General features: G+C 42.9%; 41 protein-coding genes and 2 pseudogenes (1 of these 43 running past the window's edge). 34 read left to right on the top strand and 9 right to left on the bottom strand.

Translation table 11 applies throughout. The features are described 5' to 3' along the window. The 11 genes and pseudogenes from RMZ42_RS06165 to RMZ42_RS06120 form a co-directional block, all read left to right on the top strand. A protein-coding gene (locus RMZ42_RS06165; RefSeq protein WP_322670574.1) for a non-ribosomal peptide synthetase crosses the window boundary here: on the top strand, positions 1 to 3,267 show its final stretch. It extends 4,350 nt beyond the left edge of the window; 3,267 of the gene's 7,617 nt are visible here — the last part of the coding sequence; its start codon lies beyond the left edge, outside the window; the stop codon is at positions 3,265 to 3,267. Between the two features lie 30 nt (positions 3,268 to 3,297). Continuing rightward, positions 3,298 to 3,384, top strand: a pseudogene (locus RMZ42_RS34655) (IS630 family transposase); the annotation flags it as partial. A 634-nt stretch (positions 3,385 to 4,018) separates the two neighbouring features. Continuing rightward, a complete protein-coding gene (locus tag RMZ42_RS06160; RefSeq protein WP_322670573.1) occupies positions 4,019 to 5,251 on the top strand; it encodes an MFS transporter in 1,233 nt (410 codons plus the stop codon). A gap of 75 nt (positions 5,252 to 5,326) precedes the next feature. Continuing rightward, positions 5,327 to 8,611 carry an amino acid adenylation domain-containing protein gene (locus RMZ42_RS06155; RefSeq protein ID WP_322670677.1) on the top strand — a complete coding sequence of 1,095 codons (3,285 nt, stop codon included), beginning with the start codon at positions 5,327 to 5,329 and terminating at the stop codon, positions 8,609 to 8,611. Position 8,612: 1 nt separating this feature from the next. Beyond that, entirely contained in the window at positions 8,613 to 11,978 is a 3,366-nt protein-coding gene (locus RMZ42_RS06150) for a non-ribosomal peptide synthetase (RefSeq protein WP_322670572.1), read from the top strand. 52 nt (positions 11,979 to 12,030) lie between these two features. Further along, a complete protein-coding gene (locus RMZ42_RS06145) occupies positions 12,031 to 12,270 on the top strand; it encodes an acyl carrier protein (RefSeq protein ID WP_322670571.1) in 240 nt (79 codons plus the stop codon). Then, the gene (locus RMZ42_RS06140; protein WP_322670570.1) at positions 12,254 to 13,585 is read left to right on the top strand and encodes an ATP-grasp domain-containing protein; all 1,332 of its coding nucleotides are present in this window, start codon (positions 12,254 to 12,256) and stop codon (positions 13,583 to 13,585) included. The genes RMZ42_RS06145 and RMZ42_RS06140 overlap by 17 nt, the downstream gene beginning before the upstream one ends. Positions 13,586 to 13,994: 409 nt before the next feature. After that, complete coding sequence (locus RMZ42_RS06135) at positions 13,995 to 14,627, top strand: LysE family translocator (RefSeq protein WP_322670569.1); 633 nt, start codon at positions 13,995 to 13,997, stop codon at positions 14,625 to 14,627. Positions 14,628 to 14,838: 211 nt separating this feature from the next. Continuing rightward, positions 14,839 to 15,321 carry a transposase gene (locus tag RMZ42_RS06130; protein WP_322670568.1) on the top strand — a complete coding sequence of 161 codons (483 nt, stop codon included), beginning with the start codon at positions 14,839 to 14,841 and terminating at the stop codon, positions 15,319 to 15,321. 39 nt (positions 15,322 to 15,360) lie between these two features. After that, positions 15,361 to 16,472 (top strand): IS630 family transposase gene (locus RMZ42_RS06125; RefSeq protein ID WP_416211792.1). Its coding sequence is split into 2 segments (ribosomal slippage): positions 15,361 to 15,781 and positions 15,781 to 16,472, totalling 1,113 coding nucleotides; the frame shifts between segments, so codons are not numbered across the junction. Positions 16,473 to 16,477: 5 nt separating this feature from the next. Further along, on the top strand, positions 16,478 to 17,281 hold the full coding sequence (locus RMZ42_RS06120) for a hypothetical protein (protein ID WP_322670566.1): 804 nt from the start codon (positions 16,478 to 16,480) through the stop codon (positions 17,279 to 17,281). A 301-nt stretch (positions 17,282 to 17,582) separates the two neighbouring features. On the opposite strand, the gene RMZ42_RS06110 is transcribed toward RMZ42_RS06120, so the two are convergent. Next, positions 17,583 to 17,771, bottom strand: coding sequence for a hypothetical protein (locus RMZ42_RS06110; RefSeq protein WP_322670565.1), 189 nt, complete (start codon positions 17,769 to 17,771; stop codon positions 17,583 to 17,585). A gap of 67 nt (positions 17,772 to 17,838) precedes the next feature. Between RMZ42_RS06110 and RMZ42_RS06105 the strand changes: the two genes are divergently transcribed. The 8 genes from RMZ42_RS06105 (at position 17,839) to RMZ42_RS06070 (ending at position 29,712) form a co-directional block, all read left to right on the top strand. Then, complete coding sequence (locus tag RMZ42_RS06105; RefSeq protein ID WP_322670564.1) at positions 17,839 to 19,884, top strand: hypothetical protein; 2,046 nt, start codon at positions 17,839 to 17,841, stop codon at positions 19,882 to 19,884. Positions 19,885 to 19,906: 22 nt separating this feature from the next. Then, on the top strand, positions 19,907 to 20,542 hold the full coding sequence (locus RMZ42_RS06100; protein WP_322670563.1) for a hypothetical protein: 636 nt from the start codon (positions 19,907 to 19,909) through the stop codon (positions 20,540 to 20,542). A gap of 206 nt (positions 20,543 to 20,748) precedes the next feature. Then, positions 20,749 to 24,081 (top strand): hypothetical protein, encoded by a 3,333-nt coding sequence (locus RMZ42_RS06095; RefSeq protein WP_322670562.1) that lies wholly within the window; start codon positions 20,749 to 20,751, stop codon positions 24,079 to 24,081. Positions 24,082 to 24,114: 33 nt separating this feature from the next. Continuing rightward, positions 24,115 to 24,930 (top strand): hypothetical protein, encoded by an 816-nt coding sequence (locus RMZ42_RS06090; RefSeq protein ID WP_322670561.1) that lies wholly within the window; start codon positions 24,115 to 24,117, stop codon positions 24,928 to 24,930. Between the two features lie 141 nt (positions 24,931 to 25,071). Further along, on the top strand, positions 25,072 to 26,190 hold the full coding sequence (locus tag RMZ42_RS06085; RefSeq protein WP_322670560.1) for a hypothetical protein: 1,119 nt from the start codon (positions 25,072 to 25,074) through the stop codon (positions 26,188 to 26,190). An 84-nt stretch (positions 26,191 to 26,274) separates the two neighbouring features. Next, the gene (locus RMZ42_RS06080; protein WP_322670559.1) at positions 26,275 to 27,006 is read left to right on the top strand and encodes a hypothetical protein; all 732 of its coding nucleotides are present in this window, start codon (positions 26,275 to 26,277) and stop codon (positions 27,004 to 27,006) included. A gap of 17 nt (positions 27,007 to 27,023) precedes the next feature. Then, positions 27,024 to 28,670: a TrbI/VirB10 family protein gene (locus tag RMZ42_RS06075; protein ID WP_322670558.1), complete on the top strand. Its 1,647-nt coding sequence runs from the start codon at positions 27,024 to 27,026 to the stop codon at positions 28,668 to 28,670. A gap of 271 nt (positions 28,671 to 28,941) precedes the next feature. After that, the gene (locus tag RMZ42_RS06070; RefSeq protein WP_322670557.1) at positions 28,942 to 29,712 is read left to right on the top strand and encodes a hypothetical protein; all 771 of its coding nucleotides are present in this window, start codon (positions 28,942 to 28,944) and stop codon (positions 29,710 to 29,712) included. 255 nt (positions 29,713 to 29,967) lie between these two features. Here RMZ42_RS06070 and RMZ42_RS06065 read toward each other — a convergent pair whose 3' ends face one another. The 3 genes from RMZ42_RS06065 to RMZ42_RS06055 all read right to left on the bottom strand — a co-directional run bounded on the left by RMZ42_RS06065 (position 29,968) and on the right by RMZ42_RS06055 (position 35,012). Beyond that, a complete protein-coding gene (locus RMZ42_RS06065; protein WP_322670556.1) occupies positions 29,968 to 30,450 on the bottom strand; it encodes a hypothetical protein in 483 nt (160 codons plus the stop codon). Beyond that, positions 30,443 to 31,747 carry an AAA family ATPase gene (locus tag RMZ42_RS06060; RefSeq protein WP_322670555.1) on the bottom strand — a complete coding sequence of 435 codons (1,305 nt, stop codon included), beginning with the start codon at positions 31,745 to 31,747 and terminating at the stop codon, positions 30,443 to 30,445. Before RMZ42_RS06060 ends, RMZ42_RS06065 begins: the two co-directional genes overlap by 8 nt. 565 nt (positions 31,748 to 32,312) lie before the next feature. After that, entirely contained in the window at positions 32,313 to 35,012 is a 2,700-nt protein-coding gene (locus RMZ42_RS06055) for an ATP-binding protein (protein WP_322670554.1), read from the bottom strand. A gap of 312 nt (positions 35,013 to 35,324) precedes the next feature. On the opposite strand from RMZ42_RS06055, the gene RMZ42_RS06050 reads away from it, so the two are divergent. The 12 genes and pseudogenes from RMZ42_RS06050 to holA all read left to right on the top strand — a co-directional run bounded on the left by RMZ42_RS06050 (position 35,325) and on the right by holA (position 47,338). Further along, positions 35,325 to 36,821 (top strand): ATP-dependent DNA helicase, encoded by a 1,497-nt coding sequence (locus tag RMZ42_RS06050; protein ID WP_322670553.1) that lies wholly within the window; start codon positions 35,325 to 35,327, stop codon positions 36,819 to 36,821. 491 nt (positions 36,822 to 37,312) lie between these two features. After that, complete coding sequence (locus tag RMZ42_RS06045; protein ID WP_322670552.1) at positions 37,313 to 38,389, top strand: hypothetical protein; 1,077 nt, start codon at positions 37,313 to 37,315, stop codon at positions 38,387 to 38,389. Between the two features lie 229 nt (positions 38,390 to 38,618). Continuing rightward, a complete protein-coding gene (locus RMZ42_RS06040) occupies positions 38,619 to 39,065 on the top strand; it encodes a DUF1257 domain-containing protein (RefSeq protein WP_322670551.1) in 447 nt (148 codons plus the stop codon). Positions 39,066 to 39,068: 3 nt separating this feature from the next. Continuing rightward, positions 39,069 to 39,275 carry a DUF2997 domain-containing protein gene (locus RMZ42_RS06035; RefSeq protein WP_322670550.1) on the top strand — a complete coding sequence of 69 codons (207 nt, stop codon included), beginning with the start codon at positions 39,069 to 39,071 and terminating at the stop codon, positions 39,273 to 39,275. A gap of 223 nt (positions 39,276 to 39,498) precedes the next feature. After that, a complete protein-coding gene (locus RMZ42_RS06030; RefSeq protein WP_322670549.1) occupies positions 39,499 to 39,747 on the top strand; it encodes a hypothetical protein in 249 nt (82 codons plus the stop codon). 5 nt (positions 39,748 to 39,752) lie between these two features. Beyond that, entirely contained in the window at positions 39,753 to 41,369 is a 1,617-nt protein-coding gene (locus RMZ42_RS06025; RefSeq protein WP_322670548.1) for an AAA family ATPase, read from the top strand. A 104-nt stretch (positions 41,370 to 41,473) separates the two neighbouring features. Next, entirely contained in the window at positions 41,474 to 42,025 is a 552-nt protein-coding gene (locus tag RMZ42_RS06020; RefSeq protein ID WP_322670547.1) for a WGR domain-containing protein, read from the top strand. A 199-nt stretch (positions 42,026 to 42,224) separates the two neighbouring features. Continuing rightward, positions 42,225 to 43,676, top strand: a complete 1,452-nt coding sequence (gene dnaN / locus RMZ42_RS06015) for a DNA polymerase III subunit beta (RefSeq protein ID WP_322670546.1) — start codon at positions 42,225 to 42,227, stop codon at positions 43,674 to 43,676. A gap of 322 nt (positions 43,677 to 43,998) precedes the next feature. Beyond that, positions 43,999 to 44,416, top strand: a pseudogene (locus RMZ42_RS06010) (XisH family protein). Beyond that, positions 44,404 to 44,757, top strand: coding sequence for a XisI protein (locus RMZ42_RS06005; RefSeq protein WP_322670545.1), 354 nt, complete (start codon positions 44,404 to 44,406; stop codon positions 44,755 to 44,757). The pseudogene RMZ42_RS06010 and the gene RMZ42_RS06005 overlap by 13 nt, the downstream one beginning before the upstream one ends. Positions 44,758 to 44,886: 129 nt before the next feature. Continuing rightward, positions 44,887 to 46,380: a DNA polymerase III subunit gamma/tau gene (gene dnaX / locus RMZ42_RS06000; RefSeq protein ID WP_322670544.1), complete on the top strand. Its 1,494-nt coding sequence runs from the start codon at positions 44,887 to 44,889 to the stop codon at positions 46,378 to 46,380. 4 nt (positions 46,381 to 46,384) lie between these two features. Next, complete coding sequence (gene holA / locus RMZ42_RS05995; RefSeq protein ID WP_322670543.1) at positions 46,385 to 47,338, top strand: DNA polymerase III subunit delta; 954 nt, start codon at positions 46,385 to 46,387, stop codon at positions 47,336 to 47,338. A 54-nt stretch (positions 47,339 to 47,392) separates the two neighbouring features. Here the strand turns inward: holA and RMZ42_RS05990 are convergent, their stop codons facing one another. From RMZ42_RS05990 to RMZ42_RS05975, 4 genes are all read right to left on the bottom strand, one after another. Next, a complete protein-coding gene (locus RMZ42_RS05990) occupies positions 47,393 to 47,665 on the bottom strand; it encodes a hypothetical protein (RefSeq protein WP_322670542.1) in 273 nt (90 codons plus the stop codon). A 161-nt stretch (positions 47,666 to 47,826) separates the two neighbouring features. Continuing rightward, positions 47,827 to 49,473, bottom strand: coding sequence for a RecQ family ATP-dependent DNA helicase (locus tag RMZ42_RS05985; protein ID WP_322670541.1), 1,647 nt, complete (start codon positions 49,471 to 49,473; stop codon positions 47,827 to 47,829). Continuing rightward, complete coding sequence (locus RMZ42_RS05980) at positions 49,473 to 50,495, bottom strand: hypothetical protein (protein ID WP_322670540.1); 1,023 nt, start codon at positions 50,493 to 50,495, stop codon at positions 49,473 to 49,475. The genes RMZ42_RS05985 and RMZ42_RS05980 overlap by 1 nt, the downstream gene beginning before the upstream one ends. Then, complete coding sequence (locus RMZ42_RS05975) at positions 50,461 to 52,179, bottom strand: nuclease-related domain-containing DEAD/DEAH box helicase (RefSeq protein WP_322670539.1); 1,719 nt, start codon at positions 52,177 to 52,179, stop codon at positions 50,461 to 50,463. The genes RMZ42_RS05980 and RMZ42_RS05975 overlap by 35 nt, the downstream gene beginning before the upstream one ends. 255 nt (positions 52,180 to 52,434) lie before the next feature. On the opposite strand from RMZ42_RS05975, the gene RMZ42_RS05970 reads away from it, so the two are divergent. Next, positions 52,435 to 55,023: a DEAD/DEAH box helicase gene (locus RMZ42_RS05970; RefSeq protein WP_322670538.1), complete on the top strand. Its 2,589-nt coding sequence runs from the start codon at positions 52,435 to 52,437 to the stop codon at positions 55,021 to 55,023. 122 nt (positions 55,024 to 55,145) lie between these two features. Here RMZ42_RS05970 and RMZ42_RS05965 read toward each other — a convergent pair whose 3' ends face one another. Continuing rightward, on the bottom strand, positions 55,146 to 55,454 hold the full coding sequence (locus RMZ42_RS05965; protein WP_322670537.1) for a hypothetical protein: 309 nt from the start codon (positions 55,452 to 55,454) through the stop codon (positions 55,146 to 55,148). 381 nt (positions 55,455 to 55,835) lie between these two features. Here RMZ42_RS05965 and RMZ42_RS05960 point away from each other — a divergent pair, with 381 nt between their 5' ends. Both RMZ42_RS05960 and RMZ42_RS05955 read left to right on the top strand, forming a co-directional pair. Further along, positions 55,836 to 56,090, top strand: coding sequence for a hypothetical protein (locus tag RMZ42_RS05960; RefSeq protein ID WP_322670536.1), 255 nt, complete (start codon positions 55,836 to 55,838; stop codon positions 56,088 to 56,090). Between the two features lie 1,166 nt (positions 56,091 to 57,256). Then, on the top strand, positions 57,257 to 57,652 hold the full coding sequence (locus RMZ42_RS05955; RefSeq protein ID WP_322670535.1) for a reverse transcriptase N-terminal domain-containing protein: 396 nt from the start codon (positions 57,257 to 57,259) through the stop codon (positions 57,650 to 57,652). Positions 57,653 to 57,671: the final 19 nt, after the last annotated feature.

Here is a 57,671-nt window from a genome sequence, read left to right as displayed (position 1 = left end):
GAGGAGTCAACGGTGCAACGCTGGGCAGAACGACTACAAGTACTACTGGGTAGTGCGATCGCCAACCCACAATGCCGAGTGGATTTGTTGCCGATCATGTCGTCGGGTGAGCGAGACTTAGTGATGCAACATGGGAACGGCACAACCGCGACCTTTCCGAACAATTTAACCCTGTCAGAACTGTTTGAGGCTCAGGTAGACTGCACCCCAGATGCCACAGCCCTACTGTTCGAGGATCAACAAATGAGCTACCGTGAACTGGAGGAGCAGTCAAACCGCCTAGCTCAGAGGCTGCGTCAACTTGGGGTGAAACCAGAGGTACTCGTGGGAGTTTGCCTGGAGCGCAGCATCGAGATGGTGATCTCGCTCATGGCGATCCTGAAAGCGGGGGGTGCCTACGTGCCCCTTGACCCGGATTATCCTGTGTCACGACTGATGTACATGGTGGAAGATACGGGGGCTCAGGTGGTTCTGATCCAGGAACGCCTGAAGGAGCGGGTGGCTGGGCTGAATGCACAGGAGGTGATTGTCATTGACGGTAGCGGTGAGCAAAGTCGGCTTTGGCAAAAGCAATCACCACAGCGTTTGCAGCAGATGGCCAACTCGCGTAACCTAGCATATGTGATCTACACATCAGGTTCAACTGGGCGTCCTAAAGGCGTTATGATTGAGCATCGCTCGGTGTTGAATAGAATCCATTGGATGGTGAATCACTATGGATTTCAGCCCCAAGATCGAATTCTACAGAAGACCCCATTTTCATTCGATGTATCGGTGTGGGAGTTCTTCGCTACACTGTGCTTTGGATCTACCCTTGTGATAGCTGCACCTGGCGTGCATAGAAACCTCCTCGAACTGGCCAAACTCATTGAAAGAACACAGACAATTATTATCCACTTTGTTCCCAGCGTGTTGAATTACTTCCTTGACGTTGAAGACGTTGCGTATTTGAGTCGTTCATTACGTATGGTGATCTGCAGTGGTGAGGCATTACCATCTAACCTGGCACATCGGTGCCTTCAAACCTTTAACGCCAAGCTGCACAATCTTTACGGGCCGACTGAAGCAACAGTAGATGTATCATACTTTAGTTGCTGTAATCAAGAGTGGAACTCACTCGTTCCCATCGGGCAACCAATCAACAATACTCAGCTTTACGTGCTTGATCACCACCTACAACCAGTACCAATTGGCGTACTTGGAGAATTGTGCATTGGCGGTTTGGGCGTGGGGCGTGGTTATCTAAATAATCCCAGATTGACCACCGAACGCTTTGTCCCGGATCCCTTCTGCATGGGTTCTGAAAGCCGTATATACCTAACCGGAGATATTGTGCGCTGGAACTCTGATGGTGCTATTGAATTTTTCGGTCGCCGGGACACTCAAGTGAAACTGCGTGGTCTCCGCATTGAACTAGGGGAGATTGAGGCGGCCATAGTTGAGGAGAATCTGGCTAGCAAGGCAGCTGTCGTCGTACGTGGCTCCGAAAATCCCGAATCAACTACACTTGTGGCCTACGTAGTAACTGATAACCCAGTTAATGTTGACACAATACGGACAATGCGGCAAGTCCTATCGAAAAGGCTTCCTAGCTACATGATCCCTTCATCTCTGATTAAGATCGAGGCAATGCCACTGTCGGCAAACGGGAAACTGGATCGAACAAAACTACTCAATCCAGTCAATACAACGGCGAAGCCTTCGGCATCCGAGCCAGAGACGCGCTCTGAACGTGCTATTGCAGAAGCATGGCAAGAGGTCCTCGGTGTAGACGTTATGACAGTGGAAGATGATTTCTTTGAGCTTGGTGGTCACTCCTTGGCCGCCTCCAGGGTTGTAGCAGTACTACGTCGCCAGCTCAGTATTGAAATTTCCTTGTCATCTGTCATAGCTCACCCTGTTCTCAAGGACTTAGCCACTGAGCTTGATCGAATGTGGGTGTCCTCAACTGAAAGCAGACCGATTATCCCTCGGCTAGATCGTCGCACTGAAGCACCATTATCCTCCTCCCAACGACGTATCTGGCTAGATCATATGTTAAACAACAATGCTGCCGTTTATAACGTGCCCTTAGCATTCCGCATCAGGGGCTACTTAAATGAGGTGGCCTTAGAAGCAGCATTACACGATCTGCAAATTAAGCACGATGCTTTAAGAGCTTGTGTAGCGGACGATGGTAAGGAACCGCGCCTGATAATTATGCCTGAGGCTAGATGCCGACTATATTACGATGACTTGACAAGCCTTGACCCCGTTGTTCGTGATCAAAGGTTGCTAGAACTCAAAGAGCAAGAGGCAAAGCGGGAGTTTGACTTGGCCATTGCACCACTGCTATCTGCTCGATTAATACGCCTTGAACAGCAAGATCAATGCCTACTATTAACCATTCACCACTTGGTCGTTGACGGATGGTCACTGAGTATACTTTGGAGAGATATCAGTAATTTATACAGTAAACACCTTTATGGGCAGCAATGCTCCATTGCTTTGCCATCCAGCTACCTCACATTCACTGACTATGCGTGGTGGGAGAGAGAGGCGCTTCAAAGCCAGCAATGGCACAGGGATATTGCTTTTTGGAAGCGCATCTTAGCTGACAGATCGAAGTTTGGGTTACCTGTAGTAGATACGACTGTTAACACCCCTCGTAAGGGAGCAGAGTATCTATTTGACTTGGGACCAGAACTGTCTTCCGTTTTGACTCAGACTGCTGCGCGTTTGCATACCACCCCGTTTGTGCTGCTAGTTGCAGCATTTCAATATGCTTTGGCAGGTGAAAGCAAGCAAACTGACATCACTGTCGCTGTTCAAGTTGCTAATCGACTACCAGAAGTCACCGATATCGTTGGCCTTTTCGTCAATCAAGTGCCACTACGTACTTTGATTGAAAAGGGGCAATCTGTTGTTGAAACTGTCCACAAAGTCAATTCCAATTGGCAGGAGACAGTAAATCACTCTGCTATACCTTTTGACGTATTGCTACGTAGTTTAGGGGAAGTGCCTGGAGCCGATGGTACTGCACTGACTTCGCTTGCTTTCTCATTCAACGACTTACGTGGCTCAGAGCTAAAACTTGCCAATGTTGAGGTTCAGGCAGAGAAACCGGGGCAAAACGCGACTGCTAAGTTTAATGTACTACTTGAGGTGCTCAATACTGATAAAGGCTTTATAGGAGTCATTGAGTATTGTCAAGATCGCCATACATTAAGCCAAATTGCCCGTTTATTTGCTCGCTGGGAGGCATCTGTGATGGAAACCATATCGTAATTCGTAATTCGTAGTCAGTAGGGTGTGTTAGTAAAGTTTCACTACATCCCTAAACATGCAAGTTGGCTTAATCAAGTCGAGATTGAGTTGTCTGTTTTATCTCGTCAATGTTTAGAGGATGTTTGAAAATTCCTATTGTCGGTATCAAAAGTTTCAGATCCCCCTCAATCCCAGGGCTGATTCATTCCATTTCAAACAGGATTTGTCAAGATGATTAGCAAGAAAATTATAAGTAAGCGTGACGAAGAGATGAACATTTAAACACTGAAATATCAGTAAAATAGTTGGTTTCATCGGCACGTAGGTAACAAAATAACTAATTTTTAATCGCTAGAACCATTGATTTTTAAGGCTTTTTGTGGAATGAATCAATCCTGCTTTTTAAGGGGGGTTAGGGGGGATCTAAAAGTGCCTAAAGTCACAGCGAACCACTTTTCAAACAGCCTCTTAGAGCGAAGAATTCCCGATATACAAACATTATCTTCTGAAATTGTTACTTGGGAGAAATAACGCAATTTCCAACGCACAAGCGTCTATTGGCGCTTTCAAACTACAGATGCACGGAGAAAGATGGAGCGCTTATACCCGACTGTATAACCTAGCAAAGTTTCCTTAGCAGACTACTAGAAATTCTTTCCTCAAGTTAATGCTTAAAGGAGATATTTGATCTGTCTGTGGCGGTGATTTGCAATATTAACTATAGGGGCATAGGTAAAGTATACGGAAATTTAAGAATAGGAGGAGCTTAATTGTGGATGAGAAAAATGTAACAGAGCAGTTATCCCTACCACTGTACTGCAACCGTGACTATCGGTTGTGGTTCATAGGAAATCTCATATCTTCTATGGGCACCCAGATGACGCTCATTGCAATGCCATTGCTCGTTTTGCTTATGACTCAATCGCCGTTAAAGTCTAGTCTGGTGGCTAGCTTTGAAACTTTACCTTATGCCCTATTCAGCCTTCCAGTAGGTGTACTGGTTGATCGCATTTCTCGCAGGGATTTGATGGTTAGCTCTAGCATTTTAAGCCTTTTGGCGGTGGGATCTATACCACTGGCCTATAGCGTTGGCAACCTAACCATATCGCATCTAATAGTGGTGGGCTTTATCAAAGGTGTTGCTAGTTTATTCTACCAAGTCTCGCAGATGTCCGCTCTTCCAGCTTTGGTCAGTAACCGCCAACTTGGTGCAGCTTCGGCTCAGTCTGAGATGATTGAACGGCTGGCGGCGATAGTAGGACCACCGACAGCAGCGCTGTTATTTCATAATATTTGGCCTGGGCTACCCTTTGTCGTTGACGCTCTGTCTTTTGGCATCATCGTACTGTGTATATTGTCGTTGCGCTCATGCTTGGGACCAAAGCCACCCTTTCCACCTATGAATTTGCGCAAGGATCTTCTTGTTGGTGCTGGTATAGTTGCTGGCCAACCCTTGGTGAAAGACTTGACGATACTCAACACGGCTGGTGACTGCTTGTTTGCTGGGATTGGGCTACTGATGATCGTGTTGGTGCGTGATGCTGGGTTCACAGGAGCAGAAGTAGGATTTGTGTTCTCAACAGCAGCTGTAGGTGGTGTTATTGGAGCTGTAGTATCGAATCGTCTTGAGCAGAGGATTGGTCTAGCCCAAGCTGTGATTGGTAAACATGTTTTGACGGTAGCGATCTTTCCCCTGCTAGTTCTCGACTTTTCGCCGCTTGCTTTTGGTTTGCTGTGGGCGCTGATCTCTTTCCAAGTCTCTATACTCAATGTCATCCAGAGAAAGTATATGCTCCACATTACCCCACAAGATAGTCTTGGACGGGTGCAAAGCTTTATGACCTTTTTGTCTTTTGGCAGCCTACCAGTGGGAATCGCAATCACTGGCTACCTTTTGGAAACCACGGGGAAAACTGAAACGGTACTCTTTTACACCACTGTGCTGGCGTTGCTAGCCCTCTTTAGTATATTGAGCCGTAGTATCCGTCATGCTAACAATGTGTGAGTAGTGGGTTTGTACTGCCAGAAGTAGACGATAGATCAGAAGGTGGAGACAACAGACATTACTCTAAATAAAGATATGATTGATCACTCGAATTTTACCAGTTGGAATTTGAACACTGGCCTATCTAGCAGTCTGATGGGAACGTCTGAATCCCCAGTGAAAGCGACATCCGAAGTGACCTTGATTCATCTCGTGCTTGATGCTGCTGAACGTCACCCAAACGCTGTGGCGTTAGAAATTGGTAACGCTAAGTTGACGTACGAACAGCTAGTAAAGTATGCCCAAGCAGTAGCTTGTTGGTTGCACTCCCAAAATGTTAGTACTGAGGATCGAATTTGCATCATTGCTGACAGACAACTGGGAGTATATTCCGCAATGTTGGGAGTGCTGATGGCTCGAGCTGCTTACGTGCCGCTAAATCCAATGTTACCAGAAACGCTTATAAATAAATTGATTGAGCGTACTGGTGCCAAAGTTATCATAACTGACGCAGAAACATGGACGCGAATCGAGGGTCATGGTATCACTGGACTGTTGGTTGATGAGCCCTTACCCTTTCAGGCGATCACAGTTCGGAGTGGGATACTTGCAACAATTTGGAGTTTAGATACTGATGCCTCAATACAATTGCCACAGCCATCCCCGAAAGATTTGGCCTACGTCATCTTCACCTCAGGTTCAACTGGTACACCCAAGGGCGTGATGGTTGAACACGGAAGCATAACTAACCTGATTGACTGGGTTCGCGACACAATGAAGATAGGCCCAGCCTCGCGGGTTACCCAAAATGCTTCTCTGTTTTTTGATGCCTCGGTTCAACAAATATTTACAGCATGGGCGGCTGGTGCTACACTATTGCCCATTCCCGAGGGAGAGCGGGTTGACGGCGTACGCTTACTATCTTGGCTGCGAGAGCATAGGATTACCCACTGGGATTCCATTCCCACTCTATGGTCGAAAGTGGTAGCAGTTGCTGCAGAAGCCATTGCCCAAGGTCAGCGATTGTTGCCTGATTTGGAGGTCATATTACTTGCTGGTGAGCCGCTGAACAGTGCCGATGTGAACTGCTGGCGTTCATGGGAGCAGGGACATCGATTATTTAATATCTATGGACCTACCGAGGCTACAGTTGATGCTACTTATTACGAGATATCACGTATGATTGAAAGTGCTATTGTACCCATTGGTCAACCCTTGCCTGGAGTAGGATGCCACATACTAGATGCCCATGGCCAGCCGTGTCCCCCCCATGTTGATGGTGAACTTTACCTGGAAGGCAAATGCCTAGCACGCGGATACCTTGGAGAGACCCAAACAACTGAACAGCACTTTATAGTTTGTTCCCCAGGCGATCACCCTAATGTCCGGCTCTATCGCACAGGTGATATCGTACGACTGACGTCTTCTAATGATCTAGTTTATGTTGGCCGACGTGACGATCAAATTAAAGTAAACGGTGTGCGAGTTGAGCCATTTGAGATTGAGTACGCTTTGTGCCAACACCCAAGTGTCGAGAAGGCGATCGCTATAGTAGTACCGAGAGACAACCGACGAGATCACGAACTTGTAGCCTTAGTACGTACAGGGTCTGACGTTCGCCCTGAAGATATCCGTAGTTACGCAGCTAAACTACTCGCGCCAGCTCTTGTCCCATCACGTGTGATCATAACCGAAGACATACCAATAACTAACAATGGCAAGATTAACCGCCGTGCATGTAGGGAAATTGCCCTCGCATCTCATGAACAGGTGAGAAATGAAGACACCCCTGTTCTCAGTGTAACGGAAAATACCCTGTTGGAGGTTTGCAAACAACTGTTGAATCGCAATATTGGACCAGACGACGACCTGTTTCAAGCTGGAGCAGACTCCATTACAATTATAAGACTCCGTCATGCCTGCGTTAATATCGGCTTTTCGATACGGGGTACAGATGTATTCTTACATAATACAGTCAGGAAGCTTGCTCGCTTTATCACTGATAACTGCGTCAGACTCGAAACACAAACGCGTGAGAACTATTCAGGTGTATGTGTAACTGAAGTGACGCAAATATTCACTGATCAACTTCCATTGTTACCGTCCCAACGAGCAATCTTAGCTACTACTCTGCTACAGGACTCTTCTAGTGTGCAAGTTGGCTTAGTACACGAGATACACTCTTACACATTTTTTTTAGACTCAAATGCTTTAGAAGCCACATTAGAGATACTTATTGAACGGCACGATGCGCTCCGTATTGCTGTCATCATACCCGATTCTGGTTGTCCCTACCAAAAAGTGCACAAGAGTACCCCAATACCATTCACTATTGAGGACATCTCATCTTGTGAAAGTTTGTCTCAGGAGCAAGCAGTGCGTGCGATCTCTGAACGTGAATTGCTAAAAGGTTTCGACCTACAGCATCCTCCACTACTGCGGCTTGTTGCAGTGCAAAGAAAAGATAAAGGCACTACCCTTGTCTGGACAATGCACCATCTTGTGACTGATGGTTGGTCCTGGGAGTTGTTGCAACGGGAGTTTGCGAGGATCTACGAATCAATAGTGTCGGGAAACTTTCGCCCAATGCTACCCCCTACACTATCCTTCTGTGAGTTTGTGCAGACAACCTATACAGCACCTCGTGCCGAAGATATTGAAGAGATGGCTGCTATGTTTGCTAACGCTACAGTTGTTCGCCTTCCACGTCCATCGGTAGCAAGCAGTGCAGAGCGTAGACGGGGTATCGAGCGCTTACAAGTACCAACCGAGGTGCACCGTAAAGTTCTTGAGTTACAATCTCAAGCAGGTGTGATGGTCAGTACCATATACTTATATGCAGTAGCATCAGCTTTGAGTAGAATCTTACGTGAGCGCCAGCTGGTAATAGGGTTGGTTAGTTCTGGGAGGAACGTTCAAATAGCAGGTGTAGAGAGACTTGTTGGTTCCTTAGCTAGAACGGTGCCGATCTTGGTTGAAACTCAGCCAGGCTCGCCTTCTGATGAGATATTGGGGCAACTACAGAAGTGTATTGGTTCCATTATCGCCCTTGACGGAGTTGATGTTGACGATCTACTCAGCGACATGGGTATTTCTCTCAATCTTCGTGCTCCAGACGTAACTTTCATCTTCCAAAACTATGATTCCGGAGTCAATGTTGTCGATTACCCCGTGCTGCCTCAACTACAGCCGCAAGTAGAGGAGATGCTGTCAGCAGAAACCGCAGCCTCACCGCTATCTATAGTTATCCACCAATTACATATGTTGGTCGGTACTACGATGGAGATGCGGATTGAGTACTGGCCTCACCAAGTTGAGCAGGAGTTTGTCGCAACTGTGCTTCGCGAGACGATGCGAGTACTTCACCAAATGGAGGTGTAACTTGACTTTCAAAAATCTGGCTGTTGACGCGTTCCTTACTGATGAGGAACGATCTGTCTGGCATACGTACAACAACACAGCGTTTGTATATCCGCCTGAACACAGTTTGATCAATTGGTTGGAAAGGGTTGCTCAAGCCCATTTATCTCGTCCAGCGATCGTTGCCGAAGACGGAGCACTTAGCTACGCAGAACTGTACTATCGTGCTGATATGGTAGCAAAATTCCTGATATCCCAAGGGGTCAAGCCCGGCAAAGCTGTTGCTATTGCTGCTGTCAAACGGTGCTGCACCTACGTGGGTTTGCTGGGAGTGCTGAAAACGGGTTGCTTTTATGTACCAATCGATCCACACCAGCCCCAAGATCGGCTAGAGACTATTTTTCAAAGTGCAGGGGTTGTCGCCGTATTGTCAGATGCTGCGTCAGCCGAGAAACTCGATAAAGTGCGTGGGGATGTGCAGGTGAGAGCAGTGCTTGAAGAAAGTACGGCTCCATCTATGTGGCATTCCTGGCCCCTAAGTGAGCCACATATGGCAGCTACAGTAAAGCAGCAGAGAATGGAACTAGAAAGCAACACCTGGGAACGTATCTGCTATATAATTTACACGTCGGGAACAACAGGCAAACCCAAAGGTGTCTGTATCTCAGAAGGCAACGTTATCAACTTCGTTAATTGGTACATTAAGCGGCATGCCGTCGAACTTGGCGATCATCTGAGCCAAAATGCTCCGTTGACTTTCGACCCTTCAGTCCAGCAGATATTCTCAGCCTGGGTTTCTGGGGCATGTCTAATGGTAGTGCCGAGTTTGGTTCGTCAAGACGCCCATAGTTTTTTGCAGTGGTTGAGGAAAGAACGGATAACCCACCTAGACATTGTGACTGCACATTGGGTACACCTCTTAGGAGCAGTGGTACAGGAACCCTCCAAGTTTGAGTTGCCGAACCTTCGTTGGATTGTTGTAGGGGGCGAAAGCATTTATTACCATCAGACTCATCAATGGTATCAATCAGTGATCTCTCAGTGCCGGATTAATAGCATCTATGGACCTACTGAAGCCACAATCAATGCGACGGAATTTGAGGTTGATCCCATACATAAGGAGGGTAAGGTGCCTATTGGTACACCTTTGCCTAACTATCGTATTTACATCTTTGATGATGCCAACGAACTTTGCCCCCCAGGAGTAGTCGGAGAAATATGCATAGCTGGTGCTGGAGTTGCTTTAGAATATTCTAGTCCTGAGGCTACTAAGCGTGCCTTCACCCAGATTCACTTTCAGGAAAAAAGTTCGGAAAAAATCTATCATACAGGGGATTTGGGAAAACTTATTCAACTGTCGTCAGGCGAGTGGGTACTCGAATTCAAGGGTCGATTGGACAGACAGATAAAAATTTCAGGGTATCGGGTCGAACTAGAGGAAATCGAGATGCTCGCCGAGAGATGCCCAGGTGTTGATGATGCAGTAGTGTTGGTCAAAGGTTCACCGGCAGAGCAATTGATCTGCTTTTTCTCTGGAACAGAGCCAAATACAGAGTATCTCCGAGAGTATCTCTCTGCTTGTTTACCATCGTTCATGGTTCCAAATATTCTCGTTTCAGTAGATCAAATGCCGATGAACAAGAATGGCAAAGTAGACAGCCAAAGGTTGCTTAGCTTACTTGATAATAGGGTGGGAATTGCTTGTGAGGATCGTGACAGGTTTGAGATAGAAACCGAGCGCCTCATCGCTGAGGTCTGGTCTAGGGTTATCGGGACGAACAACCTTACACCGAACAGTGAGTTTTTTCGTGCGGGGGGCTCTTCGTTGCTTGCCTTTCGTGCTGTGATGCTCCTGCAGCGTCATGGTTTAGATATTCGCGGTTCAGATATGCTTCGTGGTGCGACAATTCGTTCATTAGCTCTTACTGCACAGTGGCGTAAGCAGAACAACGGCAACCCATTAGTTAACCATCCTAATGACGTTCAAGCAACGTCGTTACGGAATGATAGAAATATGCACAATTTCAGTTTTTCATGGCCTCGTGATCGCTATGCCATTTTAGAGAAGCTTCAAGCAGGGGTACAGTCATTTGTGTTGAACTCACAGGGCAAGCCTGAGATTGGTCCCTTGACGAAATTGTGGTTGAGTTTGCAGCGAGCAACAGAAACTGGTACTGCGCTACTCGATCTCCAGTTGCCTGGCGCACATAGAATCGAAGACGTCGTGAAAGCCGTTGTTGAGCTCATCCAGCGGTATCCACTTCTCCGGAGTCAACGCATTGACAGCCTGACAGAGAGTTCCTTGTGCACGTTAGCAGTTCCTCAGATGGATGTTACCGTTATTGACCTCCTCGGGTGCTCAACGGATGAGGTGAATCATGCGATCAGTGAGATCAAGAAAACCATCAACGAGATTTGTGCGACATGGACTGGACTGGCTGCGACTGTAGCGGTAGCAATAGAGCCAAGTACTACATACAGAATTCTTCTGGGAGCACCACACTTGCTGCTTGACGGCGCATCTCTCCAGAGGCTTGCTCTGGATATTACAGAGTTACTTGGAATAACGACTCGTTCAGACCGTCAGGTGGATAGTGACGCGATAATACATTCTCTAACACAATCGAGCTACAGTGAAGGATTAAATCTCAATGCAATACATAAGTATTTGGAAAAGTATATTAAGGCTGAAGAAGAAGTTACCCATTTGCTTGCCAGCGAACTAACCAACGTAGAGCCTACTGTTGTCACCTCAAGCTGGATGGTTCCCGAACGTTTAGTTCAGCTTTCGATTCACGACTTGACTACTGTCCTAGCGACGGGGCTCTCACAAGCTATGTATCAAACATTTGGGCTGAATGCCGTGGCCATTAGCAAGGCCCATCATGGTCGCGACTGCATAGCTCACGAAAACATCTTTGACGTGGTCGCTAATTTGATGGATTATCATCTGCTGCTAGTACAGCCTACTTCCGACATAGCTAGTACCTACCTTTCAGCAAGAAAAGCAACAACTTTAGCTACCATGACGCCGACTCGCCACTGGGTAGCATTGATCAATCAGTACTTTATGCAACTTATACAAACCTGGCCAAAAAACAGTCTTCCATTAGTCGGGTCGGTCCGTCTCTCATTAGGCTCAGGTATTGCTGAGGAAATCGCTCCTGGAGTCCGCGTTCTCAATAATCCAACAGAGATTATTAAAGCAAATAAGACAACAGTTGAGCTGCTGGTGCGCTTGCAGGGAGACCAATGGGTTGCCGATATTGTGGCGACAAAACTAGGACATAAACAGGTACACGCTATCGCTCAAGCATGTCAATGGACTGTTGAGCAACTGCTTCATAACCCAAATATCGAACTTCATAAGGCTGGGGTTTGTAATTAATTTTACATAACTATTTGTGTCAACAATCATCTTTATCACATGGGAGTGAACAATGACGACAATAGACGTAAACAAAATGATTATGCTCTGGGAGCAAGTTTTCAATGTCGAGGGACTCGACAACTCTTCAGACTTCTTCGATCTTGGTGGGCACTCGTTACTAGCATGGCGCATTCTCCAAAGTGTTGAGGAAGATTGCGGAGTCGAACTGCCAATCGATTTGCTTTTTAATTATCCTACAATTGGGGAATTTACTGCAGCTGTTTATGAGGCACATGGTAACAATGGATAAGCAGTTAGCGATGTTGAAAACTGCAAACTCTACACAGATGAAGTTGCCTGTTGTCGTTGTTTTCTATGATGAAGGTGCGGCGACAGTGTTTGAAATTCTCAAAGCTGCCCGCAATATTTGTCGTGTTGTGTTCGCCTATAATCGCCGCAGTAGGCATGTGATGCAGGTCATGCCAATGCTGGAACGCTACAGAGACAAGTGTGATATCACAGGTTGCGATGCAAAATCTGCTGCTATTTTGCTCGCATCATATCATCCGGCTGGTATAGTCACCTTTAGTGAATATGCTCTCGCTGCCTGTGCTGAGGTAGGACTTATCCTGGGGCTAGATGCCCATAGCCCAGAAACGATTCTGAAATTGAAAGATAAAGTTCATCAGCGTAAGACGTTGGCGGAGAGTGGTGTTGATACAGTGCGGCTGCGTGAAATCCGCACAGTTGACGATTTAGATCCCGCCTTGGAAGAGGTTGGGCTTCCTGCTGTACTCAAACCAGCCATTGGAGCTGCGAGCCGTGACACCTACCGTATAGACAGCTTGCAGCAGGGTCGCACGCTTATACGTCAGTTGCTTTCGCCATCCACAGAAAGGTGTGTAAAACCCAATCGTTTTATTCTAGAGGAGATGCTGATTGGTGACAGTAATGTAGCGGGCTCTTGTTGGGGCGATTATATTTCCGTTGAGTCAATCTTTGCTGGTGAAACTGTGCGACATTTGGCAATCACAGGAAAGTTTCCTCTCGCTGAGCCTTTTCGCGAGCAGGGAATGGTTTTGCCATCGACGCTTGATCTGGATACTCAACAAGCTGCTTTTAAGTTGGCTGAGCGTGCTGCTAAAGCGCTTGGTGTGTACTGTGGGTTGACACACATTGAACTCAAGCTGACTTCATCTGGACCACGTGTACTTGAGGTCAACGGGCGTCTAGGCGGGTATGTGACCCCACTCTTACAAGCAAGCACTGGAATAGATGCTGTGGCTGAGGCGCTGCGTAATGCTCTTGGGCTTCCCCTGCCGTTACAGGAAATCTACTTTCACCAGGTGGGTTTTACCTACTTCATAACGCCACCTCTAAATGCGATTTCTGTCAAGGCTATCCAAGGTTTGAAAGAAATAAGTCAACTGGACAGAGTAACCTTAGTCGTAGCAACTAAGGAACTCAATACACCAATTAGTTGGACATGGGGCACGCAATCGCACATTGTCGTGGTCTCCGGTCAAGCAGAATCACATGATGAAGTGTTAAACACAGTTAAGCAGGTACAGAAGTTGTTGCACGTAGATTGGGAGAAGGGATCAGAACATAACTACACTAAATAAAACTAGAGTACGCTTTCGACCGCCTGGTTTTGCTTGTGGAAACCCTTGTGCAATTAATCCCACTGCTTCCATATGAGGTTGCTAGGATATGCTTTAGTCATTCGCTGACGAGGTGCTGATTCTTCTACAAATTTTAGCTTAAATCTTGTGATTTTTTTTACAATATGTCCCCTACTTTTAAAACATCCTCTTATACTACTACACTATAGTTACATTACTAGTCATTTAGCATATGTGGTTAATAAAACTTATTTAGTAAAAATTAAGACTTGGATTCAGATAAACGGCTCCTAAGGCTTATAAAAAATTTATCAATCTACTGAGCCTTCATAATGTTTTTACCGAATATCAACTTAGTACTCATACTTACAAACAGAATTTTATTTACCCCCCTAATCGCTAAAAATCTATGTTTGGAATCCAAAACTTTTCTGTTTTTTTAATAACAGCACTTGCACTAAATATCACGCCAGGGCAGGATACACTTTATATTATTGGTAGAAGTATTGCTCAGGGGCGTAGAGCAGGAATCATCTCTGTTCTGGGAATTAGTACAGGTTCGCTGATTCATACGACAGCAGCAGCTTTTGGTTTATCTGCGATTTTGGCAGTCTCAAGCACGGCGTTCTCAATGATCAAACTCGTAGGTGCAGTGTATTTAATATATCTCGGAGTTCAGATGCTTCTTGAATGTGCATCTTCAGTTGAGAACAAATTTAACAATTACACGCAATTGTCAGTATGGAAAATTTATCAACAAGGCATTTTAACTAATGTCTTAAATCCAAAAGTTGCTTTGTTCTTTTTATCACTTCTACCACAATTTATTAATGATACGTCCAATATGAGAGTTCTGGCTTTCTTTGGGCTTGGATCAACCTTTATCTTTACTGGGACGATTTGGTGTTTACTTGTTGCCTGGTTCTCCGCTAAATTCAGTAGATACTTTTGTGAAAAGCAAGCTACTGGATTCTGGCTTAAACGAATCACGGGTGTTTTGTTTGTTGGTCTTGGAGTTAAGTTGGCATTTGAAAAGTCATAAGTATCAATACTCCGGACAATATTTAGTTGACGGAATAGACAAGAAAGCGATACCGTTGGCGAAATATTGCTTAACAAAAAAACGGCTGCTTTACCGTGTATTACATGAAAAGGAGAATCACGCCTTTCCGTGTATTACACGGAAAGAAAAAAAATTAAGTTAGCTGCCTCAATTATCAATAAACTAGAACAAATACCTGTGGAGGCAGTATATGTGCTTACATCCTGAAGAAATTCCTCCTATTCCCAATGAAACGGTACGTGTAGCCAAGGCCGCATTTCCAAAAGATAATTTATATATGCAACTGCGTGATGAACTTGGAGTCTTTTATCAGGATGAAGATTTCGCATCACTGTATCCACAACGGGGTCAGCCAGCGCAAGCACCTTGGAGGTTAGCGATGATCCTGGTAATGCAATATTTAGAGAATCTCTCTGATAGACAAGCAGCGCAAGCAGTGCAAGGGCGGATTGATTGGAAATACTCTTTGTCGTTGGAGTTGACAGACCCTAGTTTTGACTTTAGTGTTTCAAGCGAATTCCGCGACCGATTAATAACAGGTGGTGTCGAGCGGCAAATACTAGACTTGATGCTGTCAAAATTTCAGGAACTCAAACTACTGTCAGCAAGGGGAAAACAGCGCACTGACTCAACCCATATACTAGTAGTCTGCCAAGCGAACTTTGCTAAGTAATACCTGTAATTGCTAAAATAGCTAAAAACAGGGAATAATATGGCAAAAAAATACATCGTTGACTTGAGTGAAGATGAAGTTTGTCAACTGCAATCGATAATTAAGAAAGGTAAGCATAAAGCAAGAACCATAACCCGTGCAAACATTCTTCTGATGGCATCTGAAGGAGAAACGGATCAAGCGATCGCTGGCATAGTTAGAGCGCATGTTGCGACAGTACAAAGAATACGAGAAAAATTTGTCGTTGGGGGGTTAGATTTTGCTTTAGAAGATGAAGTTCACCCACCAAAGCCTAAAAAATTAGATGAAAAACAAGAAGCATTTTTAATTGCCACTGCTTGTTCCAATCCACCAGTTGGAAGAGTACGTTGGACAATGCAATTATTAGCGGATCATTTAGTGAACGTTGGTATCATAGATTCAATTTCGGATGAAACAGTGCGTCAAACTTTAAAAAAAATGAAATCAAACCGTGGTTAAAAGAACAGTGGTGCATTCCTGAAGTTAACGCAGAATATGTTTTCCGAATGGAAGATGTTTTGGATTTATACAATGAGCCTTATGATCCTAAACGCCCTGTAGTCTGTTTTGATGAACGTCCATACCAGTTAGTAGAAGAAGTAAGACTTCCTTTGCCACCAGAGCCGGAGCAGCCTGAACGTTATGATTTCGAGTATAAACGTAACGGGACAGTAAATTTATTTGCATGTTTTCAACCCTTGGCAGGCTGGCGGCATATCGAAGTTACAGAACGTCGAACTAAAGCCGATTTTGCTCTTCAGATGAAAAATTTAGTAGATGTTTGCTACCAAGATGCCGATGTTATTCGTTTAGTAGTTGATAATCTGAATATTCATACCCCCAGCGCATTATATGAAGTTTTTCCACCAGAAGAAGCACGTAGAATTATTCAAAAATTAGAGTTTCACTATACTCCTAAACACGCTTCTTGGCTGAATCAAGTAGAAATTGAATTATCTGTTTTATCTCGCCAATGCTTGGAACGGCGTATTCCTAATACAAAAACATTAACTTCTGAGGTTGCCGCTTGGGAGAAACAACGTAATCAACAAAAAGCCAGTGTCTATTGGGGTTTCCAAACCAAAGATGCTCGCCGAAAAATGCAGCGTTTATATCCAAACCCAACCTAGCAAAGTTGCCTTGGCAGACTACTAGGGTATCTGTTAACAGCCAAGGCTCTGGTGTAGGTGGCGATATACAAGTTTCAGCCCGTCGTATTAACCTAGATAACAATGGAGACATTACCGCTGCTACTCAATCAACTAATGGTGGAAACATTACTGTCAATGTGCTGGACTTGTTGCTAATGCGCCATCAAAGTAACATTTCTGCCAGTGCTGGCGAGGGGCAAGCAGGAGGAAATGGTGGAAACATTACAATCAATGCTCCAAAAGGTTTCGTAGTTGCCGTTCCTAGAGAGGATAATGATGTAAAAGCTCAAGCTTTTACAGACCGAGGAGGAAACGTTAGCATAACCAGCCAACGCAGATTTGGTCTTGAGTTTCGCGAAGATGATACGCCACTCAGCGATATTACAGTTAGTTCTAGATTTGGAGAAGACGGTACTACACAACTCAATGACTTGAGCATTGACCCCAGCCGTGGACTAACACAATTACCTGAAACACCCCGCATAGTTGAACTCTCCGAAGGCTGCCAAGTCAGTGACGGAAAAGAAGCCGTGCAGTTTTTTGATATTGGACGTGGAGGAACGCCACCTAGACCAGATGAACCATTAAACATTGATAGTTACCTTATAGAGTGGAATCAACTTGATGCCGAAAAAAGTAACAGCTTGAGCTTTCCGACAATAACCAATATTACCAGTAACCATGAGAATATTCGTGGAAAAATATTTACTCCTAATTGGGAAATTGTTAAGACAAATCAGTTACCCACAGCAATTACCCGAATGACAGCATTTTGCCAAAGTCAGTAGACCGAAAAGTTCTGCGAACGCTGTGTGATAGAGTTTTTGTAAAGTATTGAGGTGAAGAAGCAAAATTTTTGAGTTACAGGATTATTTAGTTTGGCTGTGACTGCAACTACTCTAGTTATAACTGATAGCAAAACCTTGAACAAAGTAGTTAACTGTTTAACATGAAACCTATAATTTGAGGAGTAAATTCGATTGGTCAAAGTTGGTGAATATGATGATGCTCAAGCTTATAGAGTGATTAATTTTTGTGATTTAGAAACGAAAACCAAGTTTTGTATCAGTATTCAACATTTCTGTATCATCAACTAATCTTTTTTGGCGATCGCAGAACTTTTCGGTCTACTGAAATTAACGATTTGCGATTTACTGCTACACCAGAAGACTTGGCCAGATGGGAGTGGGTTTTTAAGGAAATGGAGAAACGCAGACTAATGTTCAGAAAACTGCGAACTGTCAAGATTAGCCAACTGGACAACTTATAAATCGCCATTTGGTCTAGCTGCTTCCAGATCAAGCCTTGTTAGGCTAACTGCTAAGGCAATCAGCTTTGAGTACCTATGGCTACCAAAACACTGACCAAACCTAAGCAAAGACAAAATTCTCAAAATCGCTCATGGGAAAACCTGACAGATCGCCGCAAACTGCGCCATATTGAAAATACACTCGATAAAGCGATCGCATCCTCAATTCAAGATGATTCTATCCAGTCCCACGAAGACTTTAAAGCCTATGTAGAAAATTACAGCCAGGAATCGGGTAAAGCCCCCATCACAGTAGAACTCTGTGTAGGAGGTGGGGATGATGACGAGATTAGAGGCTATCGCTTCTACCTCACTAATGATCCGAACCACAGAACCAGTGGCAAATACCTGATTAAAAACCTCGAAGGAATTACCAGCAAAGATGAAAACTACTTCACCCCTTCTAACATTGCAGAAATTTGCGGTTTTGCTGAAACAGAACTAGACGATCTCGATGATGAATTAGAAGATGACCTGCTCGATTTAGATGAAAAAAATGAAGAAATAGATGATACAAACGATGAACTAGACGACCTATTAAATGACGATTTCAACACCACACTTGATGACCTAGATGACTTAGGTGAAGAAGACGAGCCATCTGTTAGTCGTGTTAGCGCAGCACAAACTAAAACTCAAGCCAAAACTTCAACTAAAACCCAAAGTAATTCTCAGCCTAAAACACAACCTAAAACTCAGGACAGAGCTAAGACCAATAAAACTGCTGCCAAAAACTCCAAATCCAGAGAGCCTCTAGACGAAGCTTCGCGTTTAAGTGCCACAGCTGCCACCAATGGACGAGAAGTAAATGGGGTGAATTTGGCAGGCTTAACAGGTCAACTGGCATCTCTGGGAATTGCGGTAGGACAAGGTGTTTTGGAACAGCTAGCAGCCGAGGCTGATGAAAAGCGGCTGGAACAAATTCTCAAAGAACTGCAACAGCAGAATGACCGCGTAGATAACATAGCCAGTCGCTTGCAAGAAGCAAAGCCGGACTCACCAGAGTCTCAAAAGTCTCAAGATTTTCAAACTGTATCTGAAGAATCAACCGCAGACAATCCACTGGCTGTAGCTGCTACCAAAATCGGCTCTAAAGTAGATAATCTTGGTTCCCAACTAGACCCTAAATACCAATCTCAACCATTTGAATTAAATAAGGATGCCAGTGTCAGCGAACAGCTTGACCAAATTGAAGCCTACCTGAAAGTTCTTTCCAAGCGACTTGACCGTTTAGAAATGGTAATTAGCCGATTGGAAAAACAGATGGCAGCACCACCAAATAATTCTACTGTTGTCGAGTCACAAACTGATGCAGATATTGTCCAACTTAACTCTGCTAACCAGCCACCACCAGACGTTGACATTTTAGAACATCTAACGAAACGCCAAGCACAGCAACAGCAAGCCGCTTGTGCCGATGCTTTAGTGGGGTTTGCCAAAGTTGCTGGTGAGTTATTTGACCAATCTCCCCAAGCAGGTATCGCCATTTCCAGTAACAAAACTTTATGGGTAGAAGCACAGGACAAGCAGGTAGCGATGCCTGCGGCGGGCGTAGCCATCGCCTTAGAAAATACCCAAGGTGAAACACTCTTTGCTGGTACTCGTACTCAGGGACAGTGGGCGATCGCACAAGACAATCTCAGCCCTGATGAAAAGACTGGCATTTGCAAACTGCCACAGTCGAAAGAAGAATACGCCCTCAAAGCCAGTACCCAAGCATTGATTCAAAAATTTCAAGAACAACTACCTAACCGATTTAACAGCAACGATGAACCGACATTCACCTGGACTGAAAAGGGCAAAGTCAAGTACGAGTTTGAAGTAGTAAAACTGCCCAATGATACACGGCTACTTCAAGGATTTAACCCTAATCGTAACGATGAACAAGTGCTTGATGCCGTTTTAGTACCAGGGCAGCCCCCAGAGATTTTGCAGTGCAGCATCCCCCTGCGTGAGATAGAAACGCTACTGGACAATCAGCAATCAACTCGCTCTACCCAAGCCCCGGCTGATAAAGATACTGCAAGGCAACGCCAGAAACAAACTCAAAGAAAAGCCAGCAAACCAGAAATGCAAGTTTAATTCTACAAACGAGAAGAGAAAAATGAACAACACAAAATCTCACATTTCTCAGTTAAAACTGCTGTCATCTCGGAAATTTTCAACCAACTTGAGAAACCTGAAAATCAACCGCACGGACTTACTTTTCATTTTACTATGTCTTGCGATTGGAATTTATTTGTTAGCTACCAAACCCATATTCGTCACTATTTTGGGATGTGCCACCATTGTTTTCTTGAGTATTGGGTACCTAATTCGGACAGTACCAATTCTAGAAAAGTATTTAGGTAGAAAAATTCGCTTTTGGCATATTGTTGCCGCCATTATAACTGTTACCGCTTTACTCGATACCTTTACAACTCCAGCCCAAGCTATTTTCTTAAGCGGGTTGGAAAGCTTCTTCAACAATTTAGCTCAACAAAGTTCCCAAGCAGGAGGCGGTTCCACTAGTACTTTGGATGCCAACGTTGTTGGTTTAACATTCAACCTCATCAGAGGTGCATTCTTGCTACTGGTTGCTGCTGCTTCCTTATTTGCTTACAACCAAGCACAGCAAGGTAACGACTGGCGACCGATTGTTACTCAAGTTGGTTTAGCGTTCTCCATCGTAATTGCCATTGATGTTATCACTTTCATATTTGTGGGTAATGGCACAGGAACAACATCAGCCATCAGGTAAACCCAACTTGAATTTTATACCCATTAAATAAGAATTCAGAAGTCAGAAAACATTCGTCAGAATTCATCAGTGGGGGATGAGCATAGTTGGTCTAGACAACTTTGAGAGGTTATTGACAAGAAGAAAAGTCCTATTCTCCCCCTTATCTTCACTTGTCACTTCTTGGTTGACTGACTACTAATGCAGCACTAGAGAATTACACAAATATGGCACAAGACAATCGAGAATTCATCAAAGTCAATCGGATTCTGGGCAAGCAAGCCAGCATTGGGCCAATTCCGGCTGAACAGTTACTTCCTTGGATTGCCATCATTGTAGTTTGCTATGTTCTCACCAATGGTTTACTCAGTTTGGGTATGGGTTGGTTCTTTGCCACCTCATTCTGGCTAATTCTCAGCTGGTGGATTCTTACAGGCAAACAGCCCCATCAGTTTTTAGATCGATGGCGTAATCCACCGGGAACAGAGTGGTGCAATAGTAACAGCATTTACATCTCACCGATTCCCGAATATCGACCCTGGTGGGTGCGTCGGCGCTACGCAGACTCGCAAGTGCAAATCCGATTCAAGCCGCTGATTGTACCGAATCAATATGGAGGCAAAAGTAAGCTCATGCCCTTCCAAAATGAGGTAAACATCTGCTGTATTGCAGAAATTAAGAAGGATGATCGTGAAGTGGCTGCCCTGTTATTGGATAAAGGCAACTCTCAGTATCAACTCGTGTTTGGGTTTCGCATCGCTGGACTGCATGACATGCTGCATGAAAATGAGGTCAGCGAATTTGCCCACTCTATCGAAGAGGGTTTGAAAGAACTACCTCCCGGTGAAAAAATTACTTTTTGTACAGGCTGTTATAGTGATGATACTGAGTCATATCCCCTACAGACAGGCTCTACCAAGCGAGTACCGCACAAACGCCAAACCCCGCTTACTGCCTTAGCAGACGATTGCCACTTGAAACCAGTTTCTGTGCTGCTTCGCAACGAGCAATTGCGGGTGGAACAACTCAAGGAAGCAGGTTCTCGCCAAATCTGGAACCAAATTGCCTTCTGTACTTGGACGAGCGATGATGAAGCTGGTTCACAGCAAAAGGATTTTGTGGGTGGACTGATTGAAAAATTCAGAAAATTTGGCTCTTGGGCAGTTGAACTGATTACAGGGAACAAACGCATTTACCAAGAGGAGTTTTTCAAAAAGCTATTACTGCAAGGGTTTCAGCAAGGATTTATCCAGTGGGAATTGTTACTCAATACCAAAATTGGCTTAGAAGTAACACCTTGCAATGCTACAGATTTGTGGCAATGGCTTTGGAATCGATTTAATGAAGGTGCAGCACCTCCTATTCCCCAAGTCATTACACTCAAGGAGACTGAGACGGGATTGGAGTTAACAGAAACCCTAACCACCGACAAGCACATCTGTACATTACTGATTGAAGGACAACAGGGACGTTCCGCTTGTCCCGAACATCGGGGAGATAATGACCGAGTTTACCTCACAGGTAAAAGCAAGGTTTGTGGAGTCATGGTTGTAACAGATCCCCCCGTCGGTTGGTCTAATGCCCAAGAGCAGCTAAAGTGGGTCTGGAAAATCCTTGCTTCCAGCTACGTTCATGATACAGAAGCTTGGATTGAAATCAGCCGCAGCAACGACTTCTTAATCCAAGACAACCTAGCGCGTCAGGCAAAACAATCCAAAACAGCCCGCACTTTAGCCATAACCAAAGGACAGGGACGGGACGTTGGAGCGGAAATAAAACAGGAGGAATCCTTTGAAGCCCAACGACGACTTTATGAAGGGACAAAAGCGTTGCACTGTGCGCCTGTATTTCTAGTTTATCGTCACAGCGCCCAAGAGTTAACCCACGCTTGCAACTTGTTAGCTAACAGTTTTGAGACTGCCAAAGTAATTCGAGAGCGTAATATTGCTTGGGAAATTTGGCTGCAAACCCTGCCGATTACCTGCAAATGGTTGCTGCACGGAGGCAATCTCAGCGAACGCAGAATAACTTTAGATACCCATACTGTGGCTGGGATTATGCCCCTAACTGTCCCCAAGGACATCGATAAACAAGGTGTGGAATTCCTTACCAGTCGTGGTGGCAAACCTATTTATGTGGACTTATTTCACCAGCAGATTGGACGCGCTCTAATTACAGGTACTTCCGGCTCAGGAAAGAGCGTTTTGGGATGGCGCTTTGCTCTAGAGGCATTAGCGAACAATATTCCCGTTGTTGGTATGGATATCTCTGCCAGTGGTAACAGCACTTTCAAGACGGCAATTGAACTTTTGGGCGAGCAAGGAGCATATTACGATATTTCCAGTGGCAGCAGTAACCTACTGGAACCCCCAGATTTGCGACGGTTCGACAAGTCAGAACGGGAACGGCGCATGGAATCTTGGAAAGACTTTATTCGCAAAGCATTAACAGCGATCGCAATGGGTAAAGTCGAAAACCCCCATCTGGCTCAACGGGTTGATGCCTTGCTAGTCAAAGCTTTGGACGTATTTCTAAAAGACCCAGAAATTATTACTCGCTACAACCGAGCCTTTGAGATGGGTTGGCTTTCACCAGAATGGCAGCAGATACCCACGCTACCAGATTTCGTCAAGTTCTGCACTAGAGAGCGCCTTAATCTCAGATCCTTTGAAGAAATTGACCGACAGGCACTCAACCAAATCCAAAATCAGGTTAGCGCTTTACTCGCATCTAGGTTAGGGAAAGCGATCGCTCGTCCCAGCACTTTTTCCCCATTACCGGCGATTAAGTTCTTTGCCCTCAGTGGATTGAGTAACGAACAGGATGCTTACTTGATGGCAATTAACGCCCATAGTGCCTGTATCCGTAATGCCTTATCCCATCCTAAAAGTTTGTTTATTGGCGATGAGCTTTCAGTGCTTTTACGTAAAGATGGCTTTGCCCAGATTATAGGCGAAACCTGTGCCACGGGAAGGAAAGAAGGCATTGCTGTTCTACTGTTGTCCCAAGACCCGGATACCATTTGCGAGTGTTCAACAGGCGCTCAAATTATGCAGAACATGACCTACCGGATTACCGGACGTATTACCAGTAGCGGTATTGCTTCTTTCCAACAGTATCTGGGCTATCCCGTCAATATTATCAGTCAGAATGCGACTGAAGCATTTTTGCCCCGTACCAGCGACCTTTATTCCTGCTGGCTAGTAGAAACAGGTGGTAGATTCTGGCGTACCCGCTTTTACCCTGGAGAAATGATGCTGGCTAGTGTTGCCAATAACCAAGATGAACGGGAAGCACGAGAACGGGTGATGGCTCAGTATCCAGATACCGCTAAAGGCAATTTGTTAGGACTGAGAGCGTTTACTGATGCTTACATTCCTGCTTTGAAGGAAAACAAAGGCTTTAAGCATATTGGTCAAGAGATACATCAAACCACAGCATTGCGTGATTGGGTAAGTCCTGCGGACATCCACCAAAGTGGAGCATCTCTGCAACAAGAAGGCGATCGCCGAGAGAGTAACGATGACCAACAGGCTAAAAGTAGCCTGATTGCAAGTTGATATATCTAAAAACTGCATTAAGGAAGGTGAATCATGAAATTTAAACTTACCTTTATCAGATTGATAGCACCGATTCTAATTTTGTCACTTGGTTCTATCGCCAGTCCAGCCCTTGCTCGCACTCAAGACAACGGTCGAGATCCAGTAGCTGCTGCTGTTAGTAATAAAACTACTGGTAGTAGTATTTTCACCGCAGACACAGCATCTCAAATCAGTGATTTTGTGGGAGATGTCAAAAATTTCGCTCAAAATGACCTATTTAATCCTCTTGGCAATCTGCTCAATTCTGCCTTGGGTGCAATTCAAATTCCAGATTTAAACAAAGTTTTGGCAGGAATTATGAACGGTTCAGCCAACAACGACCCTGGTGCCGTGCTGTCTGAAACTTTGGAGAACAAAACCAATGGTCAAAGCTCTTATGGTATCCGTGAAGACCTTGGTAAATATGCTACTAGAACAGTTGCCACAGAAATCGCTAATCAGGCTACTTTGAGCCAAACAGCCCAAAGTCAGATGGCTCAAATTAAGCAAGCTACTCAACAAGATACTCAAGAAAGCGTCAGCTTAGGTGAGGAGTCCCAAAGTTTAGATGTCACCCAACAGATTTTGCAAAACCTATCCCAACAGACTGCCCTTAGCAGTCGCGTCAACGAGCGGATGCTTATTGAAGCCCAGCAAGCACGCATTGACAGGGCATTGAGTAACACCTTAACCGCTCAAACAGCCAAGGAACTTTCAGCCATCAATACTGCCGATCGCCGTAAGAGTGTTGCCGCAGGCAACGCTGCCACTCAACAGGCGGGGTTGTTGATCATGCCTGGTGGCATTACCCTTGGTGCCAATCAGTAGCTTTGACCAAAGAGGCAGGGGAGCAGGGGAGAAATATTCTGGAATTCCCCAGCAATCCAGGGTTTCAAGCCCCTAAATTTATTTATGGGGTTTTCCCCCCTGCTCCCTGCCCCCTGCCCCATTTCCTCTTTGATGACACTCATGATCCACATTATTGCTCAATCATTTCCAGTAACAGGCGGAGAATCCGATGCCCTAGAAATTATCTCCAGTTCTTTAGAACTTTCTCGTGCCACAGTTGAGTCGTGGAATACCGTCTGGCTAGTTACTTTAGATCCCCTCGGTTCGGCATTATGGATTGGCTTGATTAAATTGGGCATCACCTTGGGAGCCGCCAGCATCTTATTTGTGGCGCTAACCACTGGCAAAGAAATCATTGAAAAGCAATCATGGTCAGAACTGGCATCAATCTTTGTTTGGCCCATCGTGATTATGATTTTCTTGGGGGCCAACGGCAATATGCTGGCGAAGACAATTACTGTTATCCGAGGCTTCGCTTACAACCAAGTGCAAAGCGTTCTTCAGCTTCAAGTTGGTGAACTAACATTTCGAGATGCTATTACCAATGTGGCAATTAGCAGTATCGCTAGACAACAGCTAGAAAACCTCTATAGCGAATGTCAAGGAAAAGTCGGTACAGAGTTAGTTGAATGCTGGAACTCAAAGCAAATCCAGGCACAGGCAATTGTTACCAAAGCTGAAGAGCAAGCTAAATCTCCACTCCAACCACTACGAGATTTTGGTAGTTTTCTCTGGAATAGAACTTTGCCCGGTCAAATCGGTACTGCTGTTCAGTTTGCCAACGATCCAGGTAGTGTGTTTCGAGATACTGCCATCCCCATTATTCGCTTTATCCTATATGCCCTGCAATGGGGCTTTGTAAATATTTTGGAAGCTGCTCTGCTGCTGACGGCATTATTTGCACCGATCGCAGTTGGTTTATCTTTACTGCCATTACAAGGTCGTCCTATTTGGGCATGGCTGACAGGGTTTATTTCCTTGTTTGGCGTTCAACTTGGTTACAACATTTTAGTAGGTTTAGCAGCCGTCGTCCTGGTGAAGTCGGGTGCTGAATTAGCATCTGATGTAGCATTTTTATGTTTCCTAAGCATCTTTGCACCCGTTTTAGCGGTATTGATAGCTGGAGGTGGGGGAATGGCAATCTATAACGGCATTTCTGCCAATGTCAAAGGCTTAATCGATATTTTTAGCAGTGCCATTGGAACTGCAACCAGTATTGCTCTACTCCGTAGGGGGTAATACCAATTTTGGATTTTAGATTAAAAACCTTTAACACAAAGCTGTTCCAGAATTCTCAAACAATACTACTTATGCCAATTTGGTATGACTCTGCAAATTAAACGACTTCAAGCTCCATTGCTTCCAGAAGCCAAAAACCTGCTAGCTGTTTGCTTTATCTGCCTAACTGCATTTAACGGTTTGATATTTTTGTTGACTCTATTCACCGCTTTCAGGGTCCATAAAATCGCCGATCGCAAGACGACCTTTGCCCAGTTAGTAAATGGCGAGACAATCTACATTTCCGAGCAAGACCGCAACTGGCGCTATCCAGCTGTAATTCAAAAGGTAGTTAGTGACTGGACAACCCTAACATTTAACTGGGATGACAAACTCACTGGCACTAATCAACCAGACCAAGGCATTCAAGTTGGTAGAAATGGGCGGATTCCCACAAATACTTGGTTTGCTTCCCTGCTGCTAGAACCGGAATTTGCCAAAGCTTCTCTACCGAAGATTGCCGAATTAGTTCCTACTAGCTTCTTTTCAGGTCAGCTGCGTAGCACCACTATTATTTCCTATCTGTCAGAACCGAGAGCAGTACGACCTGGGGAATGGGAAATAGACATGATTGCTACCCGCATTTTAGTTGACCGCACAACTGGTAGAGATGAGCGTATTCCTTTTAACCGCACCTTTACCGTCCAAGCAGTGGAGATTCCCCGATCTCCTTTAGGTAAAGAGGCCCCCCTTGTAGAACAGAAAATTTATGAAGTGCGATCGTCTGGACTGCAAATTACCAAGATGGTTGAGTTCAATTCTCAGCAACGACGCTAAAGTAAAAAGGTATAATTATGAGCAATTCAAATCAAAACCATGAATTTGACTACCTAAACGAAAATTCTGCTGATTATTCGCCGGAATTCAACAGTACTAACGGCAATCATCGCTCTACCCAAGCCACTTTGGTCGCTGATGATGATATCAGCCCTGAAGAGGAGCAGTTGTTGGCAGGTTATAACCCTACCGCAAGTGACCTCATTTCCGAAGAATATCGCTTGAAACAAGATGCAGAAGGAGCAGTAGAGCGACCTTTAGCAGAAAAACCTAGTGTGCGACTAGGTTCAGTAGTTGCCTTAGTGGGAATGGTTATTGGCTCTGTAGCACTGATCTGGTTTGGATTTCTCCAACCGAAACCTCCTGTCAAACAAGTAGTCCAACAGCTTACTACATCTCCAAAAGACGAACCAGTTTTGGATGAATCTGCCGAACTTAAAAGCAGATTAGCGTTTCAAGACCAACGGCAACAACTCAAAGTAGAACCTGTTGCTGCTAAATCCCCAACTCCAACACTACAAAATAAACCCAAACCAACGCCATCTCCACCTCCTCGTACAGCACCTCAAACTTTTTCACCGCCCACAACTCCTGCATCACGCACAACACCAATAACTCCTGTAAGAATTTCTCAACCTGCACCTCCAGTAGTGCGGTATATTTCTCCAAATCCTGTAAGTTATAAAGCTTCACCACCAATACAACAACCTGAAAGTAATGTCGATCCTTTCCAGCAGTGGAACCAACTAGCTAGCCTGGGACAGTCGCAAATCGGTAACTATAAAGTAGCTGAAACTCAGCCAGAAGTTGCAGTTAACACTCAAACTCCAACAGCCTTGAAACCAACAGCTAGGGCATCCATTTCCACTCCACAAGACCCTGGTATTCAAACAGTTTTAATTGGCTCTAAAAGCACTGACAGTAAAACTGATAACTTGACTCCAGGAATGGTAGGTATCCTAAATCGTACCCCTGCATCTTCAGCCGATCTCAATGTAAATGAAACTAAAGAGGTAGCACTAGGTACATCTGCCCAAGGTAGAATTATCATGCCGATGATTTGGGATCAGGAGGGGAATAATCCCAGCGATCGCTTTGCTATCGAATTAACCAAACCTCTCACAGCCACAGATGGCACGGTGGCACTCCCGGCTGGTACTGTTTTAGTAACGAAAACAGTGGCAGTAAGTAAAAAGAATAACTTGGTATCTGCTAGTGCGATCGCCCTTGTTTACCCTGACTCCCAAGGCACAGTCAAACAGGAAACCATTCCCGCTGAGACTCTATTAATTCGCGGTCGAGGACAAAAACCGTTAATTGCTAAAAAGTTGAATGATGTGGGGACAGATATTGCCCAACAAGATTTACTAGTTGGATTACTTAGTAGTTTAGGTAAGGTGGGAAGCATAGTGAATCAGCCCCGTACTCAATCTAGCACTGTTGTTTCTAGTGGCACTTTTAATCAAAGTACTATTACTAGTAACTCTAATCCTCAGATTTGGGCGGCGGCGCTAGAAGGCTTTTTTAGTCCAATCAGTGAACGTATGTCTAAACGCTCTGACCAAGCAGTACAGGAATTACTACAACGTCCAAATATCCAGTTTTTACCTGAAGGTACAGAAGTCTCGGTTGTCGTCAATAGTTTTTTAAAAGTTGAACGATGATACCAATTTGGTGCGGGTAGTCAGCAATTTAAAATTCGACGTTGCATAAATGCGGGATGAATTGGCGGTTGAAACCATTGAAAATTCCTGACAAATTGGACGAAATCATCCCCTGATTCACTAATGCTTAAAATTCAAACAAATTGGAATCAATTCATATACAGCATCCTGGTTATTGAATAGATACAAACTGAACGTTCTACAACTTAATATTTGAGATTACTGGAACAGCCTATAAGTCAAAACTTCTAGTCCAAAATTAAAAATTGGTATGAAACTATTTGCCACTCTTGTTATTACTAGCACCACAATACTGTTTGGGGTAACGATACCTGTTGTATATGCACAAGCACAAACTCCTGCATATCGCTTGATTGAACGGGATATGGCTGCAAACAATAGAATTCAGGTTCAAATTACTCCAGGACGTGCTACGCCCATTAGCTTCACTCAAACCGACGAGGCAATCGCCTACATTTTGGTAGCAGATCCTTCACGATTGGTCTACACCACAGATACAGATTTAAAAAGCGGACGCGCCACAACCATCTTTCTGAGGGCAATCCAACCACTAAAGTTTCCAGGGGCTACCACCACTGCCATTACTAACTTACTTGTCCAAACTGTAGACAAAACGGGACAAAAACGACTCTACAACTTCGATATCGTCCCAGTGCGTAGAAACACTGGGTATGTTGGTATTCAGATTGCAAATGTCATTGGCTCCGGCACTGCGCTAAGACGCGGAGCGGCTTCTGAAAGTAGCGCGATCGCTGGACAGCAGACACTATTAATAGATAAAAATCGCAGAGCGAGAGTAGATGATATTGAAACCGGGTTGAGAATTGCTATTAATCGGGGTTACACCAACAAAAGCGATCCAGTTGTTCCTAAAGTGCAGCAAGTTTTATCTCTGTTACGAAATAGCAGAGTAACAATAAAAGAAGCAGCTACATCTGTTGGTATTCCAGTTGAGGTTATTTCTGAATTAGGGAGAATCGCCTTAAATGACCGCCTACTCAGACTAGGACAGCAACGCTAGAGGTTATGCACTGGTTAAAATACATTTCTTTTTTCTAAATTCAGATAATTCAAAATTTGAAAATAGAAAAATCAATTAATGCAAGAATTTTGAATTGGTAATTTTGAAGCAGGGAGATAGCGACGGTCAAAAAGGCAACTGAGTGATAAGTCAGTAAGCATTACTTAATGCGATTATTTGAGAATTTGTTGAGAACACAGGCTTCTTAATGACAATATGTGTTCGCCCTAATCTGGATGCTGATGCTAGGTATTATCATTTTCCCCTTTGGTGATAATTCTGTAAATCACTGTCTAATGACCAGATAAACACTTCACTCATTTGGAAGAGATTACAGGACTTATGAAATTCCTGAATGATGCTGAAATCACCGAAACTGGTTCCTTCTTGCTTATTAGGAGCTTTGTTTTTGCCAGCCAGATCGGGGAAGTTGTCAATCCACTCCAATATCTCTGCCGTGTTTGGGAATGTAGTAGGTCTCCAGGGAGCTACGCCTGTGAATGCCTCTTTAACTTCTTTAACAAAACGTAGAGCGGTTTTCCTTCGCATTGTGCCATCGCCGTTCTGGGCAATGTGGTTGCCTGTTTCAAGTATCGTCGCCATAGGCAACAAAAAAGTACAGCCAGATTGAGCATAGGTCTGAAAATCTTCGAGAACTGATGCTCTATGCTGATTATAGTTGGGAACGTTTAGTATTTCGAGGAATATGCTGGTATCTATTAGGCAGATACTACTCATTGCTGTACTCCTGCAAACGAGACAGCCATTCCATAGCTTGCTGTTTTCTATCTTCAGGTGTGTGCGGCGACTTGACGAACCGATCCACTACCCCAGCAGTTACCAGTTGACCGAGCGGCCCCTGAGATATCAGACTTGGGAAATCGTACATATCCCCAAGCCGTACAAGGCGGCTATCTCCTGACTCTGGATCTCGGAAACAAAACACTACATCACCGAGAGCCGCATCAGGTAAGGCATCCATTAGGGCTGGGTTATGGGTAGAAAGCAGCACTCGTAACTTCCGTCGCTCGGCAATATCCCGGATACTGGTGAGTAAATGCTTGGCGCGGTTGGGATGAACACCGTTGTCAATTTCCTCGATTACCACTAAACTACCAACGGGTGCCGATAGCATAGCAGCAGTTATAGCCAATACCCGCAAAGTACCATCGGATAACAATGCCGCCTCACAATAGCGACGGGTATTGCCAAAGGTTTCTGCTAGTCGCACCATGACTTCATCCCGTGGGCCGAAAAGGAAATCTAGCCCATCTATAGCCTGTTCTGGTAGACTCTGGATAAAGTTGAGAATTGCCTGTTGATTTTCGGCTTGGTTCTCCCACAAGCGATACAGGACGCTGGAAAGATTGGTACCATCTTCTTGTAATCGCTTATCAGATTTGAAACTGTACTCGCGCATTCTGGCGGGGACGGGATCTAGAAACAGGATGTTCTTTAAAACTCGTTGATATTCGCGGACGGTTTCAGGAATTATCTTTTGGGATTTGGGGTACTTTGGATCAAAATGGGCAGGGGTGTCTAATTGCACGAATATAGCCATCTGATCGCTGCACGTTACTCGTGGCTTGTTCTTCCCTTTTGTGAAGTTGTTATATGCGACACCAACATCAGTCCCTACTCCTTGAGAAGGCTGATCTAGGTCATATAGCGGCACTTGACTTGTCGAGCCAACGATTCGCTCACTACTGATGTGCAGTTCTCCGTCACGCACATTCAGGGTTATATCGAGTTGGTTCCAGTCTGGGTAGTCTAAACGGCAACCAATGGTAAAATTTGACTCTCCCCGATGGCACAAGTCATTTACTCGACCGCGCACAACGCGCTCTGCACTATTTACTGCATATTGAATGCTAGAAAGTTTTTGTCCTTGTGCCAGCCATGACAGAAAGCGCAGACCTTCAAGGGCATTACTTTTACCTGCGGCGTTTGCACCTATTAGTACTGTCAGCGATCCAAGGGGCAATCGGCTTGTACTGTAGCTTTTGAAGCTGGCGAGGGTAAATTCTGTCAGCATGGCACTCATCTTACGATTATCATCTCAAGGCTCAATGGTGGAGGGAGGCGAAGAGGGCATCGAGTTCTGACAGTGAGGCGTGGTGACTCATCTCTAAAGCCCGTTACTGTGAGTCGGTTATTGTGCAGGTTCCGAGTTGGGGACAAATAATCTCTATTGCCTTACTCTTGAAAAAAACAATTCTGTGTTCGTTATCTTCAGAGTCTCCTAAAGTGACTTGTTTACGGATGCTCATGTTTTTCATATCAGAGACGGTATTCTCAAAGAAATCCGATTGATGCCCACAGTCGCAACGAAAGGATGATGGATACAGTTCTATTGCCATCTTACACACCATGACTTTCCCCGCCAAATACTACCATGCTAATCAGGCGATATTTGACGGGAATAGTAAGGTAATCAGTGGGGTATTCAAGCAAGAATACCTCACTCGCTAGCTGAAAGATGTCCAGAAAACCCCCTGAGATCAAACCAGGATACTGTTATCACATTACCATTCGCTGCAATAACCGTGAGTTTCAGTTAACTCACCACGAATGCCGTCAGGTGATTGCTATACTGTTGATCAAATTTTTAACACCTCTATGATCTTATCCACAAGTTCCATTGGCTTAATTGGCTTGGCAATAAAAAGTTGAAACCCTGCTTTTAAAATACGTTGCTCATTTTTGGCTTCAGCAAAAGCAGTGAGAGCGATCGCTGGAATTTGTCCCCCTTGCTCTATACTGCGGGAGCGAACCTGACGAATCAAGGTAAAGCCATCCTCATCTGGCATACTGATATCACTAATCAGTAGAGCAGGCGATTGCTGTTCTAAAAGTGCCAATGCTTCTTTTACTGATGCTGCCACTAATACATCTGCCCCGGCGCTCTGAAGAACAGTCTGCATTAACATCCGAGCATCTGCATCGTCATCCACAACCAGAATGCACAAGTTCTGCAATTGGGCAATTTTCTGATTGCCATGCAGCAATTCTCCTACGACTAGTTCGTCATTACTCAACTGCTTTGTCATTGTCACGATAGGTAGCCTCACCGTGAAGGTCGAACCCTTGCCGAATCCCGCACTGGCTGCTGTGATATTGCCATTGTGGAGTTCTACAATTGTGAGAGCGATCGCAAGTCCTAACCCTAATCCACCAGCAGAACGAGTAGTGGAAGCGTCACGCTGACTAAACCGTTCAAAGACGAATGGTATAAATTCTGCTTCTATACCCCTCCCTCTATCAATAACAGTAATCTGAGCCTGAGACTCAACTTCCTCCAACCTCACCTCTACACTTTCATTCTTGGAACTAAACTTGATTGCATTTGAAAGCAAATTCCAAACCACTTGTTGTAAACGAATGGCATCACCCAAAACGTTGGACACAGCAGCATCAAGATGTAACTGAATTTGAATGCCTTTTGTTTCGGCTGACAATCGAATAGTATCTGCTGCTGACCGAATTACACTTGCTAGGTCAACAGGTTCGATTTCCAAATTCATCTCGCCCTTCTGCATCCTAGCCAGATCCAGCAAATCGTCAATTAAGCGAACTTGTAGACGGGCATTCCGCTCAATCGTTTCCAGTCCCTCAATTTTCAGTGCTTCATCCATCTCAGATTCAGTTAGCAATAGTTGCGCCCAGCCGTGGAGATTATGCATGGGAGTACGTAACTCATGAGACAAGACAGCGACGAATTCATCCTTTACTCGATTTATTTCTGCCAGTTCCTCAGTCTTTTGTCTCAGTTCTTCTTCTACACGCTTTTGTTCAGTGATATCAATACCGATTAAAAATGCGGCTCTGTTTTGGTCATATTTTTGAGCCACAATTAAATAACTACGATCTGCGCTTATGGATTTCAACTCATATAATGCTTCAGATTGATTTCCAGCAAAGAAATTTTGCACAAATTCACGAAACCCATTACCACTAGCTAAGAAACCAATATCTTGACCAACAAAAGCTTCGGGAGGCAAATTAAAACTATCAGCTAAGTGCTTGTTTACACCTAGATAGCACAAATCGGAACTGACCCAAGATACAATTCCAGGTACAGCCTCCAGTACAGTCTGCAACTGATCTCTAGCCGCTTGCAGTTTTTTTTCTGCCTGGTTGCGCTGGGTAATATCTAAAAATATACTTACACACCCCCGCACTTTTCCATCTTCATCAAATAAAGGGGCAGCATACTGCGATAGGTTAATTCTCACACCATCATCACGAACCACCTCGATCTCAGAATCCAGTATTTCCACACCATGAGTGGTAGCATATTGCATAGCCAGTTCTTCTGGAGCTAATTCTCTGCCTGACTGGTAAACTTTAAAGTTAGTTGGACGTTCATCATTAGGAGCGCTGAGAGAGGCATTTGCGTCAACAGGTATGCCAAGCAGTTTGGCAAGAGCCGGATTAGCTCGAATAGTTCGGCATTCTGGATCTTCTGCAATGCCAATGCCAGTTGGAATCACCTCTAACAAAGTTTGTAGTTCTTTAACTCGTCGATTTAAAGCTTGGTTTAACTTGATAATTTTTGCTTCTGCTTGTTTGCGGTTCGTGACGTTTTGGAAGATTGCCAAGCCCGTCAGAATTTTGCTATTTTCATCTTTGACTGGAAAAGTTTGTATTAGATAAACTTGATTGTTATAAGGGATTTCAATACACATTGGAGTACCCTGTAAGGTACTACGGTAAGCTGGTTCTATTAGATCGTAAGTCTCAGGGAGAACAGTTTCGTGCAGCGTTTTACCTTGGAACTCTTCTTTTGGTAAACCAAAGATTTGCAGTTCTGTACCCTCAGCACCCATAAAGCGCATATCTCGATCAAAGAGAAAAACTACTCCATTGGGTAGATTTTGGGTTAATGTTCGGTATAGTTCTTCACCTTTACGAAGTGAACGCTGACTCTGTAATAAATCTTTTAGATTAATTTGGGCTTCTGTTTTGTCAGTATCTGACTGTTGTTTGCTTGACTGAAAGTTAGCAGTTAGCACACTGATTAATAGACCCTCGATAACAAATAATACAAATTCCAGACTATTGAGAGTAGAAGATGGGTTTGTAAAAAAGTAATGACTAGCTAAAGCAGCCAAAAATACTGATGTCAATCCTGAAATGATACTACCGTACCAAGTACTTATAGAGATAGCAATCACCCACAAGCTGAAAGAACTTGTGATTCCGGTTAGATGCTCTAGTCCCAGCTTTACTAGCAAGGTTACTCCCACACTGAAAAATGCAATCCTGTAAGGCAGGTATTTTTGTTTGATGAATAACATAGAGATGGGAGCAACGCTCCAAAGTGAGGCTGGATAAAAACGAGCGATGTCTACGGCGGGCCACGCCTATGCTAAAAACTATTTTAAGTGTAATAAATATTTAGTATATTTAAATACGTGCTAATGCGTAATGAGGTCTAATGTATGGTGACATGCGCGAAAATTTGTAATCACAAGAATTAAAGTAGGATTTCTGAGTAGCAATAATTTTAAGGTTGAAGATGTTTACCTTCATAGAAAAAAATATATGTGCAACTCCAGATTTAACTAAATCATCTGAATGTTAAAAAACTTTCAATATATTGATTGCTGATGATGCCCAATGGATATGAAAACATATTCCTCAAACCAGAAGGAGTATTGTTTTTCGGAGAAGTAAAACCAACAGCTATCGCTGCATTGAGTGGATCAATTAATGGAATTAGCGAAGCGATGATGATCCAAACACTTCCTACTTTCGCTGCAACAAGTTCTTTTCCATTTCAACTCACCCAACAGCAGCAAAAAGCTTTAGATGCAATGTGGACATTTATACAGCCAACTGTGATGGCTGCTTTATTTCTGCTGGTTGGCTATGCGGGAACCGGCAAGTCAACTATTGTATTCCAACTAGTTAAAGTTCTTGTCGCTGCGGGTAAGCGAGTTGTACTGACTGCACCCACTAATAAAGCTGTAGGTGTGCTGCAACGTATGGCGGCAGAAAATGGCGTAACTGGGGTAGAATTCTTCACCATTCACCAGTTGTTAGGACTGGGTATGGTAACTAGAGGTAAAGAGAAAGTACTTGACCAAACTGGGCCTTCTTACATCAATCTATTTGATGTTGTCTTTATTGATGAATGTTCCATGATTGGCAAACAACTCTGGCGCTGGATTGAGGATGTTGCTAACCAATCATCCACCTGGACAAAAATCAAAATTATTCTCATGGGCGATCCAGCACAGTTAAATCCAATTAATGAAGGAAAATCTCCTAGTTTTCAAGTGCCAGATAAAGCAGTTTTAACTCAAGTTGTGCGTCAGGGAACTGGTAGTCCTTTGTTAGAGTTTGTCACCGCTTCTCGCTATGCAGTTACCAAGAGCAAGTATCCTTTTGAGCCTTATGCCAAATATCTGCCTGATAAAAGTAATGGGGCGCTGATGGTTAAACGTCAAACTTTGCTGCGTTATGCCTGCAAAAAGATGAAGAGAGAATTTGCTCAAAACCCAGATTGTTTCCGAATTTTATCCTGGACTAATACTCAAGTTGACTTTTACAATCAGCAGATTCGCACACATTTATATGGTGAAAATATCAATCGCTTTATTCCTGGAGAGAGATTAATCACCAGAGATCCTGTGATGGCTCCTGATGGTAAAACTACGATTCTTTCTACATCTACAGAGTTTACTATTTTAGATGTTTTTGGCGATCGTTACAACAACTATGATACTTGGAGGTTAAAGGTAGAGACAGATGAAGGGATTGTGCGTCAAATCTATGTTCTGCATGAAGATGAGCAAAAACAATTTGACCAAGAAACCAAACGCTTACTCAAAAGTGCCAAGCGTAATCCCTTTCTGTGGAAGCAGTACTACAAACATTCAGAGCAGTTTGCCAACATCAGAAACTGCTTTGCATTAACTGTTCACAATAGCCAAGGTAGTACTTTCTTAGAAGCGGGTATTGATGGTAAAGATTTGAGTAAGCGACTTTATCCAGAACGAGGAGATGACAGTAAGGCAGTACTGGCCAAGATTAGAGAGTTTAATCGTTTGTACTATGTTTCTAGCTCACGGGCTAGACAACGGATATTAGTTATCCGGTAATAATTGTGTATAGCAATCTCGACACAAAATTCCGATTAATCATTCGTGAACAATGAGAACCCCGATTTATTAGATAAATTGGGGTTCTGTGCCTTGTAATTTTCACAAATCAAATAAGCTAATGAGCATTTAAGTTGCATGAAAGCAGGGCTTAAACCTTTACTATAAGCGAATAAATCTGGAAAAATAAATGACGATTAGCTTATGATTGCTAGATTATGAAATAGATAATGTCTTATGAAACATTTGCTCACTTTAAGAACTGCTTATTAACTATATAAAGACTGTCTTTTTTTTACAATATTTCTGCTAATAATCTGATTTTAGCAGCTTTTTAGTCTCAAATTATTTTTAAAAGTACAATCAAGCTTAACTAAATTTAGTAAGCAATTAAATGATGTTTATGAATAAAAATATAGCCTAAATTAGTGGCAAAAAGGTAAAGCTTACGCTTTATTTACTGAGGGTAAAAATTATTATTCCTAGTAAATGTGGTACAAGCAGTGATTACACATTCAAGCGAAACCTTTCTAAAAGACGCTGTTGTTGAAAGATATAACATCTCTAAGTTGAATAAAACTCGCATCCGCTTCAAGATTCAGTTAAAGAAGACAACCAAGAGTAATGCTCCAAAATGGACAGATGTTCTCAAATATTCTCAAGATGAACAAGAATCTGACTTAGTGAAGGTTACAACCTCAGAAGTTGGTTTAAAGGGCATCAAAGTTTTCAAAGCTTTAGACGAAGCAGCAAACCAATTAAGGCAAGAAATTGCTTCAGTCCAAGAATGGATGAATTATGACAATGGTGATTGGATTTGTTCTATAGACTTAGCGCCATTGGTCTGGAATCAACTAATCGAAATTCGAGATAATATTGCACCTGTTTTACGCACTCAACTGAAAGAAGAGTATGAAAAGGGGTACACAGACTATCAAGAACGTATTGACAAATTTCTCTCACTCAATGCTTGGCAGTTATCTGTAGAACAACAACAAGAAGTTAAGCAGAACTTAGCCAAAGCTTTTCCCTGTTTAGAGGAACTAGAGGACTATTTACAAGTCGTAATTGGTCGTCCTGTCATTATTCCCGCCATCAGTGAACAACTGTCAGAGAAACAAGCTGAATGCTTAGGGCAAATAAGTCGGTTTATAGAACAGTATGACAGAAATTTAGAACAAACACTGAGGGAATCAGCGATCGCAGGAGGCGAACAACTAGCAGCCCAGTTGCTCGAAGATTTGAGCAATTGGGAACCAGGACGAAAGCCTGTCAACTTCAAGAAGAAGATGGAACGCCATTTCAAGAAAGTCCAAATGCTTTTGGCTAACGCCAGTTTTGAAGCAGGTAGCAGCCTTGGACAAATGATGGCTCATCTAGAAAATGTTCTCGAAAACGCTTCTGTGGATGCTAAAAAGCTGGATTCACAAGGGCGTTCTCAGTTACAGGAAAAAATGGATGAAATTTGCTCCAAGCTTTTGGATGAACAACGCCATCTCCAACGATTAGCAAGTGATGAGGGTATGGGCTTAACCAAAGCTACAGCGATGTCTCTCAAACTTCGCTAGAAAAAACAATCAAGAACGTGTCTGTATCGTCGTTGATCGAAAACGAGGTGTGGGGGAGCCACTGCGGTGGGTGGGTTTCCCGACTTGAGGCGACTGGCGTCAAGTGGCGTTGTAGAGGAAGACAATACGCCCACACTTCCTAAGCTTGCTAGCAAAGGAACTTTTTGCTTCCTTGTCTATCACCACTGTTCGCATTAATTTACCAATCCACAGTATTTAGAGGTAGGGAATGTCACATTTTTCAACTGTCACTACAAAACTAACTAACCGTGAATGTTTAGTACAAGCTCTACAAGATTTGCAGCTTACCGTCCAAGTTTATGAAAAGCCACAATCCCTGAGAGGTTATTACGACGACTCCCAAGGACAAAGTGCTGAGATTGTTGTCCCTGGCCGTAGTTTAAGTGTCCGCGCAGATATCGGGTTTATGTGGGATCAGGAGGCAGGGGTGTATCAACTCATCCATGATGCCTATGAAACTGTACCCCGACTAGGAGAAGACTTCTTTTCGCACACTTTAATACAAGCCTACGGACAGAAGATGGTTCGCGCTAAAGCAGCCCAGTTACAAGAACATCTGGGAGAATGCACCATCACAGAACAAACCAATGGTCAGGTACATACTTTGCGTCTCGCATTTTCAGCACATCAGCAAACTCAACAAGTTCGGAGGTAATTTATGGAACGGGCAATATTGATACATTTTGACACTGCTACAGGTGAAGTGAAAATAGAAGCCGAGGGATTTGAGGGATTGTCGTGTCTAGAAGCAACCCAACCCTTTGAGGAAGCTTTGGGTGTGGTGCAGGGCGATCGCATTTACAAACCAGAATCTCAGCAACAGCTTCGTAGCATCATTACTCATCAACAACGACTGCACCAATAAATGATGGCAAGGGAGAGGGGGAGCAGGGGAGGCAGGAGAAGAGATATCTGATAGTTGTCTTGGATGGAGGAATTGAGTAATTTAATTTTTGGAGTTCCCTTAATAATTCCTCCTTGTCTTCATGTCCTCTCTGTCCTGCCTGTTCCTCACCTAAACAAACGTGCCATTCCACCAATAAACATTCGATGGGGGAACGAGGAAAATCCCCCTGCACAATTTTTCTATGAGTGAACTACCTGAAGATTATCCGATGCTCCATATTTACCCCTCAAAAGGAGCGCGGCAACCAGTAATTATCAAAGGAAATGCGGGGGGACTGTGCGCTTTAGTCAATGCCCTAATTTCCGCCATTGCTCATCCAAACTCTTCTGGAGTTGCTGAAGTGTTTAACGGCGATGCCGAAGTTTACGAAGTAGTTGTGCATCTTGTTACCACTCACGAAAAACTTTCTCCCGTACCCGATCAAAATTAGCAATAATGAAATTATCAAACCTGATTACCACCATTGACTCTCAAATACCCATCGTGGCAATAGATGTTCTGTCCCCCGAAGAAGCCACTATCATTCAGTGGTTAACTACTGAAATGATGGACAAACTTAACAGTCCTGTATACTTCTGGAATTTGGGAGTTTCCGGCTTGGAGCAATGTCTGATTGCTGACGACGGTGGACTGGTGTTCAAATCAGTCGAGACGTATAAAAAGCCGCCTCACATAGACCCTTTAATATATGTGTTCGAGTACATCAACAATTTCGGCGGTAATGGGGTTTTCATCCTGGGAGATGTTCACCCTTTTGTCGGTAAAAACTCTCTGCAATTGAGTTGGGAAGTCCTCACCAGAGTAAAAAACTTGTACCATCGCCTCAAACCAACTGAAAAGCGAATTGTGTTTTTAGGTCAAAACATTCAACTGCACGAATCCCTGCTGAGACTAATTCCTTGCTGTGAAGTTCCTTTGCCCAGCATTGAGCAAATTCAAGACCACTTAGAATCATATTTACTATACTTGCAAGAATCTGCCAGTGAGCAAGAGGTAACTTTTACCGTATCTCTCACTACTGAAGATAAAGAAACCTTGGCAAGAGCAGCATTAGGCTTGACGCTGGAGGAAATTAGCGACTTTCTCCGGCTCACTGTTAAGGAGCGATTAACTTCTAAAGGTATAGTAATTGATACTACGGTCATCCCTTTGGTTGTCGAATACAAAACCCGCCTACTGGCTCAAATGGGTATCGAATTGGGTAAATCAGCGACCATACCTTTTGGTGGTTTGGATTTATTGCGGGATTGGTTGCAACGTCGCAGCCGGTTATTTTCCCAGGAAGCGCGATCGCTAAATCTACCCCAGCCTAAAGGTGTGTTACTGGCAGGGCCACCAGGGACGGGTAAATCGATAGTAGCAAAGAACATTGCAACCATACTCAATCTTCCACTGCTGCAATTAGACATTGCCTCGATGCTTGGTAGCCTGGTGGGAGAATCTGAGGGCAATGTCCGCCGCGCACTCAAGACTGCTGAAGCGATCGCACCCTGTATCTTGTGGATTGATGAGGTCGAGAAAGCACTTTCAGCTAATGGCGATACCTCTGGAGTCTCACAAAGGATTTTGGGAAATATCCTCACTTTCATGTCTGAGTGTACGGCGGGGGTGTTTGTGGTGGCAACTTGTAATGACCCAACAGCGCTGCCTATTGAGTTCAAGAGGAAAGGGCGGTTTGACGAGAATTTCTTCGTTGACCTGCCTACTGAGTTGGAACGTTGCCAGATTCTCAAAATTCACTTAGAACGGTTTGGTATAGAAGTTCCGCAGGAATATTTAGAGGCGATCGCTGCTAGCACCGACAAGTTTAGTGGTGCTGAGTTGGAAACCCTAGCATCAGAAGCAGCTCTACTGGCTTTCGATGAGGAAAGACCTCAGCAGGTTACACTAGCTGATTTAGAAAATTGTCAGCAAAACATTACCCCTTTAGCTGTTCAAGATGCTGCTGCTGTTGAGCGGATGCAGTCTTGGTCAAAGATTGCGCGACCAGCCTCTAGTCCTGTGCAGGTGTCTAAGAAAGGTCTTCGTACTTCTAGGTTCCGTACTAATTAGATATTCCCAAATTAGTAATGATTTGAAGCTTTTGTCAAATGAACATCTGTTGTTGAGATATTCATTTGACATGGCAATACTTTACTCTAAATTATGTCAAAAATATGGAAGTTTACTTAATATTTGTAGATGCTGCTCAGAACAGTAACAAATTCTGGAGTGCAAAAGTTGAGCAAAGCAATCTAACTGTTGAGTGGGGTAGGGTAGGCTACAAATCTCAGCAAAAAGTACACTCTTTTGGTAATTATCAACAAGCAGTTTCTAAATTCCACAATCTCGTGGCTGAGAAGAAAATGAAAGGCTACCGAGAAAGCCAACCTCAAATTGATAATACTTCTGATTCTCTAGAAATCAAAAGAGCTATCCAATTACTGGAGATTTTGCGCCCTTATGTAGCACAAAGACAATTTAGCAATAGAAATTATCTAGAGACATTAAACCAATATTTAAAAATTGTTCCTACACCTTTAGGAATGAAAATAGACCCGTCTCGAATATACCGCGATGTGGCAGATGTTGAACATCAACTATCACTGCTGAACTCTTTGTTGGAAACTGATCCTGTGCTGGTTGATAACACTACAGAAGAATCTGCTAATAACAGCAAAGTTATCAGTTTAAAAAGCATTGGAAAGAACTTTTGGAGGCATTTGTAGAAATAATTCAGGAGCGGAGCCTGATACTCCGAAAGCTACGATTAGAATAAAGGCTTACCTGAGAGCGGTTAAATGGGATATATCAGTAAACTTCCGTATGTCTCACAGAGTAAAAGCATCTGATTCAAAACTTCACATCCTTTATTTTCTGCTATCGCAGTCACCTTTCTAACAATGACGCAACCAGAAATAAATTATCATGACTCAAACAGCATCGAAACAGAGGGTAAAGCCTGCCAATCAGACCAAAAAAACAAGTGTAGCTACTCCTAAAGGTGAAAATGAAGTATCAGCAAATATCCAAGAAATATCTACAGGTAAAAAGAAAAAATCTACATCTCCTGATGCTGATACTTCAACTGAGCCTATCTCAAATAAGCTTACTAATAAACGTTCTGCCAAATCAGAGTTAAACTCTCAACCACTTATAGAATCAGGAATGGAGGTAATCTGCTCACAAACTAAATTTCACGATGCACTCTCTTTAGTGAGTTGTGCTACCCCAGCTAAACCTACCCATCCGATTCTTGCTAATGCTCTAATCATTGCAGATATCGAAACACAACAGATACATTTAACTGTTACTGATTTAGCATTAACAATTCAGGCAAGTTTTGAAGCCCAGGTGTTGCTCGAGGGTGAAATTACTGTGCCAGTGGAAATGCTATTTGAGATAGTTAAGCATTGCCCTAATGGTGATATTAGCCTCAGTAGTCAGACTCAGATTATACAGCTTATTGATGAGGAGAAGCAAACAAAAATCTGCTCTCTCAGTTTATCTGATGCTGATGGGAAATATGAAATTCGAGGCATTAGTGCTGAAGAATTTCCACCTAGTTCTACAATTGATACTACTCCCATTCCTCTGCCAACAACAGCTTTAAAAGATGGTTTGAAAGGTGTGATTTATGCTGTCAGCACTGATGAAAATAAATATATCTTGACCGGAGTTCATATCCAACTTACACAGGAGAAGTTAAAGTTTATTGGTACTGATGGGCATCGAGTCGCAACCACTGAACTTTCAACTCAAGGAATTGGTAGAAAACCCCGTAAACAAGTAGAATCTTCAGAGATACAATTTACTATTCCTGGTCGAGTTCTCAAAGAACTAGCGCGTAACTTGGATGATTCTGTCGAATTCATTAATTTGTTGTATGATGCCCAAAGTAATCGCTTGGGTTTTGCTTGGCAAGATATTATCCTCAGATGTCAATGTTTGGAAGGAACTTACCCTGACTGCGAACAGCTATTGGCAAGATTTAGCTTTGACCGAGAAGTAATCCTAGAAAAAGCATTCTTAGTCAAAGCACTGGAACGGTTAGCTGTGTTAACAGATAAAAAAGAGAAAGGTATTTATTTACAATTTGATGGAAGTTTGCAGCAGTTACGATTATCAATTGAACGGGAGTTTGGCAAAGGCGATCAGGTTATTGCTGCTCATCTACCATCAGAAATGTCATTGAATATTCAGTTTAACCTCAAGTATTTAGTAGAAGCAGCCAAAGCAATTCCTACTTCCGCTATCAAAATGCACTTGCAACAATCAGATCATCCTGCCATGTTGGTTCCTTATGGAGATAGACCAAATCCAGAACTGCAAATGGAAATGCGTCAATTCTTATTGCCACTGTACACTCTAAATGCTTAATAAATGTTAATCGGAATCTTGAAGTTTTGTAGGATGTTTTGGATACGAGTGGTGTTTATTTTAGACGTGGATTTGACTGGAGTTTAGACAAAACTGGACAACATGAACGAAAATCCTCGATTTTGACCAATAGAAACTGTGCATTTTGGCGGTAAATATCCGACTATTTACCGCCAAAATAGCAAAGTTATCCAGTTTTATCAAGAAAAAAGGAAGCAAAGCAGGGTGCAAGAAGGAAAGAGAGAAAAGTATGTTTTAGAATCTAATTGTTACCCAATATGGTAAACACTTTACAATCAGAGTATTACTCAATAGTTCCACCATGCCAGCAAAAGACATATACCATAATGAAGTCAAGAACGCATTGATAAAAGACGGTTGGACTATCACAGATGATCCTTACTTTATCAAATATGAGGATGCTGAACTCTACGCCGACCTAGCAGCAGAAAAACCAATCGCCGCAGAACGCCAGGGACAGAAGATTGTCGTAGAAATCAAGAGCTTTGTGGGCAAATCACTGATGTATGATTTTCACGTCGGCCTTGGGACAATACATAGTCTATCGGAAACTCATTCAACTTACAGAGCCAGAATATAAACTTTATTTAGCTGTTGATGATGTTGTCTATGAGAACTTTTTTCAACGTAAATCTGTACAAGCAGTCATCAATGAAAATAACCTGCTGTTAATAGTTGTAAATACAGAAAAGGAGGAAATTCGGCAATGGATAAGCTAGAACAATATCGCAATGTTATCAAGAAGATCTTGACTGAGTATTACGAAACTACTAATACTCAAGTTATAAAAGATGCGGGAGTTGAAGTAAGCGATCGCTTGGCTTTTGATGAAACAAGAGATCAATATCTTTGGTTTCGGTTCGGCTGGGATGACAAAAAGCAGATACAGTATATTATTATCTATCTCTGCATTAAAAACGGCAAAGTTTGGGTGGAAGAAGATGCAACTAATTTATGCGTTGTTGATGATTTGCTATCAGCCGGAATACCCCAAGCCGATATTGTTTTGGGTTTCCATCATCCCAGGAAACGAGGTTTAACAGAATTTGCTACTGCTTAATGAGGCAGATGAAGAGTACTGAGTATGGTAAATCTTACTGGGAACAGTTGAGCAAATAAGCCTACTTTTGAGTCAAAATTACACCCCCTTAACAGGGGTAAGGGCGACAAATTAAGGTTAATGAATCCTATGTCTACAGTCGCCCTACATCAAAAATATCGACCCCAGACAATAGCCGAATTAGTTGGACAGCCTTACATCAAAACTGCTCTGACTAATGCTGTAAAACACCTGCAAATTGCACCAGCTTATTTATTCACAGGTTCTAGAGGCACAGGTAAAACCTCAACTGCTCGGATATTTGCTAAATCCCTCAATTGCCTCAACACTAAGAAACCAACTGATCAACCTTGTGGTATCTGCCAATCCTGCCGTTCAATTGAAACCAGTAATAGCCTAGATGTCAGTGAAATTGATGCTGCTTCTAATAATGGTGTAGATGATGCCCGTGCTTTAATTGAGCGCAGTACCTTAGCACCTGTTGCAGGACGTTACCGAATTTTTATTCTCGATGAGTGCCATTGTCTAACCGGTAACGCCTTCAATGCCTTACTTAAGTGTATTGAAGAACCACCACCTCATGTTGTTTTCATTCTCTGCACAACAGAATTGCACAAGGTGTTACCTACCATTGTCAGCCGTTGTCAGGTGTTTAATTTCCGCACTTTGTCTGTTCAGGCAATTGTACAGCACCTCGGTATTGTAGCAGATGCAGAATGTATCTCTATTGATGAGGAGGCACTAACAGCGATCGCTCGACTTAGCGATGGTGGATTGCGGGATGCACTGCAATTACTCGGTCAGGTGAGTCTTTTAGATGAAGATATCACTGCCAATCATGTCATGGAAATCGCTGGTGGTGTGACAGAAACAGAATTGATGTCAATTTTACAGGCAATATCCACCAACAACACCTTTAACTTGCTGCAAGTAGCGAGACTTCTAGTGGACTCTGGTAAAACGCCCAAATTGATTCTCTCCAACTTACTGCAAACATACCGAGATTTACTGATTATCAAGTCTGCACCCAAAGAGCAATCCCTACTAACTGGTTGTGTTAGCTATGCTCAACTCAAGGTTTTAGCAAATCACTGGAATTTCGAGACGCTGAATTTGTCCCTAACAGAGTTACAAAAAGCAGAAAACTATCTTCGGTACACAGTAAATGCTGCTGTGTGGCTAGAAGTTTGCTTACTGAACCTGATACCCAATTTCTTGCCTGTCAGTGCAACCAAGACGCTAACTGCTAAACCTGTGCATGACGGCAAGTTGCTACCAACAGTTGGAGTATACACCACAAATAAGGTGACAGCTAAAACTGTAGATGGCAAAGGGCATGATGACAAATTGTTACCAACAGTTGCAGCCCAGACTACTAACCTGGCTCAAATTTGGCTTTCTGTGATGGATACAGCTAAACCCAGCAATCAAAAGCTGTTGGCTCATGCAAATCTCGTTAAATTGCAAGGTGACAAGGCGATTTTAGAGGTTACACCAGCTTACCTGAATAAGTTTGAGAGTAGTAAAGAAGCGATCGCTAAAATGCTGCAACGAGCTACCCAAAGTCAACAACCAATGACTGTGTTAATTAAAACTGCCAACAAGAGCAGTAACGGGAGGTAAAAGCATGATTGTCTTGCTGACAGGCGACGACCAACACGCCATCCAGGAACAGCTAAACCAATACAAAGCAGAGATTGATGCTCAATGGCTCACACTTTGCTATCACCGATTTCCAGCCGATCGCCTTGACCGAGCCATCAGTGTAGCTCGCACTCGTTCCCTGACTGGTGGTAAAAAACTGGTGATTGTGGAAAATTGCCACATCAAGCAGTGGGGTGATACTGAGTTAGAAACTTTGCAGCAGCTTGTTCAAGTGCCTGAATTCACAATTTTGGTGTTTGTTGCCACCAATGTAGATAAGCGCCTGAAGATTTACAAACATCTTGTCAAGTATGCCAAGTTGTTTGAGTTTCTATTGATACCACCTTGGCGTACTGATTTGATTGAGAAGGCGATCAGTACTCAGGCTAAAAAAATCAAGCTGGTGCTGTCAAAGGATGCAGTGGAATATCTAGCAGAAGCAATTGGTAACGACATGACTCGTGCAGCCACAGAGTTACGCAAACTGTATATCTATGGTAATGGCAGACAACTGGAGCTTGCAGAAGTAAAAGAGTTAGTGCCATGTCAGACTCAGAATAGCCTACAACTGGCATCTGCTATTCGCCAAGGAGAAAGCAATCAAGTTTTGCACCTGCTAGATGATTTACTGTCACGCTCGGAACCATTAATGGTGATTATTGCTACTCTCCTAACGCAGTTTAGAACTTGGCTGTGGGTTAAATCTGCAATTGTTTCTGGGGTTAAGAAAGATAGTGAATTAGCTCAACTGTGCAGTATCAGCAATCCTAATCGCATTTACTATTTGCGTCAGGAGGTAGCAAATACAAGCATTAATGCTTTAGCTAAAGCAGTGACTATGATGCTGGATTTGGAGATGTCTATTAAGAGGGGTGCTGAAAGTAAGGATTTACTGCTAATAATTCTTAGTGTTAGCAGGTTATTTAAGTTAACTTAATCAGATAAAATTGACTGATAGTTTTGGATTTTGGATTGTATATTTGATTTCAGTCTAAAATCCAAATTCACTAACAATTATATTAGTATCTAACAAAACTTCCAGACAACTTCCATCATCATCTCCTAGTAAATCAGCGATCAAATCATCAACGCTTCCCCTATGATCTGTCCCATCCTTAAAAGCCTGGATCACTTCCTGAGCATTAGCCAAAATTTCAAACCGCCGATTCTCAATTCGTTGCTTGCGAAGAAACTCAAATAAATACTCTCTATCTTCTGTGGGCAAACTTTCAATAGAATTAATAATTTCTTGTAAAGTCATCATAGAACCTCCCAATCAAGTAAACTCTACCTTTATTAACTCTATTTTAATCTCTAAATCCAAAGCCTCAGCCTCTTACATTTAGCCATTTTGCGCGAGAATATGATACAGTATCGGGCGCAGTGAGGGCAAATGTTTCTGGAGATTTATCAAATGTTTTCACCCTAAATATCTGACAATTTAATACCTAAATGTTGACTAATACCAAGAGCAGGATCTTGACCAGATTCAATAAGTTGTATTAGCTGACGGAATGCAGTTAAGCGGGAGTTGTTTTTACGCTCAAAATCATCCGCTATTTTCTTAATATCAGTGTCATTAGGCTTTTCTGGATATTCGTAGAACATTACTTTTCTAGGTGAGTGAGTCAGCTTTAGTAGACCGTTGGTATACCACTCATACAGATGATTAGTGATTTCTGCAATAGATATATGTAACTTGTTAGCAATAGCAATAGCAATTCCTACTCTTGATGCTTTTAATAAATTATTGAATTCTATTAGCTCAACACCTTTAATACATGAGAAACAAGTAATATTATTAATGCCTGTAGCAACAATTTTTAAAAATCCTAGTTCAAGTAATATGAAAAATATAATTAATTGGTCTGTATTTTCAGAACTATTTAGCCAAGGAGAGAATGAGCCAACTTTGTTACCTCGCCTTAAGTTTATAGGAGGATTATTACAGGCATCTACAATCTCAGCTTCACTAGGAAAACTAGCTTTAATCATGTCTTGCCGAATCCTAATGTTTGTTGGTGAGTAGAGAAGATATCCGTAAGATGGCTTTCCATCTCTTCCTGCTCGTCCAATTTCTTGATAGTATTGCTCAATAGATTCAGGTATTAAATAATGAATTACCACACGGATATCGGGAATATCAATTCCCATACCAAAAGCACTAGTAGCAAAAATTATTTGAGTTTTACCTGTTTCAAATGATGTGAGAACAATTTCCTTGCGAGAATCATTAAGATCCGCATCAAAAAAGTCACAATTCCACCCTTCTGTCTGTAATTCTTCGGCTAAGGCTTTAGTGCCAAACTTTCCTTTTTTTCTGTGAGTATAGACAATAATTTTATCATCTTGATATTGTTCAAGCAGTTCTGTAAGTCTGAGTTTTTTAGCAGCTTCATCAGGATGAGTTTCAAAATTCAATTGTAGATTTTTTCTTAACAAAGAAGAACTTTCGAGAATATTCTCTGGTGAAATTCGGAAATCTGTGCATATCTCTTCTCTATCCTTTGGATTGAGTGTTGCAGTTAAACAAAGCAGCGTAGGCCAGTTAGATGAGCCAAAAACACGATCTAAAAATAGAGGCAATGCTTTATAAGCAGGTCTAAAACTATGTCCCCACTGAGAAACACAGTGACATTCATCTAACACAAGTAGACCAATATTTTGTTGATAGCGACGGAAGAGATATTCTAGATAACCGTCAAAAGCAGCTTTTTCGGGTGAGATAAAAATAAACTTACTCTCATCTACAAATGAAAAATCATGCAGCATTGAGTAGTATTGCTTTGTGTCTAGACCACTGAGACAAATAGATTCAATCTTTTGCTGGTTAAGTCGTTCAGATTGTTGTCTCATCAAGGCAATTAATGGTGAGATAACCAGAGTAATTTTTTTACTTAGTAAACCAGCAACTTGATAAATTAAGGATTTACCCCCACCAGTAGGCATGAGGCAAAGCGTATTTCTGCCAGCTTGAATATTATCAATAGCAGACTCCTGAATATCTCTTAAGCTAGAGATGTAAGGAAAGTATTTTTGGAGAATGTCTTGCTTAGTCGTCGGAGTTGCCATCAATGTTTACCGTGTGTAATATCACTACTTTTTGTAAGAGTCTTAATATCTTCAGAGTGATGTTTGGAGATATTTTCAAGGTATGTATCCACATAAACATAACGATAATGAGGATCGAGAGCAACATTCATTTTTTTACATTGCTCAACAATCATCCTGTAGAGTTTCATTGCGTAGGATGTGAACAGACCATAGGGATACCAGTAATTTTGATCAGCTTTATAAGTTCCTTCTTTTCCATTAGTTTCGTCATTAATCATGATAAACTCTGATGTTTTAGTAGGAAAGTGAAAAAGGTTTATGTAAGGCTCATTTTGGTTAGTTAAAAAATACATTCCAAATAAATCTAATTTGCCACGTTTAGGGAAGATGTGAGGATATAAATAATAAATAGTAATTGCTTTAATTCCCATACCAATTACGCCTCTTATGCTATATTCATCTTCTTCAATTTCATTAAAATTAAAATCATCTGTATTTAAATATTTACCATATTCTGTTTCATCATAACTTTCTAAATAATCGGCTGTAAAATTTATCAAGTTTTCAAAAGTATCAAGAAGAACGACTGTAGGAGTCATTGTAAATAGCTTCCGCCATTCATCCAGTTCTTTTACATTTTTTGCCCCCCAAGACTTCGTTATTACAGGACAGCGTTTAATTAAATAGTCTTTAAAACCGTTTTCGTCATGGCGGCAATCTTCTAAATTATCTTGAGCAAAAGCCTCTCGATATTTCTCAGCTTCCTTTTCAAATTCATCTATCCTATAGGCAAATATTTCTCTGATACACTCGGCATCAGTTTTTAATGCTATGTTTTTACCCCATTGTTTTTTCAGCTTCTCTAAAGAATCATTGCTACGATAATTATTAATTAACGAATTAAAGTAAGCTTCAAAATTTTTCTCAAGCAGTTGTGTAAGTTTAGCAATGTGTTCAGGCTTATCAATAAGACTGAACTCTTTTTTAGACTTAATTGCTTCTGACTTATACATATTCTTCCTCTCTACTCCAACTAGCATTTAATAAATCTTCTAATGTTTTCTTGTTACGCTTTCGTTTTGTCCCTGGCAATATGGATTCAATTGCTAGATAAAGGCTATCAGAATTGATATCATTGATAAATATATGCAACTCATGGGTTGCTCTGGAACAACCGATATATAGCCTTTGCAAAAAGTCATTATCAAGAAATTCTTTGAGTGATATATCAATTAAAAATATCACTTTTGCTTCCATTCCCTTAAACTTACGCACACTGGTAAAACAGATTTTGCCTATCTCAAAAAATGGAGATAAAGGGATTGAGTGAATACTCTGAACACCTGCGAGTACCGATTTATCCTCTGTCTGTATAGTGAGAATAGCTATATCTTGAAGCTGTAAGGCATTCTGCTCTATTAACAGTTTTACCAGTCTAGACAAGATTTTTGGCGCATCTGAGAAATGGCTACATTCATACAACCTAGTTTTAGAACCTTGAACTAGCTCATCAGAGTTACTAGATGACAACTTCACGAACCTATAAGCTGTTCTTGATATCTGGAGGGTATTTCTACAGTTTTTGTTGAGGACAAGTTTACATTGAGCATTTTCAATCCACGATGGCAACTGTTTTCTAAAGATGAGTTGATTTTTATCATAAAATATATAGTGACATCCTTCTGTTCGTTCTATTAGCCACTCAAGCCATTCAGATTCAAAATCCTGGCCTTCATCCACAATTAAATGATGGTAATGCCAGAAGTTCTGCGAATTAGATAACCATTCTAAAAACTGTATTTCTAAATCCTTAAAACTTTTCCAATTAGTACCTATAAACTTACTACCTAGACTATGAAATGTGTGAAAATCTGCAACTTTTAACCCATGTTTAGTTTGTAAGAAATTTCTCAAAGCACTGTTGAAGCAAAGAAATAAAACATTTTCTCCCTGTTCAGTTAGTCTTCTCGCTTTCTCAAGACCAATAACGGTTTTACCTGTACCTGCTGCACCAGTGATGACTGCTGAATCTTGGTCTTCCAAAAAGTCTAGAATACTGGCTTGCCGTCTAGTCATTTGAATGAACTGGCGATCGCGCTTCTCAAATGAAGCTCTCAGAGAAGGAATCACAGAAAAGGTAGGAGCAATTAGTTCTAAGACTTTCTGAACACCTGTAGCACTCAGCTTATGAGAAATTGGAGATTTGTTACTCCACCATTCGTATACCTTGGTAATTGCTTCTTTTGGCTTGAACAGCGCATCAATGTCAAGGACAATACTTTCTGGATAGTTCAAGGGCAGAGTATTTTTGTTGAATTGACCAGAAGGAAACCAAACGGCATGACCAACGAAACAAGTTTCTCCTTTAGGAAGGCGATCGCGTAACCTCTCGATAAATTCAAATCGTGACCGATTCGCTTGGGCTTCTGGATCTTGAATTTCATATTCAACTCCAGTAGCTCGATTCGTTTGATACCAACATCTACCACTACATCTAATTAAACCTGATTTGACCTCTATGACTAACAAACCATGCTCTGGATGAAATATTGCGAAATCTGCCTCACCCTGTACTGCCCTGACTTGTGGGTTATGGCTACCCAGCCATCTGACTGAATGGAAAACATAGCACTTATCCTCAAGTTCTTTGAGAGCATTAAAAATCTCTTGCTCCCCTTGGCTTTTATTGAAGTCAACGGGAGTATCTGGAATCATTACAGCCATAGAGTTGTAGCTAACTTGGAGACCTATTGAGTTAGTATTCCCAAATACACACTCCACTGAACAGGGAGTATTGTTAGGCATCTAGACAATTAGCGCTCTTTTATGTCTCTAGTGAGAGAAAAATGCTCTGATTTACTTGGATTCTTTAAATTCCTTGAAGGTTAGAAATTCAAGCAAATTCGATACCATCTATCCTAATTTAATATCACTCCCCCAATGGGGGATTTTTTAGGGCAATGAGCGAAAAACACCGCCATGAACACGCCCAATTATAGTGCCTTACTCCAAAGCTTTTGGACACCACCTCGTACACCCATTACAGAAAATTCCAACTCAAATAACCATCTTAATGAACCAACAGATATTGCTGAATTTATAGGTGAAGATTTACTCTGGCAACAGACTATCCCTGCCAAAGAACCTAATCTGAAAAATATCCCTAATGACCTACCAAATAAATTAATTAAAGCACTTCATTCATTAGGAATTACCCAACTTTACTCTCACCAACTTCAAGCCTTACAAGCAATTAGACAAGGTAAAAGTTTAATCCTCACCTCTCCCACAGCCAGTGGCAAAACTCTCAGCACATACCCCGCCATTCTGGAAGGTTGCATAAATGAAGAACACCGAGCATTAGCATTTTATGGACTACGAGCATTAGCACTAGACCAGTTCCACAAAATCTCTGAACTACTCTCTACCATACCAACACAATCCAGACCTATACTGGCAATGATCACTGGAGATGTCAAATCAGAAAAACGAGAACAAATCCTCAAGAGCGAACCGCATATATTAGGTGTCACACCAGAATTAATCCACTTTCAACTCAAGCAAGCCTGGAAATCCGTGCATTGGGCAAACTTTTATCAGCGATTGCGCTATATACTGCTTGATGAAGCTCATACCCTATCAGGCAGCTATGGCGCAAATATGTCCTGGCTGATTCGTCGCATTAAACTAGCAGTAGATCATTACGGTGGCGACTCCAAGAAACTGCAATTTATCTTCCTGAGTGCCACTTGTGGTAATCCTAAACAACTGGCTCTGAAAATCTCTGGTTTGAAAGCAACTAAACTCAACCCCAAACCCCTAATTTGGATTCGCAAAAGTGGAGCCGCTTCACCATCTAGACAAATAATTATCACTCAGCCCAGTTACAATTTGACTGGTGATACCGCTCGGATTATTCAATTTTTGCTCAATCAAGGTAAATCAGGTATCGCCTTTTGTAACTCCCGTCGCAGCGTGCGGGAACTAACAGAATTACTCAAATCAAACCAAGTAGCCGCCTTCTACAGTGGCATTACTTCTGAGCGTCGGGCAGAAGTAGTTGACCAACTCCAGTCTGGCACGATCGAGTGGATTATTGCCACAGAAGCATTAGAAGCTGGAATTGACCTACCAGAATTAGAATGTTGCATTTTGCGTGGCTGGCCTGGTTCCAAAATGGCATACCAGCAACGCAGTGGCCGCGCCGGACGTTCACAACCTGGACTGACAGTGCTGCTTCCCAATGCTCTCAATCCCATAGACTGCTATGTAGCAGAACATCCAGAAATGCTGGTATTGGGAGAAGCTGAGGAAGTCTTCTTTAATGACGAATATCCCATCTTTGCTGCTAAACATTTGATGTGTGCAGCCGCAGAAACTGGTATTCCTACTAATAAAATCAAGCACTACTTTGGGACAGCAGCTTACGAGGTAGCAAAACTCCTGTTAGCCCAAGGGCATCTAAATAAAGGTCGTAATGGACTGTGGGCAAAGGGTTATCCCCATAAAGATGTTAACTTTCGGGGTGGCTTATCCCAAACTACCATCAAGCTAGTAGATGCAGAATCAGGGGAAGAACTAGAAGAAATCTCAGAAGATATTGCTCACCGCGAAGTCCATCCCCAAGCCATCTACAAACGACAAGATGCCAATGGACGAATGCTGACTTATCAGTGCATCTCCCTTGACTTGAACAGCAAGCAAGCAATATTAAAACAGACAGCAGATAGCCCACTGTTTACAGTTGCAGTTACGGAATCAGAAACTAGTAGCCTAACAGTGCTGACAGATCCGGTAAAGTTACCATTGCTGTTTTCTCAAGTCAGTGAAGTTGATGACTGTCAGGAATACTTAACCCTGTCACTTAGTTTTGGTGAAGTTAAGCACATTACCAGTGGTTACAGTTTAATGACCCAAATCTATGAGCAGACTTGTTTGAACAAGCGGTGTCTTAACTACAAAGAGCCGCTACCTAAAGAACGTCGTTGTCGGCTTTGTAGCAAACTCACACGCAAAGCTTTGATTGTGAAAACCCTATCAGAAGAAAAGTTTGAGCAGCCTTTCCGTACCCGATTTTCGGCACCAATGGTCAAAGTAGCGATTAACTCAAGTGCGCGAGAATACCTCCAAGACTTTGCCAAGAAAACTAGAACCAGTCTGACTCACAGTGGAGAACCGATTCCACCAGGCTATCAACAGTTGTGGGAATATTCCAGTACCTTGATTGCTATCCACAGCTTTGGGCATCAAATTATGAGAGCGTTACAGCTGGTGGCTAGAGTTGACCCAAAACAGGTGAATTTTACAGTAGTGAAGGAGTTAGGGGAAAGTAACAATTACACAGGCTATTTCTATGATACCAGTGATGGTGGTAATGGTGCGGCTGAAGCTGTGTTTAAACATCTGCCAAAACTTGCTAGTGCTGCTAAGGCGATCGCACTAGATTGCAACTGCGATACTGGTTGTGCCAAGTGTCTAATTCAACATGGTTGCCCTGATGGTAACACTGCTTTATTGAAGCAGATGGGATTACTGTTGTTAGATGCGATCGCCTCCGACAAAACGTAGCCCATCGCTGCACCTGATGTTTGACAAGAGCATCGTCGTAAACATCGCTCAAATTCCAGATTTTATTGTCCCAGATACTCAATCACTGCCTCCAAGTCTGCGATGCCTGCGGCGGGCTACGCCTACGCCCCATTAAATCGATTGAGCATTGCTTCTGCTACTTCTGGTTGAGCCTTGACAGTTGGTAGTTTTTCCCTTACTACACCTTTGAGCGCTTCTAGCCACAGCGACAAATTTGTATGTCGAACTGCTGTCAACAATCCCATGTTGGTGAGAACAGACAAATGAAACCCAAGTTGGTCTTGTCCACCGTAACCCAAATATCCGTTACTCAGTTCTAGTTTTTCGGGAGTAAATTCAAAATACTGGTCAGAAGTAATACCAGATCCTTCGAGTTTGGGTTGTGGTAATGGAGGTTGGGATTGAGTCATTATCAGTTAGGATTGTTGTAACGATTAATGTTTTAATAAGATATGCGTTAGCCGTACTCCGCAGGAGTTACAAGCTACGCGGAGCGTCTCCAAGAGTTGGCTTTGGCGTACCCTTCCTTACAGGGAAGCAAGCTACACGTAGCGTCTCTAAGAGTTGCCATCGCTTGCAGCTTAATTTTACAGGTATCTAGAATTAGCGCGATGTCTACAACGGGCGTAGCTGAAGCACTCCCACACTTGAGCAGTCCGCTTTACCTAATCTATGAGGTGCCGCAGCTACGCCCAGAGCAGGTCTTACCCTGAGCCTGCGCCGTTCGCGCAGCGTCTCGTAGAGAAGGGCATCGCTATAATAAAAACAGTATCACTGAGGTAAAACTCACAATGTCCATTACACTTGATCTGCCACCGAAAGTTGAGGCACTGCTGCGACAGCGTGCTGAAAGTACTGGACAAGATATTTCGCAAATGGCGCTAGCGGTGCTGACTTTAGGACTGAGTTTGGACAATCAAGATTTTTTTGAGGCTTTAAAGGGAATCCAACGTGGGCTTGATGATTTTGAGCAAGGACAATTTTCGAGTTTAGAGGACTTCATTGCTGAACAAAATCAGAAATATGGATTGTCTCTTGAAACATGACGTACCGCATTGATTTCTCTAGCATTGCGAAAGCCGAAGCGGATGCCGCATTCTTAAGTTTTTCTCAGTTTACCACAGATGAACGCGCCCAACTCTGGTATCAAGGGCTGATTAAAGCAATCGTCTCTGGAGCCAGAAATGCCTCGGCGCTGTCCAATCGCTCGAGAGGATGCCTTCTTTAGTCAAGAAATTCGCGACTCTTCTTTACGGGCAAGGAAGGCAAACCTATCGTATTCTATTTACGGTTCTTGAAGATCAACCTGTTCCCACGGTGAGAATTCTCCATATTCGTCATGGCGCACAGAAGACAATTGGTGAGCCGGAAGTAGAGGATTGATCATATTGACCGAACAATTCGCAGTTCGCAATTCGCAATTGCGGACGTAATTGATAATTAAGCCGTTGGGATACAAGCCCCTAATTTCAATTATGAAAAGAAACAAAACACGTAGTATCAATATTCAACGGAACGCATTCATGCGTGGGGTATTATTAATTGCGAATTGCGGTGCGATTTGTTGTTAAGTAAATCACGGTAATCAGCCCGGCGCGACCTGAAAAGGTCGTTTAGAAAGCAGAGCCTTCTCTGCCAAGGGATTCACACCCCTTGCCCTCACGTAAAAGGCTTCCAAGAGTCCGGTCACGACCTAGTAGGTAACGAAAGAGTCGGAATGCAGACCACGAAAGTAACTTCGACTACCAGCCTAAAGGTGGTCAAGAGCAAGAGGGAGTTTTCAATGGTGAACAAACGTAAACTGTTAATAAAACTGCGTGATGTACCAAAGAGCCAAATAAGGCTGACAGGCTCTACCCAAAAAGGGACGTGGATGGATTAGTGATTCGGGCTTTCACTAATCGTGTGAACGAAACTTCCACCGCAGAAAAGACAGCACCTAAAGAAAACAAGAAAAACTAAATGATACAACAGGGTAAACCCTACAAAGTCTAGGAAAGGTCGAATATTCCTAGTAAGTCCGAGGCAACGAAGACCGAAATCTTTGGAGGGTAAAGGATGGAAGAAAAAGCGAATGCTGGTTTGTAGTAAACCAGATAGGGAGTTGAAACATCACCCCTGACCGAAAGGGAAAGCAGACTTCTTCTGGGTCTTATACGAAGGAAACCAAACAAAGGAATCTAATCTAAGGACAAGTTAGATGAAGTCAGAAATGACAACAAACGGACTGAAGAAACAGCTAGTGGACTGGAACCATATTAATTGGAGAAAAGTTAAGAAAGCTGTTAGAAACCTACGTCAAAGAATCTTTCGTGCGAGAAAGCTTGGTAACTTTCGCAAGTTAAGAAACTTGCAGAAGTTGATGCAAAGAAGCTACGCAAATTTACTATTGTCAATTCGACGCATCACCCAGACCAATCAAGGAAAAGCTACGGCAGGCATTGACAAGGAAATAGTCAATACCCCTCAAGCTAGGGTGATTCTGGTAAACAATTGGAAAGGGGGAAACCTTAAACCAACACGAAGGGTAGAAATACCCAAACCTAACGGCAAGAAACGACCGCTCGGAATCCCGACGGTGTATTCATATTGCACTTCGATTCAATGAAGTTTAGGGATATTCTCTT

This window comes from Nostoc sp. DedQUE05 (assembly GCF_034530955.1).
GTDB lineage: Bacteria > Cyanobacteriota > Cyanobacteriia > Cyanobacteriales > Nostocaceae > Nostoc.
This window is presented reverse-complemented; position numbering and strand designations above follow the sequence as displayed.

Coding starts and splice junctions, on each gene's coding strand:
- RMZ42_RS06140 (WP_322670570.1), top strand. CDS start 12,254: ATGGTAACAATGGATAAGCAGTTAGCGATGTTGAAAACTGCAAACTCT.
- RMZ42_RS05975 (WP_322670539.1), bottom strand. CDS start 52,179: ATGGCTGTAATGATTCCAGATACTCCCGTTGACTTCAATAAAAGCCAA.
- RMZ42_RS06005 (WP_322670545.1), top strand. CDS start 44,404: ATGGATAAGCTAGAACAATATCGCAATGTTATCAAGAAGATCTTGACT.
- RMZ42_RS06090 (WP_322670561.1), top strand. CDS start 24,115: ATGAAATTTAAACTTACCTTTATCAGATTGATAGCACCGATTCTAATT.
- dnaX (WP_322670544.1), top strand. CDS start 44,887: ATGTCTACAGTCGCCCTACATCAAAAATATCGACCCCAGACAATAGCC.
- dnaN (WP_322670546.1), top strand. CDS start 42,225: ATGACTCAAACAGCATCGAAACAGAGGGTAAAGCCTGCCAATCAGACC.
- RMZ42_RS06050 (WP_322670553.1), top strand. CDS start 35,325: ATGATGCCCAATGGATATGAAAACATATTCCTCAAACCAGAAGGAGTA.
- RMZ42_RS06040 (WP_322670551.1), top strand. CDS start 38,619: ATGTCACATTTTTCAACTGTCACTACAAAACTAACTAACCGTGAATGT.
- RMZ42_RS06085 (WP_322670560.1), top strand. CDS start 25,072: ATGATCCACATTATTGCTCAATCATTTCCAGTAACAGGCGGAGAATCC.
- holA (WP_322670543.1), top strand. CDS start 46,385: ATGATTGTCTTGCTGACAGGCGACGACCAACACGCCATCCAGGAACAG.
- RMZ42_RS06110 (WP_322670565.1), bottom strand. CDS start 17,771: ATGGCGATTTATAAGTTGTCCAGTTGGCTAATCTTGACAGTTCGCAGT.
- RMZ42_RS06145 (WP_322670571.1), top strand. CDS start 12,031: ATGACGACAATAGACGTAAACAAAATGATTATGCTCTGGGAGCAAGTT.
- RMZ42_RS05965 (WP_322670537.1), bottom strand. CDS start 55,454: ATGACTCAATCCCAACCTCCATTACCACAACCCAAACTCGAAGGATCT.
- RMZ42_RS06030 (WP_322670549.1), top strand. CDS start 39,499: ATGAGTGAACTACCTGAAGATTATCCGATGCTCCATATTTACCCCTCA.
- RMZ42_RS05990 (WP_322670542.1), bottom strand. CDS start 47,665: ATGATGACTTTACAAGAAATTATTAATTCTATTGAAAGTTTGCCCACA.
- RMZ42_RS06130 (WP_322670568.1), top strand. CDS start 14,839: ATGTGCTTACATCCTGAAGAAATTCCTCCTATTCCCAATGAAACGGTA.
- RMZ42_RS06095 (WP_322670562.1), top strand. CDS start 20,749: ATGGCACAAGACAATCGAGAATTCATCAAAGTCAATCGGATTCTGGGC.
- RMZ42_RS05970 (WP_322670538.1), top strand. CDS start 52,435: ATGAACACGCCCAATTATAGTGCCTTACTCCAAAGCTTTTGGACACCA.
- RMZ42_RS05960 (WP_322670536.1), top strand. CDS start 55,836: ATGTCCATTACACTTGATCTGCCACCGAAAGTTGAGGCACTGCTGCGA.
- RMZ42_RS05955 (WP_322670535.1), top strand. CDS start 57,257: ATGACAACAAACGGACTGAAGAAACAGCTAGTGGACTGGAACCATATT.
- RMZ42_RS06105 (WP_322670564.1), top strand. CDS start 17,839: ATGGCTACCAAAACACTGACCAAACCTAAGCAAAGACAAAATTCTCAA.
- RMZ42_RS06060 (WP_322670555.1), bottom strand. CDS start 31,747: ATGCTGACAGAATTTACCCTCGCCAGCTTCAAAAGCTACAGTACAAGC.
- RMZ42_RS06080 (WP_322670559.1), top strand. CDS start 26,275: ATGACTCTGCAAATTAAACGACTTCAAGCTCCATTGCTTCCAGAAGCC.
- RMZ42_RS06135 (WP_322670569.1), top strand. CDS start 13,995: ATGTTTGGAATCCAAAACTTTTCTGTTTTTTTAATAACAGCACTTGCA.
- RMZ42_RS06100 (WP_322670563.1), top strand. CDS start 19,907: ATGAACAACACAAAATCTCACATTTCTCAGTTAAAACTGCTGTCATCT.
- RMZ42_RS06070 (WP_322670557.1), top strand. CDS start 28,942: ATGAAACTATTTGCCACTCTTGTTATTACTAGCACCACAATACTGTTT.
- RMZ42_RS06035 (WP_322670550.1), top strand. CDS start 39,069: ATGGAACGGGCAATATTGATACATTTTGACACTGCTACAGGTGAAGTG.
- RMZ42_RS06065 (WP_322670556.1), bottom strand. CDS start 30,450: ATGAGTAGTATCTGCCTAATAGATACCAGCATATTCCTCGAAATACTA.
- RMZ42_RS05985 (WP_322670541.1), bottom strand. CDS start 49,473: ATGGCAACTCCGACGACTAAGCAAGACATTCTCCAAAAATACTTTCCT.
- RMZ42_RS05980 (WP_322670540.1), bottom strand. CDS start 50,495: ATGCTAGTTGGAGTAGAGAGGAAGAATATGTATAAGTCAGAAGCAATT.
- RMZ42_RS06075 (WP_322670558.1), top strand. CDS start 27,024: ATGAGCAATTCAAATCAAAACCATGAATTTGACTACCTAAACGAAAAT.
- RMZ42_RS06055 (WP_322670554.1), bottom strand. CDS start 35,012: ATGTTATTCATCAAACAAAAATACCTGCCTTACAGGATTGCATTTTTC.
- RMZ42_RS06025 (WP_322670548.1), top strand. CDS start 39,753: ATGAAATTATCAAACCTGATTACCACCATTGACTCTCAAATACCCATC.
- RMZ42_RS06155 (WP_322670677.1), top strand. CDS start 5,327: ATGATTGATCACTCGAATTTTACCAGTTGGAATTTGAACACTGGCCTA.
- RMZ42_RS06020 (WP_322670547.1), top strand. CDS start 41,474: ATGGAAGTTTACTTAATATTTGTAGATGCTGCTCAGAACAGTAACAAA.